The organism is Ornithinibacillus californiensis (genome assembly GCF_001038485.1).
GTDB classification, from domain to species: Bacteria; Bacillota; Bacilli; order Bacillales; family Amphibacillaceae; genus Ornithinibacillus; species Ornithinibacillus californiensis.
Genome location: NZ_LDUE01000036.1, coordinates 57,672 through 115,342 on the forward strand (window position 1 = coordinate 57,672; position 57,671 = coordinate 115,342).

Below are 57,671 nucleotides of genomic sequence, written 5' to 3' on the forward strand. Positions count from 1 at the left end.
TACAAGTTTATTTAGTAAAAACCAAATGGGTTGGTGGTTCTTCAATAGTTTATATATCGGAATTGTTGTAACTGTCGGGATATTACTACTAGATTCGATGGCCGGGTATGTTCTTGCGAAGAAACGGTTCCCAGGTAGGAATCTCATATTCTGGTTAATTATTTCAACGATGATGATTCCATCACAAGTTACCCTTGTGCCAATGTTTATTATGATACGAGATCTAGGGCTGATGGATACACACTGGGCACTTATTTTACCGGACTTATCGATGGTATTTGGGGTCTTCCTTATGCGTCAATTCATGTTATCCATTCCTGATGAGCTTATTGAAGCAGCTAAAATCGACGGTGCAAGTGAATGGAGAACCTATTGGAGTATTGTACTACCACTAGCAAGACCAGGCCTTGCCGCACTGGGTATCTTCACATTTATGAACGTGTGGAACTCATTCCTATGGCCGATTATTGTATTGAACAGTGCGAAGCTTTATACATTACCAGTAGGTTTGAAGACGTTACAAGATGCGAACCTTGCAGACTTCAAACTACTAATGAGTGGTGCAGCAATAGCAGCAATACCAATGATTATCGTATTTATTATATTCCAACGTCACTTTGTTAAAGGATTGACCTTGGGAGGCGTGAAGGAGTAGGGATTTTGGTTAGTTGGAATTGGTGTAGGTTTAAACGGGGTTGGAGGTATCAACCGAATTAGTTGGTGTATCAACCGTTTTTCGGGTAACATCAACCGAAATTGATGAGATATCGACCGTTATTTGAAAATATCAACTGAAATCGGTGAGCTTCAACCGTTATACAAAAACATCAACCGAAATCAGCTTATTATCAACCGATCTCAACAAACATCAACCAATTTCAAACACGAATCAACCAAACCCACCTCTCCTAACAAATAAAAAGAAACAAATAGGATGGTATGCGATGAATAAGTTATCAGCTTTGGTTACGGAGATGAGAAACGAACAATCCATGACTATTGATAATATGTCCACAGCGGGTATATTATCGGTAATCAACAATGAAGATTTGAAAGTAGCCCAGGCAGTGCAGCAAGTTTTACCACAAGTTGAGCAGGCCGTGGAAAAAATCTATCAATCCCTTAAAAATGGAGGCAGATTATTTTACGTAGGGGCTGGTACGAGTGGTAGACTTGGAATTTTAGACGCTGTGGAATGTCCACCAACGTATAGTACCCCGCCAGAACTTGTGCAAGCGGTTATGGCAGGAGGTACGAAGGCAATTGAAAAAGCAGTAGAAGGTGCTGAGGATAGTGAAGAGCTTGGTGCAAGCGACCTAGCTGAAAGAGAGCTAACGGAGATTGATGTAGTCGTTGGTATTGCGGCAAGTGGCCGTACGCCATATGTAGCTGGAGCCTTAAAGTATGCGAATAAAATTGGTGCTTCAACGGTTAGTCTAACGAGCAATAAAAATGCTGTGATTAGCCAATTTGCGGAAGTGAATATTGAAGTAGAAACTGGACCGGAAGTAATTACTGGTTCAACAAGGATGAAGGCAGCTACTGCACATAAGTTGATTTTAAATATGTTGACAACGACAACGATGATCAAGATCGGAAAAGTATACGAGAATTTGATGGTCGATGTTAAAGTTAGCAATCTAAAATTAAAAGAACGTGCCATTAATATTGTATCTACGATTACAGGTGTACCATATGAAACGGCAAAAGATACACTGGAACAATCCAATAATGAAGTAAAACCAGCTATTGTCATGATTAAGGCAAATGTACCTTTAGAGGAAGCAAAACGTGCCATTGATTTAGCGAATGGTTTTGTTCGACAAGCAATCGAAATCGCGATTAAAGGGGGATCCTAAATGATAACTTACCGTAGCTACCAATCGGGTGATGAAGTGCAAATTGTAAGTCTATGGAACAAGAGTCTACCAAAGGATCCAATTACTCCTTCTAGATTTCGAAATCTCGTTCTATTAGATGCGAATTTTGACCCAAGCGGTTTGTGTCTAGCATTTGATGGGGAAGCACTTGTTGGTTGTGTGTATGGGTTAAGAAGGCTGCTTCCGATGATCGGGACAGAGTTAGAAGAGGAAAATGGTTGGATAACCTTTTTCTTTGTTGACCCAGATTACCATCAACAAGGAATTGGTTCGGAGCTGATGAAGCAGGTCGATTTATTTTTCCAAGTGAATAACCGAAAGAGTATTTTCTTTGCTTCCTATGCACCAAACTATATTTTGCCGGGGTTGGATGAAGAAGCGTATCCGGAGGCTTATGCGTTTTTACAAAAGCTAGGATTCCAAAAGTTATATTCACCAGTGGCGATGGACCGTAACTTATTAGACTTTCAGCTAACAGATGATATCAGACAGTTAAAACAAGCACGAGAAGCAGAGGGCTATACGATTTCCATTGCGCAGGATAAAGATTTGTATGAAGTGATTCAATTTGCTAACAACGTCTTTAATCCAGATTGGGGAAGAGCGATTCGCGAAGGGTTGAAAGAAGTGCTTCCGATGGAGCGGCTTCTAATTGCCAGACACCATGAACAACTGGTAGGATTTTGTTTATATGGTGGTTACGAAGGGATACCGGAACGATTCGGCCCATTTGGAGTTGACCCCAATCAGCAAGGAAAAGGACTTGGCAAGCTGTTGCTTCATGAATGCCTATTCCAAATGAAAGCAGAAGGACTTCATAATGCGTGGTTCCTATGGACTGGTGAGAAGAGTTCTGCTGGACATCTATACTTGAAAACAGGATTTCATATCACAAGAAAATTCCATGTCATGAAGAAAGATATTTGAAAAAAGAAAGAGAGTTGATCGCATGTCTTATATGACTGGGGGTTTAACGATGCTAACCGAGATGTTACCCATGTTACCTCCCTCCGAAAAGAAGATAGCAACCTATATAATCAGTCACCCTGAAGAGGCGATCAAATTAACGGCGCAAGAATTAGGAAAAAGAAGTGATACGAGCGGGGCTGCGGTAATTAGACTGTGCAAATCGTTACACTTAAAAGGGTTCCAAGACTTGAAGTTTCGCATTGCGGGGGACCTTCAGAAAACAACCGAGGAAGGCTTCCGTGACATTAAACCGAATGAGGGCTTACAGTCTATCATTGATAAAATGACGACGAATAGTATTCAAACGATTAAAGAAACAGCAGAATTACTCCGAATCGATGAGTTGGAGAAAGCAGTGCAATTACTGTTAAATGCAAAAAAAATCCATTTTATCGGCGTAGGGGCATCTGGAATCATCGCAAAGGATGCACAGCAAAAGTTTCTCCGAATTAATAAAACCGTATATGCTTTTTCCGATATCCATATGGCGGCAACCTTGGTAGCTAATGGCGATGAAGACGATGTCGTAGTAGGAATATCGTTTTCAGGAGAAACGCAGGAAGTGGCAAGTGTCCTAGAATTGGCGAAGCAAAAGAACATGAAAACGATTAGTATTACGAGATATGGAAGTTCAAAGGTGACCGACCAAGCAGATATCCGGCTATACACATCGGCAACACGAGAGCCTACATTTCGAAGTGGTGCAACAAGCTCGCGAATTGGCCAACTACAAGTAATCGATATTCTGTTCATGCGTGTTGCAACCTTGAAATACGATGAAACCGTTGAATATATCGATGTGACAAGGGATGCAATTGATTTTATTACGAAGAACGGGAAGAAGAAATAAGAAAACAAGCTGACTCAGGGTGGGTTGGCTTATTTTGTTTAGGAGGAGGAGAACCCTCATGAAATTTATACATTGGCAGCCTGAACGATTAGAAGAAATAGTCGGATTATGGAATAAAGAATTGCAAGAAATATTTCCAATGCGAAATATATTATTTATCCAGAATAGTTTCATGGATGAAAACATTTCCTACGGTGGTTCCCGCATGGTTGTGGATGATCATGACCGTGTCATTGGATTTGTCATCGTGAAATATTTAAAAGAAAAAAATACAGTGAAAATGCGCGATGATATTGGTTGGATTCAAGCGATTTTAGTAGATTCTGCTTATCGAAACCGTGGAATTGGCTCGCAACTTTTAAATCATGCCGAAGCAATCTTAAAGCAAAAAGGATTAAAGGAACTTGTGTTAGGACGGGATACATATCATTATCTTCCAGGGATACCAAGTGAAGATAAACATACAATAGACTGGTTTGAAAAGCGTGGCTATCTCCATCAAGGTACCGAGGTAGATTTGAGTAAGAACTTTGCAGAATCTGATGGGGTGAAATGGCCAAGTATTCCAAATGTCGAATTTAGCTTGCTACAGGAATCGGAAAAAGTTGCCTTTCTCGAATTTCTAAACCGCTGCTTTCCTGGAAGATGGGTACATGAAGCTATTCATTATTTCAAAAGAGGTGGAACCGGTCGAGAATTTGTTGTGGAGAAAGAACATGGAGAAATCATTGGGTTTTGCCGTATAAACGATGCCAAATCGCCAATTATTATGGGAAATATTAACTGGGCTCCGCTCTTTGATGGTGAGGTTGGTGGAATAGGTCCACTTGGAGTCGATGCGAAAAAGCGCAAAAATGGTTATGGGCTTGCTATCGTAGAAGCTGCGGTTGCTTTTCTTCGTGAGAGAGGCATTAGGCATATGGTAATTGATTGGACCGGATTAGTAGATTTCTATCAAAAACTAGGCTTTGATGTTTGGAAAAGCTATGAAGCCTATAAGAAGGAGATTGTATAAATGCGGGAAAAAGTATTGGCGTTCTTGAAGAAGGAAATTGAATTGGAACATATTCCAGGTGCAGTTATTCATGTTTCGCATAAGGGGAAGGTTATTTTGGAGGAAGCGCTTGGGAATCGTGTTGTTTTCTCAGAAAAAGCACCCATGCAGATAGATACGGTCTTTGACTTGGCTTCTTTGACTAAGGTTGTCGCGACATTACCAGTCATGCTGAAACTAATGGATGATGGCGAGATTCGGTTGGATGATCGGGTTTCTTTTTTCTTACCTGAATTTGCGAACGAGGGTAAAGAGCATATAACGCTAAGACACTTATTGACGCACACTTCAGGCCTGCCAGCACATGTGGAGTATTTTAAGGAGAAATTGAATACCGAACAAGTTCTTGAGCGTATTTACAATCAGCCGTTAGTTTATCCTACTGGTGAGAAGGTAGTTTATAGTGACCTAGGATTAATTACATTGTATAAAGTAATTGAGAAAGTAACTGGTGAGGAATTTACGCGTTTTGTAGGACGTGAGGTTTTTACACCACTTGAAATGAAGGAAACGGTATTCAAACCAGCTTTCCCTGCGGAGAGGTATGCTGTTACGGAGTACAATGAAAATCTTAAAGCCTATAAATCTGGTATTGTGCATGATGATAATACGGAGTTTATGGGTGGCATTAGTGGGCATGCGGGACTTTTTGCTCCGGTTCGTGACCTAACTAATTTTGCCAAGATGATTGAAAATAATGGTGCGTTTAAAGGAAAGCAGATTATATCAGAAGCTGCACTAAATCTATCAAGAAAAAACTACACATCATTTGACGAAGAATATCGTGGTCTTGGATGGATTTTAAAGGGTCCTACCTACTCTTCATGCGGTGACTTCTTCTCGGATACTTCCTATGGTCATACTGGATTTACAGGGACAAGTATTTGGTTTGACCCAGAGGTTGATTTACACGTAATTCTATTAACTAATCGCGTGCATTTTGGTAGAAAGCCACCTATCTTACGTTTACGCCCGAGACTACATAATATCATTCGATCCTATTTTTAGTCGAGAGGAAGAAGTTAAGTGTTGAAACGCAGATATGGTGACCGTTCGAATTGGTCACGAATTACTGAACGGAGATATGCACAGCGTGTGATAGCAGACAGAGATTTTCATGGATATGCTACGTTAATAGAGATGGAAAAGGTGAGTGAGCCGTTGGTAGTTACCTATGGCGATAAGGAAGTTTGTATTGTGGATGACGGCTATAGTTGGCTGCAACAATTTCCTCATGGCAATAATCATGTCGTGACAACAGTTTTTGACGAGAATGGAAAAGTGGTTCAGTGGTATATTGATATTTGCCTAGATATAGGGAAAGAAGATGGAGTTCCTTGGTTTGATGATTTGTTTTTAGATATTGTTATACTTCCTACTGGTGAGGTAATTGTTTTGGATGAGGATGAGCTGGAAGAGGCGTTGGTTAGTGGTATAATTAATCAAGAACTTCATAATTTGGCATGGAGAGAGGTTAATAGGTTACTAGCGGAAATTGATAAGAACGAATTTAGGTTGATTAGTCTAGTAGATGTACATAAGAAGATGTTAGAAGGTTATTTAGGTTCATAACCTTCGGAGGACTGTCTAATAGGCAGTCTTTTTATTTGCTGGAAAAAATCTAAATATTGGCTATATTTATGTTTGATTTATGGTAGGATGGAATTATTAGGAAAGTCTAGGAGGCTTTTTATGAAAAAATTACTCTTGATAGGGATATTAGTTGTTTTAGCAGGTTGTAGTACGAACTCTGGTTCAGTGGGTAGTCCTCCTCCTGTTTCTTTGAAGGTAGCTGAAAAAAGTCATCAGATGGAGCTCGGAAGTTATAGTTGGTCGAAAAAAACACTTTTCACTTCACAAGGAGTTAGCGTGGATGCCAAGTCTCCTTATGAGATGGCGAGAGATATCGAGCCAATACAAGTGGAGAAAAGTAGTGTCATAGAATTAGAAACCTCTGGAGATCCTACTGTATCTGTTTATATTTGGGCACTTAATAGACGGGAGCAAGACGTTTCTCACGAGGATAATAAATTTGAAGCCCCTATTGAAGCGGGGAAATATATTTATGAAGTTTTTGCGGAATGGCCAAAAGGTGATGGTTCATACGCGATTGTAGTTGAGGTTAAGTAATAGGAGGGATTTGATGAGTGAACGCTTAAAAATTTACTTAAGTGTCATGTTTTTAGTACCTATTGTTGTAGCTCTCTTTTTAATAATGATCGGACCATTAGAATTATTTTCCATAATCTATCTATTATCTTTCATCGGTACACATCTCGTGTTTTCAAAGATAGTAGATATTTTGGATAAGGATAAAATGCATAAGATGAGCAAATTAGAAGGAGAGTCGTCTGATGGCTAGTATTAGTATTCTGGGGATGTTATTAGGATTAATTACGGTAGTTGTGCCGATATTGATCATTGTTCTCCTAGTTGTTTATAGAAACAAAAATTAATAGAAATGCCATTCCCGTTGCAGTACCAACAGGAATGGCATTTCTTATTCTTGAATAAATTCCGCTAGTATTCTATTAAATTTATCAGCATGCTCCCAGAACATCATATGGCCGCCTAGTACTTCTACTTGAGAGGCTGGAGATAGGAACTTAGTAAACTCTGTTGCTGTTTCTGCCCAATGCTCCGCAACGATGGTTAATGTTGGTAGTAACTCGCTTGCTTGTTTAGCTTCTTTGCGGTAATCAGCAAACATTCCAGATGCGAAAAGATTCCCAGCTATGTAATAGGGAGTTTTCATGGATTGTTCGACTAGCCATGTTAATTCTTTTTTGCTTAAATCACGTTGAATCATGACTCCAGTAATATATGCCGTAATGAATTCTCGCTGTCCTTTTGGCGAGGTTAAAGAATTATTGTAGATAGCAGCAATGTCATCCAGTGCACCTTCCACCCAGTCCTCAGGATGCGTAGATAACGATTTTGGTGGCATGTCGACCAGTACTAAAGATTTCATATTATTCGTGCCGTTTTGCTTTACATATTCCCAAGCTGTTAAACAACCAAAAGACCAACCGACAAGCGTTGGATTGGTTACCTCTAGTTGCTCAAGAACTTTCGCCAAATCTGTGCCGTGTGTGGCGTAATCATTGCCATGTACGGTAATGGTAGATTTACCATGGCTTCTTGGATCCAATACAATTACACGATTTGATTTTGAAAAGTATTCTACTTGCTTTTCGAAAACCTCTGCTGTAAAAGTGAATCCCGGTATAAATACAATTGGATTCCCTTCACCAATGTCCTGAACAAATAGTTCAACCCCTGGGTCAACCTCAATATACTTCCCTGACATAGACATTCCCCCCTTACTTACTACAAATATATTATTGGAATAGTGGTATAGAACTAATTGTCCTTCTAAAAAGTAGAAAGCTAGCATTTATTAAAAAGCTGTACATATATTTTTAAGTAGAAACAAGGGTAGATTGGCTATTACTTTTCTACCTTGATTTGTAAAAAAGGGGGGGCAATTCAGTTGAAAATACAAAGAGGTTTTTGGTTCTTACTTATGTTGGCATTTGTATTAGTATTTGTGGCGGCTTGTTCAGATGATGACGATCAAGTGGGTTCCAATGTAGGTGAGAACGGTGAGATTGCTGGCGATCTAGAGATTCAATATTTTGTAGGTGGCTATGGGGATTCTTGGTGGAAGGAAGTTATCGCAGATTTTAAAGCGGCCTATCCAGATGTGAATATCATTGAGCACGCTGGTCCAAATATCAATGAAGAAATGCGTTCAAGATGGGTATCCAATGATCCACCTGATGTTGTGTACATTGATGGTGCTGGGTCTAGTGAAACGCAGATGGTTGAGGATGGCCAACTGATGGATTTGACCGAGTGGGTTGCTGGTATTGAGTTAGAAGGCGGCGATAAGTTATCGGAAAGCTTTATTGTGAAACCAGCTGATTATGATGGGAAGGTTTATTCGTTACCACTAGTATTTGACACATGGGGAACTTGGTATGACAAAGCCTTATTCGAGGAAAAAGGATATAACGTTCCAACGAATTTCGATGAGTTTATGGCGTCAATGAGTGAAATAAAAGCAGGAGAGGGGATTGAACCTCTTGTGACTAGTGGTCAGCATCCTTATTACTTCCTTCGAGGCATGCTTTATCCCGCATTTGCTGCGGCCGGTGGGGAGGAATTGTTGGCTGACGTAATTACTGGAAAAGAGGGCGCATGGTCAAGTGCTGAAGTATTAGAGATTATGAAACGTGTCGAAAAAATTGTTGATGAAGGCATGTTTGACTCAGGACTCGGTGCACTCAACCATACACAGTCACAAATGAATTTCTTATTGCACGAAAACGCGTTTGTGCCAGTTGGATTCTGGTTACCGAATGAAATGAAAAATGACATTCCAGATGGATTCGATTTTGGATTTATACCATCTCCAATGAATGCAGCGGATGAAAAGTATGCGATTGTTCCAGATTTACGTCCGTTAGCTATTGCGCAGGAAGCAGAGAATCCTGCTGCTGCGAAAGCATTTGTTGAGTTTGTGTTCACAAGAGAATATGCAAGCTCTTTCTCTGAACATACTGGGGCAATTATGAACTTAAATGGTGTGGACTTAACACAGAACGAGAATGTTCCAGCGTACTTGATGGAAGCAAATGCAATGATTAACGACCCTGATGTGGTTCAGATTTATGAAAAACCACATCCGATGAGTGCGGACTTAGAAACACCGATTGGCAATGCGTTAATCTCGCTTATGCTTGGTAACATGACCGCAGAAGAGTTCGTACAAAAAGCAGAAAAAGCAGCAGCCGACTATCGCGCAGGATTAAAATAAGAAGCTTAGGGGGACTGTCCCTCACCACACTAAAGCGCTAGCGCTTTAGCATGGTGAGGGACAGTCCCCAAAAAGAAATGAGTGAGGGTATGGTACAGTCTAAAAAACAAAAATACTGGTTTTTGGCTTTCTGCCTAGTTCCGACCTTTATTATGTTTGCTATTTTTACGTTGTATCCATTATTTAGTGGTTTATATTATTCTTTTTTTGATTGGTCAGGATCTTCTAGTAATAAGGAATTTATAGGGTTTGAGAATTATATTAAGTTGTTTAATGATGCTATTATCCCTGATACGATTGTCCATGATTATTTTCTAGTGGCAACGAAGGTTATCGGGATTATGGTACTGGCAATGTTTTTCGCCGTAGCACTTACACAATTGAAAATAAAAGAAGCACCGTTCTATCGAATTGTGTTTTTCTTTCCAAATATCATGTCTGTAGTCGTTATCGGAATTCTATGGACGTTTATCTATAATCCGAGCTTAGGACTTGTGAATTCGGGACTAGAGTTTTTAGGGCTAGAGGAGTGGGCAAAGCCTTGGATTGGGGATGAGAAATGGGCGTTACCTAGTTTAGTTTTACCGGCTGTTTGGGCTGGGATTGGTCTCTTTATGTTGATGTTGATGGGTGGGATTGCGAATATTTCGGAAAGTTATTATGAAGCGGCCAAAATTGATGGGGCTTCGGAATGGCAACAGTTTTGGAGAATTACTTTACCACTGGTCTGGCCTCAGATAAAAGTATCTATCCTATATATTGTTATTACTACCTTAAATGGGTCTTTTATTCTTGTTCAAGTTATGACAGGTGGGGGACCAAATAACTCCACGCATGTGATGGGCTCTTATTTATACCAGCAGGCGTTCAGACAATACAATTTTGGCTATGGTGCGACCATTGGCGTTATGATATTAATTTTGTCATTGATTACGGTGTTAGTTTTACAGTTCCTTATGCGTAGGGAGAAAGTCGAGTATTAATGAGTAAGGAGGGATGAGTATGAAGCAGAGTGTTGGACAATTTTTAGGAAGGACGGGCATTCGCATACCGTTAATACTATGGACCATTGCGGTGTTGTATCCGATTTTTTGGATGTTTTTAGGGTCATTTAAGTCGAACGCAGAAATATATCGCAACCCGTGGGGGTGGCCAGAGACGTTTAACTTTGCAAATTTTACGCAGGCTTGGACGAATTATAATATTGATACTAGTGTGTTTAATAGCCTGATTGTTACGGTAATAGGTGCGGTGCTAACTTTGGTACTAGCAGTTCCTACCGCCTACGCGATAGAGCGGATTAATTTTCGCGGAAGCAAGGTACTGTTTACTCTCTATATTTCAGGCATGATGATTCCAATGGTTTTAGGGTGGATCCCGTTATTTTTCCTGTTAGCGGAGTTGAATTTATTAGATAGCATTATCGGGCTGTCGATTGTATACGCGATGAGCCAGCTTCCTTTTAGCATTTTCGTCCTAACGAGCTTCATAAGTACCATCCCGAAATCGTTAGAGGAGTCAGCAGCGATGGATGGACTTTCTCCATATGGTATTCTGTTTAAAATTGTAACGCCTCTTACCATGTCTGGGATTATAACCGTTACGATTATGAATTGTATACAGTTTTGGAATGAGTATTTTATGGCGTTGATTTTCTTACAAACGGAAACTAATTATACATTGGCACTTGCTATTGATTATATAAGTAGTGAGGCACAGTATACAAATGCGTGGGGGACGTTGTTTGCGAGTCTGGTGATTGCGATTGTTCCGGTGATTGTGTTGTATGCGATATTCCAAAAGCGGATTGCGAAGGGAATGACAGAAGGGGCAATTAAGGGATAAAAAGGGGAATGTATGTTCCTTTTTATGCTGAGGAAATGTTATAATTAAACGAGCAATTATATAAGCATGGTGGGCGGTTGGCCATCTTCCTATGAAGGGAGGTGGTAAGTATGACGGTTTTTGAAGCTTTGAGCTTTACAGTACAGACAGTAGTAGCTGTGATAACAGTTATTAGCCTGATTGTTACTATAATCGTCATTACAAATAGAAAATAACCGCCCCCCCTTGACCAAGGAATTGGCGGTTACATCTATGAACAAACACACAATGCTTTTTCTTAAGGTCAACCGCTCTTTATGCGGTTAATAATTGCTACCGGGTGGTTGCCGCTACTCGGTTTTTCTATTACTAATTATATCATAAAATTGAAGTTATTATAACAGTAAGTGTGTATTTATTTCTTCATTCCTGAAAATAAATTGTATATGGTTAAAATCACTAATCTTCATCATAAAAGTGCAACCATCTTTGATACATCTCATTTTTTAAATCATGTTCATTAAACATTTTTAATTCCTTCTTAGCAAAAAAGATGAGACGTTCCCTAGGTAATTCACCATTAAAGGTTGACCATATTTCTTGGTTCTTCTTATGAAACTCATGAATTAATTCAGTTAGTTCATAGTAAGGTAACTCCCCACTTTTCCATTGGTTAACGTGTTGAAAAAGCGGTTCTAGCTCTTTTTCGGTTAGATATTTATGATACTTTTCTAAAATTACTCTATCACGTTTTCGTTCCTCTTTAGATTTTCTCACTAATCATCATTCTTTCATATGGTTTTAAAAAGGCAAATTTTCATCATGAGAGTTTACTATCTTAGACTCTTCAATATTATCTTGATCTTCTTCCCATGTAATCCCATAGGGAGCCCCTCCAGCAGTATATCCAGCTATAAATGCGAATGTTTCATCACTACTAGGAAATAAATCATTAGCTAATGGCTTCTTCTTAGCCGCTTTTCTCTTCTCGGCAACTAGCTGCTTATGGTTCTCTGAATCTTTTAACTTTAGCTTATAGGAATCTTTAAAAGTATACCCAAGAAACTCTAACTCATATACCGCACAAAGCTTGTTAACCGAAAAATGTTTACTATATCCTAACAAGGTTTTTGCCCTCATGTTTTGGTATCCAATGCTTGGCAGCTTGGATTCTGCTTTGGCGGTTTAATCGCTTATGTCTTGGGGTATTTGATTTCTTTTTCTTCTTCTTAACCATTGGGGTTAACCTCCATTTATATATATAAGAAAAAAGGCGTATAAATCATTAGGATATGTAATTGGAGATAATACTTCCATTCTGGGGGATACACAACAAATGCAGTTATTCTGATGAAAATAATAGAATGTGTGTTCTGATTATTCCGTATAAATGATATAATAAATCTAGCAATTATATAAGCATGGTGGGCGGTTGGCCATCTTCCTGTGAAGGGAGGTGGTACAATGACGATTTACGAAGCACTAGACCTAACAGTTAACGTAGTTGTAGCTATGATCGCAACTATATCATTAATTGTTACTCTAATCGTCATGACAAAAAGAAAGTAACCGCCCCCATTGACTAGTGGAATAAGGTGGTTACTTCTTTCATAAAGGCATCAATATTCATTGGTCAACCGCTCTTTATGCGGTTTATAATTGCTACCGGGTGGTTGCCGCCACTCGGTTTTTCTATTTTTATTATACCATAAAGATACACTAAATATAACCTCCTAAGGTAGGGTTATATAGAGATGAACAGACACAGTTAAAGTCTTGAAATCCAACTGACTAAAAGTCAGTTTTAAACGCGTAAAAAAAATATAAATTTATATAAAAAAACTATTGAACTAGCATGTAAAAACGTGCTATATTTCTCTTAGCGTGAATTGACTATTAAAAACATTGTCGAGTCAGTGATATGTACTAAATGTGATACATAACATTAATGGGGAAAGGACAGAACGCTTTTTTATAGATAAATTCAGTTGAACTTTTGTAATAATATATAGCTTTACTAACAGTACGCACCCAACGGGGAAGGAAAACAGTCGCAGTGAGACTCCTTTACCTGGTAGAGAAGGGTGTATTTTTAATGCCAAAAATTATGACTGACAGTCATTCTTTTCCAAAAAAGGATGAAAAAGAGTCGATTTTTCTTTCAAATTGTATAGTAATATGCGAGAAGGAAAAAGTAAATGATACGGCAGAGTGAGGGGGACAGTCCCCCACCACACTAAAGTTTTAGCACTTTAAAGTGGTGAGGGACTGTCCCCCCTCGGAAGATAAGGAGGGATGCATGTTGGGTGTTCAAATGGTGCAGTTGGAGAATGTGATGAAGCAGTTTGATGATACATATGTAGTAGATGACCTGAACCTAGATATCAAGTCAGGAGAGTTTCTAACATTGCTTGGCCCATCTGGATGTGGGAAGACAACAACACTTCGTATGATCGCGGGCTTTGAGAAGCCAACATCAGGAAAGATACTTCTAAATGGTAAACAAGTAGATGAACTAGAGCCTTACAAACGCGAAGTAAACACCGTGTTTCAAAGTTATTCCCTTTTTCCACATATGACGGTATTTGATAATGTGGCATTCGGGTTAAAGATGAAAAAAGTTCCTAAAGAAGAAATACAAGAACGCGTAACGAAAGCGTTAAAACTCGTACAGCTTGAAGAATATGGAAACCGTAAACCGAAGCAATTAAGTGGTGGGCAACAACAGCGTATCGCGATTGCCCGGGCAATTGTGAATAACCCAAAGGTTCTTTTATTAGATGAACCACTTGGTGCATTAGATTTAAAGTTGCGTAAACAAATGCAGCTTGAGCTTAAGCACCTACAACAAACATTGAACATCACGTTCATTTACGTAACCCACGATCAGGAAGAAGCATTAACGATGTCTGATCGAATTGTAGTTATGAATAAAGGAAAAATCGAGCAGATTGGTCTGCCTTATGAAATATATGAACGACCACAAACTCGTTTTGTGGCAGATTTTATTGGTCAAACAAATATCCTTGAAGGTACAGTCACGGCAATCAATGGGGAACAGGCTACGATGAAGTTTGCTGACCAAGTGGTTGAGATACCGAACACAACGGATGTAACCCTGAATGAGGAAGTATATATCTCGGTTCGACCAGAAAAAATCAAGTTAAGCGAAACACCTTTTGAAGGTTCTATTAACCTGAAAGGTACCTTTAAAGAAAAAATCTATGTAGGCTCTGTTACGAAAATAGTAGTAACCATGGCAAATGGGCAAGACATAACGGTTAATGAATCCCATGATAAAATCGATGAATTAACCAATACTAATGATGTCTATGTCAGCTGGAGTCCTAAAAATTCGGTTGTCCTAAAAAAATAACATAAATAATTTAAAACGATAGGAGATGGAAAGGATTGAAAAATTTTTTTGTATTTGCACTACTTAGTTTGTTAATTACATTTCTAGCAGCATGTGGCGGCTCAGATAATGAGGATACGAATAATGCTGGTGGAGAACAGGAATTAAGTGATGAACTTATCGTCTTTAACTGGAGTGAATACATTCCACAAGGAGTTATCGATGATTTTGAAGAAGAGTATGGCGTAGAGGTAGTTTATTCTACATACAACTCGAACCACGAGATGCTTACCAAAGTACAAAGTGGTACAGTTGCTTATGACCTAGTGTTCCCTTCCGATTATTATGTAAAGCAAATGGTTGATAATGAAATGCTGAAAGAAATTGATTTTGATAACATTCCAAATTACGAGAATATCGCAAATGCATGGAAAAGCATGCCGTTTGACCCGGATAATAAATTCTCCGTTCCATTCATGTATGGATATGACGGAATCGCATATAACAAAGAATTCATTAAAGAAGCTCCAACTAGCTGGGAAGACTTATGGAACCCTGACTATGCTGGAAAAGTACTTCTCTTAGAAGAATCAAAAGAAGTATCAAATATGGTACAACAGCTATTAGGAAATGAAATGAACGACCCAACAGAAGAACAGTTAGAAGCTGGATTTGATAAAGTAAAAGAGTTAATTCCAAATGTCTTAGCATTTGACTCTACAGCATCTGATCGTCTAGTAAGTGGTGAAGCTTGGATTGCACATGCTTATTCTGGTGCAGCTGCAACAGCTTGGTTAGAAAATGATAATATTGATTTCGTTTTACCTGAAGAAGGCGGAATTGTTTGGTTAGATGCAATGGTTATTCCAAAGACATCTAAGAACAAATATACTGCAGAAGTTTTCATTAACTACTTACTAGAACCAGAGGTAAGTAAGCAGTTATCCGAATTCATTCCTTATGGAAATCCAAATGAAAAAGCGGTAGAAATCTTACCAGAAGAAATTAAAGGCAGCCCTGGATTAAACTTCCCTGAAGAAGTAATCAAGCGTGCCGAGTGGAACCTACCACTTGATTCAGACCGTACACAGTACATGAACCGCTTATTCCAGGAAGCAAAGGTTGAATAGAATTGTATACAGGGACAGTCCCTCTGTGAAACCATTCACAGAGGGACTGTCCCCCCTTTTGAAAGGTAGGTGGAAAATGTGAGAGCTAGAACGAAGAAGATATTGTTTTCGTTTTCCCTACTCGTCTTTTTATTCTTTTATATACCAATTATATTCGTGGTGATTTTCTCATTTAATGATTCCAAGCTAGGTACGGTTTGGACTGGGTTTACTTTAGAATGGTATGGTTCCATTCTTCAAAATAGCCAGTTAATCAGCGCCACGATGAACAGTTTGTATTTAGCGGTTGTAACAACCATTATTGCGACTATATTAGGAACGCTAGCCGCACTAGCACTACATCGGTACACCTTTATAGGAAAAAAATCGGTTGAATTTTTATTTTATATTCCGGTAGTTATTCCGGATATTGTGGTGGCGATTGCGTTACTTGCTATCTACGGCATATTAAATATGTCTCTAGGCTTAAATACTGCAGTTCCTGGCCATGTGGCAATAACGATTTCCTATGTGATGCTGGTTGTGTTAGCTCGGCTGTCTTCCTTTGATAATTCGCTGGAGGAAGCGGCAAAGGATCTGGGAGCCAATGAATGGCAAACCTTCTGGAAGGTGACATTCCCTTTAATCTTCCCAGGAATTCTTGCGGGGGCACTGTTAGCTTTCACGATATCACTTGATGAGTTTGTTATTTCCTACTTCACCTTGGGACCTGGAGATAACACCTTACCGGTACTCGTTTATTCGATGGTTCGATTGGGCGTTTCACCAGAGGTTAACGTTCTTTCTACTATTATAATAGCAATCATGTTTGTGGTTGTATTAATTGTTGGACTGAATATGCGGAAAAGGGGAGATGTTAAATGAGGAGAAATTTTGCAAAAGCCTATTTATTGTTATCCCCGAGTCTATTTTGGTTAACGTTATTTCTAGTCATTCCGGTACTCTTTATTGGAGTCATTAGTTTTACGACTAATGGAGACTTCGGCGCAATCATTTATGAGTTCAGCACCGAAGCTTATACATCCGCATTCAGTTCGCTCTATGCGAAAGTAATCTGGCAATCAATCTGGTGGGCGTTTATCGCAACAGTAGTTTGCTTAATCATTGCTTATCCATTTGCCTATTTCATTGCCCATTCTGGTAAGTGGAAAAACTTATTACTACTACTTGTGATGGTGCCGTTCTGGACGAATTTACTAATTCGTTTATATGCGTGGATTATCCTAATGAACAACCAAGGGGTTATTAACAATGTGTTACTGGATCTAGGATTTATTGAGGAACCATTAGCATTGATGTATTCTCCTGGTGGAGTAATCCTCGGCTTAGTATACGGATTCCTTCCATTTATGATTTTGCCGATCTATTCTTCGATTGAACAATTGGATAAAACCTATTTGGAAGCATCGGAGGATTTAGGCGCAGGCCCAGTGAAGACATTCTTGAATGTTACATTGCCATTGACTTTCCCAGGAATTCTTGCTGGATTTATTATCACGTTTGTTCCAGCGATTAGTGTGTTCGTAGTTACAGACTTGTTCACTGGTGGAAAACTATTGATGGTTGGAAACGTCATTCGTGATGCATTCTTAGTAGAAATGAACTGGCAGCTTGGTGCAGCACTTTCGTTATTGTTAATGATATTAGTGTTGTTATCGTTAATGATCTTTATGCGATTTACGAGTCGGAAGGATCGGAAGTTGTTGGTTTAATATAGATGTGGAAAGCGTGCTTCGGTATGCTTTTTTCTTTGCTTGAGTATAGGACTTTTGAATCAATTATTCGAAATACGTAATAAATTAATACTTTTTCGTGAAAAAATGTCGAATTATGGAAAGGTATTTAGTATAATAGGACTAATTACATAGGTTTTACCGATAAAGGCAAACTTATCGAAAGGTAAGGACGCAAAGTCAAGGGCCTAATGCACTAATGCGATGGCAGCCTAACTACCGAAGGAAACAGGGACTAGCATCTGTAGGGAGAGGACCATTTCTTTGGTTTCTCCTTTTTGGTGTGTATTGGATCTAATATTTTTTCGGGAATTATTATAGTGAGGAGGTGTATGTAGTGGAGTATAGAGAGTGGATTTATGTTCTTATTATTGTTGTTTTGCTTCTATTATTGTCCTTATATTTTCTAATTAAAAAATTCTCTAAAAAACCACAAAGCGAAACGACAGCATCAATAGAGAAAAAAGAAACTCCTAGATACCCTACATTTTCAGGGGTGAATCTCAGAGAGAATTTCCGGGTGAGTTTGGATGATGTACACTGCTTTGTTGAATTTCTCGATGTGGAAAATGAAGAGCTGAATCCGAAGTTCTTTAATGGAGTATTAAAGAACATCAGTGTCGGCGGTGTGAAGTTTGTTTGTGATTTTGAATATCCGATTGAGGATGACATGATGATTAAGGTTAGGTTTTCTTTGAAGAATAGTATGTTTATTGTAAAAGGGAGAATTGTTAGGAAGGAATTGTATCCAGAGAGAGATAGATTTGGATATGGGGTGCAGTTTACGAATCTCTTTGATGAGGATCGGGAGTTGTTGTATCAGATTTTGAATCGGATTATGGTGGAGAGAAGGCGAAAGATGGTTACGAATAGTTTGGTTGGTGAGGAGTCTATGGTTTAGTGCCATGGGCTTTTTTGTTTGCTAAAATTTATTAATATCAAATTTCTACAAAAAAGAATAATTTTTTTCAAAAAAGATTAAACTTCTATTTTTCTTGCCGATATTATAGATACAACATCATAGATGTTAGTAAATGTTTTGGCCAAACATTTAGAAGCGAGACATAAGGATGTGGCTCGCGAAAATAAAAACATTACATGGAGGTAAGGAAATTATGATTATCAATCACAATATTTCAGCTTTAAACGCACACCGTCAATTAGGCGCAAATGCTGGAGCTACTCAAAATTCTTTAGAAAAACTTTCTTCAGGTCTTCGTATCAACAAAGCTGGAGATGACGCTGCAGGTCTAGCAATCTCTGAAAAAATGCGTGGACAAATTCGTGGATTAGAAATGGCGTCTAAAAACGCTCAAGACGGTAGACTAGTTATGCCGCTCTAAGTAGTAATACTTAGCTGAAAACTCCGTGAATTCGGTGGAACCCCAAACCAAACTTAAGCAGTAGCGGATGGTGGGCAATACCGAGCCAAGCCTAATGAATTGGTAGTAAGTAATTAGGAAGGTGTAACGATCAGGTGGTGAGGAACCAGACCAATAACCCACCCAAGAGCGCGGGGCATCCTATCAGGATGAAGATATGATCTGAACTTTATGGAAACATAAAGAAGTAGTGGATAAATAGCCATTACGATAACAAAATTGATTTCTCTAATCCAAACTGCTGAAGGTGCTTTGAACGAAACTCATGCTATTTTACAACGTATGCGCGAATTAGCTGTTCAAAGTTCAAACGATACAAATAATGCTGAAGATCGTGGAGCCCTGCAAGATGAAATGAATCAATTATCTGAGGAAATTACTCGTATTGCTGAAGACACATCATTTAATACTAAAAGTCTTCTAGATGGTAGTTTCACAGGTACTTTCCATATTGGAAGTGATGCAGATCAAAATATCACTCTTTCAGTTAGTAAAATGGATGCTGAAGCTTTGCAAGTTGCTAATCTTAATTGGAGTGGTGGAGCAGGAGCAACAGTTGGCACTCCAACTGGAGATACAGCTATAACTGAGTCAGGTGCTGGTGCAGACTTAGATACAACTTCATATACTGGTGCAAATGGCGATGTCTCTTTCACTTTAGGTAGTGACTTCGCTGTAAATACAACAACACCTCATACTGCTGGAGCTGTATCGGAAACTTCAGGTGATGGTGCTGCTACTACTGTATCAAATGGAACATTTAATGAAGCAGCAACTATTACAATAACAGTTGGTGCTGGTGGTACAACTCCTGGTGATGTAACAGTTACAGACGATAATTCTGGTGCTACTTGGACAGTTACTGATGAGGGTGGCGGGGTTTACAAGGCCACTTCCGATAATGGTCAATCATTTGAATTTGATTCAAGCAAACTTACTGCTAATGATGTAGACACTTTCTCGGTTACAGCTGGAACACCTACAGCAACTTACAATGGTTCTGTCGAAGTAACCCTTGCTAACGGAGCTAAAGAAAAGATATCATTAACTAACTTTGATCCATCTAGTGCCAAAGTACAAACTGCGAATGGCCTAAAACTTGATTTAGCTGATAACTTAACTGCAGCGAATGCTGGAGACAGTGCAACATTCAGTATTTCTGGGATGACATCTACTGTTGGTACAGGAGGCATAAGTATTAGCAGCCAAGCTGATGCTAATAGCGCAATCACTACTATTAATACAGCAATTGAGACAGTATCTGGGGAACGTTCTAAACTAGGTGCATACCAAAACCGTTTAGAACACACTATCAACAACCTAGGAACTTCTGCAGAAAACCTAACAGCTGCAGAATCGCGTATCCGTGACGTTGATTATGACTTAGCTGCTGCTTAAGCAGTGACAGTCACAGTCGTCCTAACTGGTAACGGTTAGAGATTACGACCGGGTGAATTGCTGGAAACCCCTAAGAGCTTGTCTTACCACAACGAAGCTGGAAACGGCAGTCGTGAGGGTCTGAAAAAAGACGAGATTGGGCAATCGAGCAGCCAAGCGCCTGTGGTGAAAACCTGGCGAAGGTTCAACGACTAGAATAGACCACCTAAAGCTACATGCAATGGTGATGAAATTCGTAGGTGAAAGATGAAGCCGCATATTCATCTGAATCCGAAGTGCCCGGCCCCTACTAGATAACTAGAGGGTGAAGATATAGTCTAGTCATTTATGAAAGTAAATGCTCGCACGATGGCGAAAGAAATGATGGAGTTCACTAAGAACAATATCCTTCAACAAGCGGCACAATCTATGTTAGCTCAATCAAACCAAATGCCTCAGGGAGTTTTACAACTACTTAGGTAGATGGTGAGAAGGGCGTCTAATCTGGTAACGGATTAGAGGATAACTGGGTGAATTGCTGGAACTTCCTAAAGTGTTTTGTACCACAACATAGCTGGAAACGGCAGATGTGATGGTTTGAAAAACATAACAATGATACAATGGATAATCAGCAGCCAAGCGCCTGTGGTGAAAACCTGGCGAAGGTCCAACGACTAGAATGTACTGCCTAAAGCGTAAGCCACGGCAATGAGATTCGTAGGGTGACAGAAGTCATTCGAAGTGCCCAGCCCCTTAGAAATTAAGGGTGAAGATATAGTCTATTCTATGATCGAAAGACATAGCGGCAAAGCAAGCCAACCAACAACCACAAGGAGTATTACAATTACTTCGTTAATTTGATACTTTTTAGAAGAGACTCTAGTTTTCTAGGGTCTCTTTCTTTATGACAATAAACCACGTTTCTTCAGTTCACTAATTTTATATACCACAGACCAACTAAATATCCAAAGTATATTTCCAATTTGCTGATTAGTAGATCCGCTAAATTTTAAACTATATCTAAAATATCCTACACATCATGTAAATTAGTACGATATAAACATTAGTAGTATAGGATAGCGATAATTAACAGTAATGGATGTAAGATATAAATATAATTAACGACAGTGAGGTATCTACAATGGAAAAACACCTAGAAGTTATGAAACAATCTTTAGCACTACTAGAAACAGTGATAGACGGATTAAAGCATAATCAAAAGCTAATTAATGAGGGTAAACACGATGAATCAATTTTGCTATTTGAAAATACTGTACAAGCATTCTCAACTGTAGAAAGATCTTTCGAAGGACTTCCTGAAAATCTACTAACTTCCGAAAGCAAAGAAATAAGTATTAAAGTTAAGAATGCAATAGAACTAGTCGTGGATGCATACGAGTCAAAAGCCTATGGTAAAGTGCAGGAAATATTGCAATTTACACTAATACCTACTTACAACAAATGGAAAAGCGGATTAGAGGATAATTTTCAACGATATTTAATCTCATAAATAAAGGAGGTGTAAACTAACTCTATCAGCTGTTTAGTTTACACCCCTATTCTTGGAAATTGATTGATTTAACTTCACCACTCCAACTTTAGAAGAAAGCCGACCCCTTGTACTCAAAATAGAAATACTCCTCCCAATGGACTTAAATATCCAAAAATCCCCACAAATTAATAATTCTTATTTACCAAACTTTTACGATTAATTAATACTTTTCATGTAAAATATAGGTAAAAGTACTTATTCACACTCTAAATATTTAATATGATAAATTTCAGTTCAACTATACAACTTAGAAGTATTACGATAAAAAAAGAATCACTTATCAAACTTTATCTTTATCATCCAAATAAATGTAACATATTAAAATCGTAAACTAAGGGGATCTTCTAAATGCAAGTAGTAATCGGGGATATAGTTAGTGAAGCCATAAGCGTAGTGCCTTCAACAAAATGTGAGGAAGTCTATTCCATATTTGAGAACAACCCATCATTAGAAGGAATCATTGTTGGTGTTGATGATAATCCAGTTGGAATAGTAATGAGAACTAATTTTTTCCAAAAACTTTCAACGAAATATGGATTTGATTTGTTTATGAATCGGTCCATTGACTTAGTTATGAGCCAAGAATTATTAACGGTAGAACGCTCTCTTCCGCTTACGGAGGCCAGTACACTTGCTATGAACCGTAAACAAGAGAATCTGTATGACTATGTTATTGTCACAGCGAAGGGTAAGCTACAAGGCGTAGTTAGTATACGAGAACTAGTTAACAAACTATCCGAAGTGCAAATTAATATCGCAAAATATTCTAATCCATTAAGTGGGCTACCTGGAAACCATATAATAGACGAAACATTACATGAGATATTAACGTACGAAGCGTATACCGTATTTTATATTGATTTAGACTCTTTTAAGGAATTTAATGATACATTTGGTTTCATAGAAGGCGATGAAGTAATTAAAGAAACGGCAACAATTATTAAAAATGTCATAATGAAGGAAGCAGATAACAGATCATTTGTTGGGCATATAGGTGGGGATGATTTTATTGCAGCCGTTCCTCACTTTGAACACGAAAATCTTTGTCATCTCATAATTTCTCAATTTGAAAAAGCTGTTATGCGATTTTATTCCGAAGAGGATGTCAAACGAGGCTATGTGAAAGTGATTAATCGAAAAGGTAATTTTGTCAATATACCGTTGTTAAGTATTTCCATCGCAGTTATTCAAAATAAAGATTGCACAATTGAAACGGTTGAAGAACTTAGCATGAAAGCGGCTGAGGTGAAAAGCTGTTGTAAATCGAAAAAGCAAAGCGTGTATCTTACACTTGATGAAGTAGAAAAAAACACATCAGATTGCTGATTAGCAATTTGATGTGTTTTTAGTACAACGTTTAAAATTGGAACGAAAGCTGATTTGCTAAGCTTGTTGTATCTGGCGAAGTCCCCTTATATAATTGTTGCATTGGTCTACCTAATGCATAACCTTGCCCCATATGTACCTCTAATTGTTGCAGGAAATTCAACTCTGATGTCGTCTCTATTCCTTCAGCGATTACTTTCGTATTTGATTTGGAAGCAAATTCGATAATTAACTCTACTAAATATTGTTTTTCTTTATGTTTTTCAATGTTTCTAATCAGTGATTTATCAATCTTAATAAATTCAGGCTTCAGATATAGAAGTGTTTGTAAGCTATTATAACCGGTTCCTGCATCATCAAGCGCAATCCTATAGCCTTGCTGCCGGTAATGTTCAATGATAGGCACAAATTGGTCGTGATTAATGCCAGCTTCTCTTTCTGTAAGTTCTAGGACAATTTGGTCAGGAGTTAGTTGATGTTTTAACAATAAGTCACTGTATATCACGTTTTGATAATTAGGATCAGCTAAGATTTGTGGTTGTATATTTAAGAAAACTAATGTTTGGTTTTGGTTTTGTTCGTTTAGGGATTTTAATTGTTCCACATATCTTGTAAGAGCAAGATCATTAATAAAACATTCCACTTGGAAGGCGCTATTACTTTTTCCAACATATTCATAAAACTTATCTGTAGTAGGAAATAGGGTTGTTATTTCTGGGCGATTTAATATTTCATAAGCGATGGTCGACCCTTGTTGTAAGGTAATAATAGGTTGATAGAAAGTCTTTACTCTTTCTGGTTTTAATAGTTCCTGTACTTCTTCACTCTTTTGGAATTCCAGATATAGTGAATCCCTATTTGCATGGATATATTGCATGAATTTTGTCATTTGGTTTTTTTCCATAATTCCACCTTAAGTTGGTAATTTCGAGTTTATACTATAAGTATACTAGTTGAATATAGCAACTTATATATACTCCATGTAAAATATTTGTAAAATCTTGGTGAACATAGGACATGTATTGTATACAACATGGAAAATCTGATTAAGGTTGAAAGGCAATTGTAAAATAGCTATTCATTTTTTTCGATTTTGTACGATATAAACATTAGGACAAAAGTTATAAATTAAAAAAACAATGAAAAAGGCAAACTTACTAAAAAGTAAGGACGCAAAGCCATGGGTCTAAGGTCAAACGACTATGATTGCCAGGTTACCAAGTTTAGAAGATTGAACTTCTAATTGGCTATTCTTCCGTAAAGAGAATGGCTTTTTTTAATAAATGGAGGTCTACAAATGGATAAATCATCAATTATAGGAATCATACTAGGAATCGTAGCTGTTGGAGTAGGGATGGTATTAAAAGGTGTCGGCCTTGGTGCCTTAATCAACCCTGCCGCAATACTAATCATACTTGTAGGAACAGCGGCATCCGTAATGATCGCATTCCCAACGAGGACATTGAAAAAAATACCAGCCTTATTTAAAGTCCTATTCACCGAAAAAAAAGAACAAAGCACCGAAGAGTTAATTACGCTATTTTCAGATATGGCAGATGTCGCTCGTAAAGAAGGAATTTTAGCCTTAGAGAGTAGATTAGACAACATCGATGACCATTTCTTATCTTCTGGAATACAACTTGCGGTAGACGGGCAATCTCCAGAATTCATTCGAGATGTCATGATGGAAAAAATCGATGCTATGGAGAAACGTCACCAAGAAGGAGCAGCTATTTTCTCACAGGCTGGTACGTATGCACCAACCCTTGGGGTACTAGGAGCCGTTGTCGGGCTAATTGCTGCACTTGCAGACATGGCTGATATCACTGCATTAGGAAAGGCGATTTCAGCTGCCTTTATTGCAACCTTACTCGGTATTTTCACAGGTTACGTCCTATGGCATCCTTTTGCAAATAAACTAAAAGCTAAATCAAAACGAGAAGTAGAATTGAAAGAAATGATGATTGAAGGTGTTGTTTCTATCACAGTAGGGGAGTCTTCAAAGGTTGTGAAGGAAAAGCTTGGTTCGTATTTAACTTCAAAGGAATATCAGCGCATTGTGGAGCTAGAAAATGAGAAAAAATAAAAGAAAAAATGAAGACCATCATGTAGATGAATCGTGGTTGCTCCCCTATTCTGATTTATTAACATTACTCGTTGCTTTGTTCATTGTACTTTTTGCCATGAGTGAGATTGATGTGAAAAAGTATGAGGAACTTTCCGCATTTTTCCAAAGTGAATTCTCTAGTGGGGATAAAGGAATCATGGAACATCCAGTTCCTACACCAGAGATTGAACCACAAGAAGAGGAAGAAGAAAACGAAGAACCCGAACCAAGTGATGGAGAAAAGGAATTACTTAACCTTCAAGAGCTTCAAAGAAAGATAGATAACTATATCCGAGAAAATAATTTAACTGCTTCACTAGAGACGCAACTATCAGGCGAAGGGCTAATGATCTCGATTAAAAATGATATTTCCTTTGATCCAGGAAGCTCGGATGTAAGTGAAGGTGGGATAGAGATTGCTAGAGAAATTTCCAATCTACTTTACACAGACCCACCACATCAAATTGTCATTAGCGGTCATACGGATGATGTTCCAATGAATAATGCTAGATTTGGCTCGAACTGGGAACTGAGTGTGATGAGGGCTGTTAACTTTATGAGTCTAATACTTGATAATGAACAGCTGGACCCAGCTAGATTTAGTGCTAAAGGGTATGGGGAACATCAACCAGTTGTGGCGAATGATAGTGATGCGAATCGGGCGAGGAACAGAAGGGTTGAAGTATTAATTTTACCGAATTACGATATTACACCATATGTTAACGAACAATAACATCTAAGAGGAGATCAACTATGAAGAATTTGTTTAACTTTAAAACTATACGAGCTAAAATTCTATTAATTTTTTCAGTCGTACTAACATTAACGGTAGTATTTGCTGCTTTTACACTATATTCGATTAATAAAATGAACGATAACACGGAAGAGATGATCAACAAACAACTAGCCCTATTAGTACTTGATGAAGAAATTGCCTTTGATATGGCAAATCGTGCGGGGTTAGTTCGTGCGTATATGTTATACGAAGATGAGCAAGTGCGGGAAACTTTTGAGAGTCAAATTGAGGCTAGTATTGCCTTAGAAAATGAGCTACTTGAATTAAGCGATTCTGAGGAAACAAAGAAACTAGTAGATAAAAAGTTCCAGTGGGGGCAGTTAACGGATAAGGTCTTTGCTGCGTTTGATCGTGGTGATAAGGAAACAGCCCTTAGAATAATGGAAACCGAAGTAGCCCCTTTGGAATTTGAAATAATTGAAGGTTTTTCTGCAGCAGCTAAGCATCGCGAAGAAGTGATTAATGAAATGGGACAAGAAGTCTTGGATTATGGAAAGTTTACCATGATGATAACCAATATTTTAAGTCTCGCAGCGGTTGGTTTAGGTGTGATGTTTGCTTTTGTTTCATCCACTATGATGTCGAACCGCATTAAGACAGTTATGGAACGGATGAAAGCTATTGCTTCCGGTGATTTAAGTGGAAAGGCTTTACAATCAGATGAGCGGGATGAACTTGGGCAACTTATTCGAATGACTGACAAAATGAGTGACAATATACGTGAGTTATTGAATGAAATTAATCATGTTTCAGAAACAGTTTCTACACAAAGTGAAGAATTAACACAGTCAGCAAATGAAGTGAAAACAGGTTCCGAGCAAATCGCGATGACGATGGAGGAGCTGGCTACTGGTACAGAATCGCAAGCCAATAGCGCTGGGGATTTATCTTCTGTCATGAGTACATTTGCAGTAGAAGTGCAAGAGGCAAACTATAGTGGCGAACGAATTAATGAAAACTCTACCGATGTACTTCAGTTAACCAATGAGGGTAGTGAATTAATGAAGTCATCAACATTGCAAATGCAGAAAGTGGATCAAATTGTTAAAGATGCGGTAAATAAAGTGGAAGGTCTACATGATCATACACAAAAGATATCAAATCTAGTATCCGTCATTAAGGATGTTGCAGACCAAACGAATTTATTAGCCTTGAACGCAGCGATTGAGGCTGCCAGAGCTGGTGAACACGGAAAAGGCTTTGCTGTTGTAGCAGATGAAGTAAGGAAATTAGCAGAGCAAGTAGCTTTATCGGTAGACGATATTACGGAAACCGTAACGAGCATTCAGTCTGAATCATCTATAGTAACGGAGTCCCTACAGAAAGGGTATCGCGAGGTGCAAATTGGTTCCGAGCAGATTGAGTCTACTGAAGAAACATTTAGTCAAATAACAAATGCAGTTAATGGCATGGTAGGAAGTATCGCAACGATAACTAACAATCTTGCAACTATCACAGCAAGTAGTCAGGAAATGGATAGCTCTATTCAGGAAATTGCTGCAATATCAGAAGAATCTGCAGCCGGGGTGGAAGAAACTTCAGCAGCTGCAGAGCAAGTCAGTGGTTCGATGGAGGAAGTAGCAAGTAGTTCTGAGCAACTTGCTAAACTTGCTGAAGAGTTAAATCGATTAATTGGGAAGTTTAAACTATAGAATTTATAAAAATACTAGATACCAATATGGTGTCTAGTATTTTTTTCCTAATATTGTCTGTAAATTTAACTATATTTTAGTTGCATTGGTTAGTAGATTTGGTATAACATTATTGTTAGTGTTAATAAAAAACCAACTGAAAAAGGCAAACTATCTGAAAGGGTAGGACGCAAAGCTAAGGGTCTAAGGTCTAAGTGGCTATGATCGCCTGGTTGCCAAAATGGATTGTATGGATATTTTGGCTATTTCTTTAGGGAATAGTCTTTTTTAATGGAATCATTCATATGTCATATTGGCGATTTCTACCATAGGAAAATAGAAATAGATGGGAGAAGAGTCTATGTGTGAGATTACAATTTTAAAAGAAAAAGATTTAGTGCGTGACATTATAGTAGAAAAGTTAGAAGAAAGTCTTCCTGAGCATTCATGGAGAGCATTAGGTTCTGCGGAGTTCAAAGAGATTGGACAAGCTATTCAAAGTGACTTAGTTATTATTGATTTGAATACGAAACTTGATTTTCCAGATGTGGTCGACAGTTTTATGAAACAAAATACTAGAGTAGCCATTTGGACGACAGAGCTTGATAGTGATTTGTTACGAACGCTTTTCAGTTATGGACTTCATGGATATTTTTATAATGGAATGGAATTAAGCGAGCTAATCTTTGCGACAAAATCCATGCTAAACGACCAACAATATATTCATCCGAAACTATCTACGGTACTACTAGATGATTATGTGAAATTAACTAGAAAAGAGCCGATCAGACCAGTTGGAATTCTAACAGAACAAGAATGGAAGGTTCTAGAAGAATTAGGAAGAGGCCTAAATAACTGCAATATCGCAAAAGCATTATTTATCTCAACAAGAACCGTTAACAACCATGTAAGTTCCATCCTAAAGAAATTACATGTTTCCGATAGAACAAATGCAGTTATAAAAGCAATCAAGAATAACTGGATAACTATATAATACTCTTAGTGGGGTCAGTTCCTCTGTGATTTAATTCACAGAGGGACTGACCCCTTTGTAGTTAACCTTAAGTCCCAAATAATCTGAAAATACTAAATAAAATGTTGAATTTATGATGAAAACTTGTATACTTAAATTAGGCTTCTAAAATTTTGTACATTACATACGCGTGTATTTTCACCTTGGGATCCATTGAAAACGTTACCATTAGGAGCTGAAAATATATGAAAAGGGGTATGTACATGGGAAAGATACGAGTACTAGGTTTTACTGGAATACTTATTATGTTGGTTCTTCTCCTAGCAGCTTGTAGTGGAGAGGCAAAAAATATTGCGATTGGACCAGCAGGAAGTGCCACAAATACAGTTTCTAAACTTATTTTAAGTGCTTATGGTATTGAAGAAGGAGATTATAACGCCTACGAAGAAGGATTTGGAGATGCAGCTGATGGTGTACAAGATGGGAACATCGATATATCTATTGGTATTTTAGGGTTACCAGCTGGAAGTATTTCCAACTTACAAGCTAATGCAGGTGATGTGAAAATGATTAGCTTATCCGCTGATGCAGTAGCACACATCGAGGCCAATAGTGTATATAGAGAATTTATTATTCCGAAAGAATCGTATGATTTCCTTGAAGAAGATGTTACAACTGTAACGGCCTATGCAATTTTAATGGGTAATACGGATACGATTAGTGAAGAATTAGGTTATCAATTAGCAAAAGTTATGGTAGAGAATTCTAATGAAATTAGTCATGCGCAGGGTGCTCAAATGACCCTTGATAATGCACTGAATGGATTAGAAGACTTACCAATCCATCCAGGAGCAGCTAAGTATTATCAAGAACAAGGCTTAGAATTTGATAACCCAATTGCTGAACTTAATGTTTCTGATCAGCCATCGGAATTAGTGTTAGGAACAGGTAGCTCTGGTGGAACATACTACCCGCTAGGTGGAGAAATGGCAACCGTTTGGAATAATAATATTGATGGAATAAATGTAACAAACAGAGAAACAAGCGCATCCCTAGAAAACTTAGCTGCGATGCGTGATGGTAACATGCACTTAGGTATGACTGTACATGGTCCAGCTATCGATGCGGTTAACGGTGAAGGCGACTTTAATGAGCCAATAACTAACGTTGCATTTATTGGACATATTTATCCAGAAATCGTTCAAATCGTAACGCGCGAAGCTACTGGAATTGAAGGATTTGAAGATTTAGCGAAATAAAATTTCATACTTAACATAACTAAAATTCTATAAAAGAAGAGATAAGCACAATAACATAATAAGCATTTTAGACAAACTCTACACAACATTAGCCCCGGAAATATACGGAGACTCCTGCGGGAGGATAGGCATAGGTGAGACCCCACAGCTCGGAACGAGCGAGGAGGCTCACCAGCCGCCCGCGGAGAGCGAAGTATATTTCCGGGGCGGGTTATATGCACTAATAAAAATGTTAGACTTTGTCGCTGTCTCTTCTTTCTAATGAATCATGATGGGATGTGGTTGGATGAAAGAAAATCAAGATAACAAGCACGTTCAAAATGAAGAGATTGACGCAAAAGAAATACTTGAAAAGTACGATAAAGAAAGTAATTTTCGGGTGAAACTTGGGAAATGGGCATGGGTTATTACATTTTTAGGAGTATCTCTTACAGTTTTCCACTTGTATACAGCCGCTACTAGTGTTTTACCCTCCCAGCAACAAGGTGCAATCCATCTAGGTACAGCTTTGGGAATTATCTTTTTATTATTTCCAGCGAAAAAAGGATTACAAAAAAAGCAAAAATCTGTCCCGTGGTATGATGTTGCCTTAGCATTTTTAGCCATGTACGCGGGCTACCATAAGATTATTTTCTATGATGAACTGACACTTGCTACAATTAATGGCTATACCACATTTGACATCATTGTATCCATTATCGGTATTTTATTATTACTAGAAGCTACACGCCGTACAGTTGGAGTACCAATAGTCATCGTAGCAAGCATTATGATCCTGTATACGTTATTTGGTAACTTAGTTCCTACAAAGGTACTGTCTCATGCAGGATTTGCAGTGAACGATATTTCTACGAATCTCTGGTTCCGTAGTAGTGGGGTATTTGGAACGCCGATACAAATATCAGCCAAGTTCATTTTCCTCTTCCTGTTCTTTGGTGTCATACTCGTTCATACAAAAATTGGGCGATTCTTTAACGATATTGCGCTATCCTTAACTGGTAGATATACGGGTGGTACAGCGAAGACTGCCGTTGTTGCCAGTGCGATGACAGGGATGGTATCGGGTAGCTCGGTAGGAAATACAGTTTCTTCTGGTTCATTTACGATTCCCATGATGAAAAAGTCTGGGTTTAAGCCAGAATTCGCAGCAGCTACGGAAGCTTCTGCATCGACCGGTGGTCAAATTATGCCACCATTGATGGGAGCAGCAGCCTTTATCATGATGGAATATTTACAAGTTGACTATGCGACCGTTATGTTAGCGGCGGTCATACCAGCTGTTCTTTACTTTGCGGGAATCTTTATTGGGACTCACTTTGAGGCGAAAAAGCTCAAGATTCATGGATTACCAAAATCAGAGCTCCCTAGTTTCCGAAAGTTACTCATGAGAAACGGATTTATGCTCCTTCCGTTGGTAATCATTGTAGGTACTATATTGTCAGGGTTTACACCGCAACGTGCAGCATTAATGGGTGTTATTTCCGCATTCTTAATTAGTTTTATCCGTAAAGAAACTCGGATGAAATTCAGGAAAATAGTTGAGGTGTTTGAACAAGGTGCACGAGTTGCTCTACCAGTAATTGCTGCCTGTGCGACAGCAGGGATTATAGCTGGAGTTGTAAGTATTACTGGCTTAGGAACAAAGTTTGCAGCAGGAATCATCGCTTTGTCGGGTGGTTTTCTACCATTTGCTTTATTCTTCACCATGATTGCGTGTATCATCCTTGGGATGGGATTACCGACTACAGCGAATTACGTCGTAACAGCTACGATCGCTGCACCAGTTCTAATTAATGAGTTTGGTATTGCGGCTATTGCAGCCCATATGTTTGTTTTCTACTTCGGCATCGTGGCCGATATTACACCACCGGTTTGTTTGGCGGCATATGCTGGTGCTGGTATAGCTAGGGCGAACCCGTTTAAATCCGGAGTTACAGCTGTAAAACTAGCAATTGCAGCCTTTATTATCCCGTATATATTCATTTACAATCCGATATTAGTGTTAGTCGATGTGACTCCTCTAGCGTTGATACTTGCACTTGTGACTTCGCTATTAGGGATGATGGCAGTGAGTAGCGGAGTAATAGGTTTCTTTATCCGACACTCATATAAATGGGAGCGTCTCGTCTTGTTTGTGGGCGGAATTCTAATGATCATACCAGAAATAACTACAAGTCTAATCGGCATTGCGATGATGGGAGTAGTTTGGTTTATTCAGAAACAACGCAGAGATGATGGGGGAGAGATGGTATTAAGAGCAACTGTATAATAGAGTAGACGAGGGGCTTATAGCTTCACGCCTATTTTTTGAAAATGTATAAACAAGCAAAAGGCGTACCCTATTAAACTAGGATACGCCTTTATTGTTGTATTTTAGAATCGTACCAATTCATAATTTCCTCTGTATACTCTTCAAAATAGTTTGATAGAGCGTGGTCTGCTTTTGGATATTTAATATAATGATAATCTTTTCCCAACTCGTTCAGTTTTTCAGCCAACGCATCAGTTTGAGTAACCGGTACACTTTGATCATTTTCTCCGTGAAGGATTAATAACGGGATATTAATTTGGTCTGCCCAATAGACGGCCGAACGGTTAAGGTATTCTTCCTTATTTGTTTCTGGACGACCAACCAATTCATTCAAATCGTTTTGGAGGGGAGCGCCTCTTTCGTTATACCATTGTTCTAAGTCTGTAATACCACCAATAACAACAGCTACATCTAATTCCATTCCATTTTTAATCGCTAAATAAGTCATCATTCCACCACGAGACATTCCTAGCATTACTTGTGTATCAATATCTGCAGCATAGGGAAGCTCTTTAGCGACTTTTTCTAAATTTAATACATCATGAATATCGGAACCGCCAAACTCCTCCAGACCTTCACCACCATCAACACCTCTGTATTGAGAAGCTAACACGACAAATCCTTGATCAGCCCAAAAGGATAAGTAATTTAACGTTTGATTATTGATTTTAAAGTAATCCCGATTACCACCACGATTAAAATAGAGTACGGGAGCCTTGACATCAATCTCTTTTGGTTTAACGATGTAACCTGTTACTTTTAAACCATCACTGAAGTATGTAATTTTTTCTGCTTCTGTATTATTGAAGGCTAACTCAAAGTTTACCTTTTCCCTTTCGAGGATAAGGTTCTGACTGTTCTCGTTACCACATGCACATAGTATAAAAGTGAGTATTAGAATAAGAAATGCTTTTCTCATAACAACCTCCTATCTAATTTGTATACGGTAGTATTCGAAAAAGGTTTCCAAAAAAGTAAACTTTAATGTGCATTCGACAATATGTGATTATTTCCGCGGAAATAATAAAGGTGGTTCTAATTGCTACCAAAGGTCCATAGATGTAGTTGAATAATATGTAACATCAACCAAAACTAAAGGCACATCAACCATAAATTCGAGACATCAACCAAAACCGAGAGCACATCAACGGAAATCTGCAGTCATCAACCAAACCAGAAGATACTTCAACCGCACTCACCAAACATCAACCAAAATGAAGAAACTTCAACCAAAACCCCACCAACATCAACATAATCCCCATAACCCAATCCTCCACTTTTCCCTCCACCCATCCAATATGCTATAGTAATATCAGTAACATATTGGAAGGGGCAGCAAGGTTGGACTTAAATCAACAAGATGTAAATAACAATCAGTTATACAAATTTTTACTTATCACAGGAATCATTATCATATCCTTTAATCTTCGACCAGCGATTACATCAGTGGGACCATTGATGAGTACAATCCGGGATGATATTGGGTTATCCAACTGGAGTGTTGGTTTATTAACTTCATTACCATTAATCACGTTTGCGATCATGTCGCCTATTGCAGCAAGGTTGGGAAATCGTTATTCGAATGAGCGGATTATTCTTCTTGGACTTATCGTCTTACTTAGTGGTTTTGCTGTTCGTTCTATAACCGAAATTCCCCTTATTTTCACAGGGACAATCTTAATCGGTATAGGTATTGCTGTATGTAATGTTTTGCTGCCAGGGGTAGTAAAAGATAAATTTCCATTACATGTTGGATTGATGACCAGCGTCTACTCAACTGCGATGGGGGTATCCGCATCCGTGGCATCTGGTGTAAGTGTTCCATTAGCAATTGATATGGACCTAGGCTGGCAAGGTGCTCTTCTAGTATGGTCGATACCAGCAGTACTAGGATTATTAATTTGGATATTTATATCAAACAAGCGGACATCAACGTCAGAAACAACATTTTTAACAGAAACGGATTCAAATATTTGGAAGTCTCCGCTTGCTTGGCAAATTGCTGCATATATGGGGCTACAATCATTTTTATTTTATGTCACCATTTCTTGGCTTCCAGAGATACTTCATTCTAATGGAATGGATAAAGAAACAGCAGGATGGATGTTATCACTAACACAAATTATTGGTTTACCAGCTAGCTTTATCGTACCTGTCATTGCTTCGAAGTTCACATCACAACGGGTGATAGTTGTAATTATGGGGCTTATTTCGATAGTAGGGTATGCAGGATTATTGCTAGGTACTACCTATACAACATTACTAATTAGTATTACATTAATCGGTCTAGCTTTAGGAGGTACGTTTGCCTTAGCATTAGCCTTTTTAGGGATGCGAGCTCGTAATGCGAAACAAGCGGCAGCATTATCTGGCATGGCGCAAGCACCGGGGTATTTACTGGCTGCAGTCGGACCGTTGCTAATTGGTTACTTATTTGATTTAACCCAAGCTTGGACAGCTCCAATTATTACATTAATCATCGTTTCAACCTTAGTTTTACTTGCCGGACTAGGCGCAGGTCGTAATAAATACGTTTAACATTGCTTGGCTGTTTTCCTTTATAATTAGTAAAACAGCCAAAACTAAATTAAATATAGAGGTGTAAACATGAAAAAATTACTACTAACAGGATTCGAACCATTCCTAGAATTTCCGATTAACCCAACTACAGAAATTGCCACTATCTTAAACGGGGAAACAATCGGTGATTATGAAGTTGTTGGTGAGATTTTATCTGTTGACTTTCATAAATCAGGGATTCAATTATTAGAATTAATTGAGAAGCATAACCCAGATGCAGTAGTTTCATTAGGTCTTGCTGGTGGCAGAAACTGTATTACACCTGAACGAATTGCGATCAATTGTAATGATGGTCCAGTGGATAATAATGGACATAAGCCTAATGGGGAAAAGATTTTTGAGGATGGGCCAGATGGTTATTTTTCAAAACTGCCAATCTATGAGATTGTATCAGCATTAAAAGAAGCGGGTTACCCTGCTAAGATTTCGAATACAGCAGGTGCGTATCTTTGTAATAACGTCATGTATCATGGATTGCATTATCAGAGCCTAAATAATCTGGACCTTCCGTCTGGTTTTATTCATATTCCAGCTTCCCATGCATTGGCAATAAAGAAGAATATGCCAAGCTGGTCACAGCATGATTTAACGGAAGCTATTCGACTTGCTTTAACTTGTCTATAATAGGGTGGTTTTAAACTAAATGAACTCCAATAAAAATAGAGAAAAATACTACAATCTCGGCATTGCTTTCACCAACTAAATGTATTAAAATTACCTAGTTGATGAGATTAATAGAATGAGAGATGATGATCATGCCAAGATATATTTGGCTTTTAGCGATAGCTACAACCATTAGTGTAACTGGTGGTTCTTTTTTATGGCCACTTAATACGATATATATGCATAATGAATTAGGGAAAAGCTTAGCGTTTGCGGGCTTTATTTTAATGTTTAACCAAGGAGCTAACATTGTTGGAAACTTGATTGGTGGGATACTGTTTGATAAGTTCAGTGCCTACAAAACGATTTTGCTAGGAACGTTTCTATCAACAGGTGCTGCTGTAGTTTTATCGTTTAACCATGATATTGTTTCCTATACCGTTTGTCTTTTAGTTATTGGCCTTGGTTCAGGGATAACATGGCCGGTCATGTTTGCAATGGCTGGATCCGTTTGGCCAGAAGGTGGGAGACGTTCGTTTAATGCGATTTACGTTGCCCAAAACTTAGGTGTTGCACTTGGCGCCATGATTGGTGGATATGTAGCAAGTATCTCATTTGATTATATATTTTACGCGAATGCTTCGCTGTTCTTTATATTTACGCTTATCGTTATATTTGCATTTCGAGGAATGGACGAAGAAAAGAATCGTCATATGGCTACGAACGTTATTGAACAACGTGGGAAAATTAAAGATAAATCAGCTTTCACCGCGTTAATCATATTAAGTATCGGATTCTTTGTGACATGGTTTGCCTATAGCCAATGGCAATCGACCATTGCTTCGTACACACAAGATATCGGAGTCCCACTAGAGCAATATAGTACGCTTTGGGCAATCAATGGATTCTTAATTGTATTGGCGCAGCCACTACTAAAGATCTTTACTGATCGGGTAACTTCACCTAAAAAACATATTTATGTTGGAGCAGTTATTTTTCTAGGATCATTCGTTATCGCCATGTATGCGGAGGCATTTACGATGTTTGCGATATCTATGGTAATTTTAACGATTGCTGAGATGTTGATTTGGCCTGCTATTCCAACTTTGGCAAATGAATTAGCACCACAAGGTCGTGCTGGATTCTATCAAGGGTTTGTAAATAGTATTGCCGCTGCTGGTAGAATGCTAGGTCCGGTCTTGGGAGGATTAGTGGTAGATTTCTTTAACATTCAAGTACTATTCTATATACTTATTGTTATACTCTTCATTCCATTTATTACGACAAAACTGTATGACAAAGGTATTCAATCAGAACCAGTTTCTGAAAAACAAGCATAAGGGAGTTTTTGGATGTCTGAAGTGAAGTTAATTGCACTCGATATGGATGGGACCTTACTAAATAAGGCTCATGAAGTTGACGAACGCACAAAAGAAGCAATACGAAGCGCACTAGAAAAAGGTGTGCATGTCGTATTGAGTACTGGTCGTTCGATAGGAACCTGTTACCCAATAGCAGAAGAACTTGGACTGACATCGTATTTAGTGACTTGTAACGGTGGAGAAGTTTGGACGATGGAAAAGCAACTCCTTGAGCAGCATTTACTAGAAACAGAGATTGTAGAAAAGATCTGGCATCTCGGAGCTGGACTCGGTATCCACATGTGGATGACCTCAACAGAAGGGTTTTTCATAGGCGAACGCCCTGAAAATCTGTATGACTATCAATGGTTAAAATTTGGTATGGACTCTGTAGACACCGATAAATTGGATCAAGCTGTAAAAGAGCTATCCTACTTTGCAGACTTAGAAATAACCAACTCCTTACCAACCAATATCGAAATTAATCCAAAAGGTGTAAGCAAAGCAAGAGCACTACAAAGAGTATGCAGCGAAATAGGTATCACCATGAAAGAAGTAATGGCATGCGGCGACAGCCTAAACGACATCAAAATGATCCAAGAAGCAGGCATCGGCGTAGCCATGGGAAACGCACAAGAAGCCATCAAAAAAGTCGCTAATCATGTTACCGACACAAATGATAACTATGGAGTGGCTAAAGCAATAGAGAAATTTGTGCTGTAAATACTTGCGAAGAATAGAGTGTCCCTAATCATTAAGTTGGTTAGGGATTTTTGCTGAGATTAAGAATAGAGGGCTCCTAATCATTAAGTTGGTTAAGAAATTATGCTGAGATGAAGAATTGAAGGTCCCTAATCATTAAGTTGGTTAGGGATTTATGCTGAGATGAAGAATAGAAGGTCCCTAATCATTAAGTTGGTTAGGGATTTTTGCTGAGATTAAGAATAGAGGGTTCCTAATCATTAAGTTGGTTAGGGATATTTGCTGAGATGAAGAATCGACAGTTTCTAATCATTAACTTAGATAGGAATTTGTTTAAGATAAAGTTTATGCGTGGGATGAATTATTCTGCTCAAATTTTTTAGTATTTTACCTGCCCGGAGTGAATGAAAAATTGGAATAACCACTGAGGAAGTTCGCCCCTGTGGATCTATATTGGAAATGAATGGAATGTATACTTACTTCAGACCGAAATTACTAACCAATTTAACTTAATTTTACCAACTAAATCCAAGGTCCCTTTCTTTGTTCCCCGAAAAAAGGTATAATAGAAATACAACGCCTGAAAGGGGATGCTATCATGTCTTTCTCAAGAGGACCTAAAGAGCCAGTCCCAGAAGTTGAAACAAATGTATGGGCATGCACTAGCGAAGAGTGCAATGGCTGGATGAGAGAATCATTTAGCTTTAACGAAGTACCACATTGCCCATTATGCCAAGCAGAAATGGCAACAGAAGTAAGAGTACTACCTGAAGTAAAGTAAGCACAAAATAACTATAAAGATAAATAAACACTCCCGACTATCGGGAGTGTTTACTTATAGTTAAACTAAGAGATGTAATGCAATTGTTAGAATAATTCACCATGCTAACCGCCTATACATAAATTAGAATAAGAAAATAGTTAAAGGATGTGTCTTTTTGCCAAGCAAAAGAGGTTACTACATCACTGGAAATACAGCAGAAGGAATTGTAAACTTTCTGTCGACGAACACCTCCGATTTTCATCATCATATTATTCTAAAACACCCATCTCAAACAGTAAAAACAACCGTAATAAAGGAAATCATAAACGAATACGAAGCGAATCATGATGTGGAAGTTTTGTATAGTTCACTAGGCAAAGAATTCCTAGAAGGTGTCATCATTCGAGACAAAAAAATAGCCGTTATCGACGAAAGAGCTGCTAGTGCTGATTTAAGTGGAGCGATTGAAATAGATCTGTCTCTTTTCACGACAGATGATGTTGCCACAATGGATTTCACCCAGGAACAAGAAAAAATCAACGCATATACCCAATTGGCATATGATAATTTTGAAACGGGATTAAAAATACATGATGATTTAGAAGCTGTTTACATTAAGGAAATGGACTTTGAAAAGGCCAACCAAATGGCGGAAGAATTTACGGAAACAATTTTAAATGGTGTTCCCAAACAAAATAAAGAATCTACTGTTTTCCACCGATTATTCGGAACCAATACAAAAGATGGAGTCGTCAATGTCGTTCCGGAAATACTAAGTCAATTATCCAAGAAATATTTCATTAAAGGCCGTGCTGGCACTGGAAAATCAACATTTATGAAGAAAATCATGGCCGCATGTCAGGAACATGGTTTTGATGTCGAGCTTTACCATTGCAGCTTTGACCCGAATAGTATTGACATGGTACTCGTACGAGAATTAGGCTTTTGTATTTTTGACAGTACAGATCCACACGAGTTTTTCCCAGCGGGACCAGGTGAGGAAATAATTGATATGTACGAGGAAGCAGTTACCCCAGGAACAGATGAAAAGTACGCAGAGGAAATCAATGAACTGAATTCACGTTATAAATCTTACATGAAATTAGGGATAGTAAATTTAAAAGAGGCGGGGGAAATTCACCAATCTCTAGAACAACAATTTGTTATTCAACCTAGAGATTTGGAAAAGATTAAATCCTTTATCTTAGGGAAGATTATCGAATAATTGTAGGTCCTGTGAGTATAATGTTATTCACAGGACTTTTCGCTTATAAAGAGGAAAATAGAACTAATTTGAGTAACAAAACTAAAAATTCACTTGTATTTTCTTGTTATTTCATGTAAAATTAATTAACTGAAAATTATGAAATAATGGGAGGTGGGCAACGTGATATCTGTAAAGATGCTTAAGCCTTATTACATTAAGGCAGACGATCAGTATGTTCGTATTATTTTAGCGTATCAATACTTTTCCGTAATAATTAATAAAAAAGTTTATCAGTTTATTCCAGTAGAAGCTAAAGAAATTCGCATCAACCGCAGAACACGCAAGGTCGATAATGTCGGTAGTCGATTTGCTTTTCAAAAAGGCAAAGAAATTATTTATATGACGATGACTGAACTTATTACACTTCCCGATTTTTTAACCCAATTACACAACATCGCCAAACCGTATTATGATGATATAAATGTGCTAGATGAAACGGTGATGGAAAAGAATTTAATAATAGATGAATTAGAGAAAAACAATATAAAACGTTTAATTGATAAAGCACTGGATGAACGAGACGAAAAAACGTTTCGCGACCTTGTGAAATTATTATGAATCAAAAGGAGCATACCAAATTACCTGATGTTATAGGTTGGTATGCTCCTTTTGATTCATTTTTATATAGATATGTTTTAGAAAAAAGAATATGGGGTACAAAACAAATAACAATTTTTTTACTATGTAGCATTGGGGGAAATAACAATGGTAACTGTAAAGCTATTAAAGCCCTATTGTATAAAAGCTGACTTAGAAAATATATATGTTCTTTTAGATGAAGAACTTTTTACTATTTCTATACAAAATGAGATGTATCAGTTTGTACCTGAAAAGTCTAAGGAGTTTATTATTAATCGTAGAACGAAGAAGATAGAAAATCTGGATGCGACGTTTGCGTTTAAGAAAGAGGATAAGTTATTTTATCTATCGATGAGTGAATTAATCAATATTCCAGACTTCTTAATCAAGCTATATTTTATTACGAAACCACATATTGACTACAAGCCAGAGGAAAACATGAATGATGATGTTGATGTCATTATGGATGAACTTGTCCAAGGTAATATTAAACGACTCATTGACAAAGCATTAGATGAACGAAATGAAGAAGCTTTTTATGACTTGATTACTATGTTATAACAGGAGCAGCCTATTGGATGGCTGCTTTTTGTAATTTTTGATAGGTCTTCTACCATGAAAATAGCACCCTAATTTAAGTTAGAGTGCTATTACGTTATTATTTTTTAATCTCTTCTAAAACTTCCGTTACTTTTTGTACAACTAATCCACTAGCACCAATGTCTTGAACTTTTTCCATCATCATCGCAATGATAATGTCTTGTTCATTAGTTGGATAACCGACGAACCAACCATTTTGTTCGCCATCTTCCTCATCCAGTGTTAATTTCAATTCAGCAGTACCTGTTTTCCCAGAAATAGGGAAAGAAGAATTTTTGGCATAGCTTGCAGTTCCGTTAGTAACTACGTTGCGTAAAGTTTCCTGAAGTATACCGGCCTGTTCTGTTGTAACTAGCTCTTCTTTCCAGACTTGAGATAATTCGTTTTCTAATAGAATAACTGGTTTATACATGACGCCGTTATTCAAGATGGCCGAATACATAGAAGCTAAGTGAAGTGCACTTACTTCAATTTCCCCTTGGCCGTAGCTTGTATTTGCTAGTAGGACTTCATCATTTAAATCTCCGGTTGATGAGATGGATGACGTAGCAATAGGGACTTCTAATGGCAACTCTTCACCTAATCCGAATTGTTGAAGCCCAGTTGTAAAAGCAACCCCGCCCATGTCAACCGTCTTCTTGGCAAAGTATATATTGTCTGAAAGAGTCATAGCTGTCATTAAGTTAACTGGGTTAGCTTCTGACACGCGGGTAACTTCATAATTTCCCCAACTTTCGCCTTTCCCCCAAGAAAGACCAGTAATTTCCAGTTCTTCCTCTGGTGTAATGGTGCCGTTATTTAATCCAATTGCAGCTGTAATAGGCTTTATAACGGAACCTGGAGCGTAGGTTGCACTAAATCGATTAAATAATGGTTGATCTGGATTATTTTGCAACGCATCCCATTCCGTCTGTGATATTCCATAAACCATTTTATTAGGATCAAAGGATGGACTGCTCACAAGTGCAAGCGTTTCTCCAGTTTTTGGATGAATAGCAGCTGCTGTTCCAGGTGCATTCTCTAAGGAGTTATAAATCTTTTCCTGTATGTTAATATCTATAGTTGTTTGTATCGATTTCCCATTTTGTACAGGCTTTTCTGCTAAGGTAATGTCATCGTTACCTTCTTTTGTCGTATATATTTTTATACCTTTTTCGCCTTTAAGTTCACTTTCGAAAAATCGTTCTAATCCGGTTTTGCCTATTGTATCATTTGCAGTATAGCGGGTAGAATCTTGACCTTCTAATTCTTCAGCAGTTATTTTCCCTACATACCCAACTAAGTGAGCTGCAGCTTCTCCAAGTGGATAAATCCGTCCTGTTGTCTTTTGTGTCATTACACCTTCAACTTGCCAAAGTTGATCCAATAGCTCCTGATTTGATTCTGGTATCTGCTTTCCTACAGGTACAAATAAATCAGGTTTTACCCAGCTAGCAGATAGTGCCTTATCAATGGACTCAACAGAAATATTTAGTAGCATAGCAAGCTCCTCTTTGCTAGCCTCTGGATTATCTCCTAATTTACCTGGTACAACACCAACTTCAAGAACTGTGCCATTTAAAGCAAGTGGAAGTCTGTTTCGGTCAAGAATATCTCCACGTCTTGGTTCAGTTACAGAGATTCTAATTTCCCCACCATCTTTAATTTCAGGGAAGATAAATCCTGGGTCCCACTCGAGAAACCAATTTTTCTCTTCCTCTTCACCAATTTGTTTTAGCGTAACTTCATAATTGAATTCTATCGGACCAGCCATTGTCATCATATTACCCACAAATGGTAACGTTGCAATACCTTCTTCCAAAGCAGTCTCAATTTGTTCCTCCGAGAGTTTCTCATAAGATAGTTGGACTTCTGTAATATCTAAATCACTATATATTTTTTCATAGCGGTCTATGTATTGGTCTGTAGGATACGCTTCCTTAGATTCTTCGGTGAGCATCTCGTACATTTGCGTGAAATTTTGTTCCTCCCAAAGCTTAAAATAATCATCTAGTCGCTCATGTGGTGTTACTTCTTCTTCGGAACACCCTGCCAAAATTAGTATGAATATTGATGTGAAGATAATGAAAATGCGTTTCATAACTTTTCCCCCTTGTTTAAACGAATTTTCTCTCTTTTTTCATTATAACATCTATAAAAAGGAAATAGTCACCCGATTGCATCAGGTGACTATTGTACTATCTTGCTTCCATATGATTGTTTATCTCCGTTGAAATTCGAGTGAATTCTGACTCCGGTACAATATAGTACCAAATACCACCTAGAATTTGTCCGCTACCGGATATTTCCATTGTTTCAATATTAGCTCTGGTACCTAAATAATTGGAGAATAGGTTTTGCGTGTTTTTCATTTGAAGGTCTGTGTTAACATTGTTCCCTAGAATATCGAGAATCTCTCCAACCTTTGTAATACTAGAAAAACTTGCAGCCTCATTCATCGCAGCCGTGATAACAGCTCGTTGCCTTTCGTTACGACCCATATCTCCTCTAGGATCCCCTTTACGCATCCGGATGTATGCAAGTGCTTCCTTACCGTTTAAATGAATATCTCCTTCTTCAAAATGAATTCCATCTTGTGTGAAATCTCGATTATTATTAACGGTAACACCACCTAAGGAATCCACCCCTAGTTCAAAGCCTTCCATATTTACTTTTCCATAAAAGTGAACTGGAATATCAAATGCTTCCTCTACCGTTTGAACGGACAATTCAACCCCACCAAAAGCATAAGCATGATTGATTTTATCCATATTTCTACCAGGGATGTTCACGTAAGTATCTCTAGGAATACTGAGCATTTTCATTGAATTGGTATTAGGATTTAATGACATAAGAATCATCGTATCAGAGCGTCCTTTGTCACCATCGCGCTCATCTACCCCTAATAATAGTACATTTATCGATTTTTTTTCGGAAAAAATATCTTGAATTTCTTTCTGTCTTTCCGGATCCTTATCTCTATCTAGTGGCTCGTGCATCGTGTCAACCGTGTCATGAATTTTGTCCCAAACATACCAAGCATAGCCACCACCTAGTAATAGTAGGAAAAGGAGTATTCCCCCAACCCAATAAGGCCATTTTCTTTTGTTCTTTTTCTTATATTCCACTCTAGATTCTGCCAATTTAATTCTCCTCAATTTGTCAACTATTGGAAATATTATATCCAGTCTTGTCGCAATAGTCTATTGCAAACTGCGATATCTTACTTATTATAGTTTGTGACAGGAGTGGCAGTAATTATGTATCGGTCTGGAGCATCGCCAATAAAATTGAACGGATAGCATGTCGTAAGGGTTAAAACTTCATTTGGTGAAGTAGTTTTGATAACAGTACGATCATCTGCACTTACGATGTATGTGTCAATAATCTCATAAGTGAATTCACCATATGATAATCTAACCGTTAAAATATCTCCTAGTTCTAATTCACCCATTCTGCGGAAAACCGTTTCCCGATGCCCTGATAGAACAATTTGATCCTTTTGTAGAGGATAAGCTGTTCCTTTATAGTGTCCAACACCTTTAGCTAACTCATCCGGATCGGTTCCTTCTACTATAGGAAGATCGGCTTCTAGTTTTGGGATGTGGAGGATTCCGACGGTTTCTCCAGTATCGGGAGAGAAATCATTAGGGAATCTGGCTTTTGTGTTAGTTTCAACTTGTTGTAAAGTAGAAAGATTAATTATCTCTCTTGCCTCGGTTATTGCTAAGCTTTGCTTGTGATTTGTTGAAAAAAGTTGATAAACACCAAAACTAATAAATATAAATCCCGATATTATTATAAGAAAGGCGACTTTTTTCATAGGCATTCTCCTCATTAGTAAAATTATAAAATATTGTAAATTAGTTAACAACTTTTACATATAAATAATAAGAATTATTAATAGTCATCGTATAGAAGAGTTTCTCCTTAAACACAGGACAAAAACTTTTGTAAGTTTCTTACAAAACTAGTTACAATCTGACAAAACAAGACACCCAAAAGGCACTAGTTCTTTAGTATAATAGTCTTAGAATAATATTCCATCTATTAAAGGCAAACCCATTGAGAAGTGGGGACGCAAAGTCACAGGTCCAATTCCGGATGGCTGGATTGCATAGATAACTATGGGGGATGGGGATTTGAATAGTGTGGAAAAAGTAACCGGTTTAGACTATGAGTGGATCTTGTTAGTGAAGGAGGCAAAAAACCAGGGGATGACCGTAGAAGAAATTCGACTATTTCTTATCGAAGCGAAACGTTATACATAATACTTTTTTCGTATTTTTGTACTATATATAGAACTACTCACCTGTATTGTGGTATAATCTAGCTTGAAAGAGGTGAGTCGACTTGATCGGAGAAAAAATTAAACAACTACGTAAAGAGAAGAAAATGTCTATTTCTGAACTCGCGGAAAAAGCGAATGTTGCTAAGTCTTACTTAAGTTCAATCGAACGTAACCTCCAGTCCAATCCATCAATCCAGTTTATCGAGAAAATTAGCGCAGTTCTAGGTGTCTCTGTTAATGAATTAATAAATACGAATGACTCTGTTGAACTTGAAGATTTAGATGGTGAATGGCTTAACATCGTCAAGGAAGCTATGGAGTCAGGTGTTTCCAAAGAAGAGTTTAAGAACTTTCTAGAATTTAATAAATGGAGAAAGAACCAAAACTAGAACCGTGGGTTAGTAGACTACGGTTTTTTACTTTTAGAGTAATATATGAAAAAAACGGATAAGTATGGTGAAATTATGAATCGTAAATTAGCATATTGGTTCCTTCCATTAACTTGGATGGCAGTTTTATTTTTCTCTTCCTCTACACCATATGAAAAACAGGATATAAAACCGTTTCTTGCAGGAAAAATTGATTTTTCATTTCTAGAACCTTTTGTTCATTGGGTTTCTTTTTATTATAATCAATCCCAAGTGAGTGTAGATACACTAGGTATTAATGGGTTTATTGAGTTCTTCATTCGCAAAGGAGCCCATTTTGGTGCTTTCTTTATTCTATTGTTCCTTTTTTATATCGCATTTCGAAAAACTTGCCAGTGGAACTTACAAAAAATTCTAGTTGTCTCATTTTTGCTTACCATTGCATATGCTATTATGGATGAAGTACATCAAGGATTCACACCGAATAGAACGCCTTATTATGGAGATGTTTTAATTGATGGCTTTGGAGCTATTACAGCATGCCTCATTCTATTATTTTGTCGAAAAAAAAGCTTGTAAAAAATATTTAATAGAATTGTGGTAATAAAGTCATAGATTTTATGGTATTATAGATTTTAATGATATCTAAACACTAGATCAAGGCGGTAATGTAATGGTTGAACGTGAGTTTTTTAAGAATATGATGAAAAAAGTTATCGATGACACAGAACAGAATAAAATTCGCTCATCTGATGAACTAATTCAAACTTTAATAAAGGAATTAAGTGATCAAAGGGCATTACAACAAAATAAACGTATTATAAATTAATTATTATTTATGAGGGACTATTTCATATAGGGAATAGTCTCTTTATATATGTGTCCTTCTTTACCGTTTTTTAACTGGACACCACCTTATCTGTATGCTACTTTGTAATTGAGTTTCTGAAGGGCAGGTACAATACATAATGGATAAAGTATCACTTTTAATAAAGAATATTAACATATACACAGAACAAGATATTCTAATAAATGGTAGTTTACTTGTTGAACACGGAAAAATAAAAACGATAAATGGTCCAAACGAAACAATTAGGAGTTATCCAAGTCATATTAAAATTATAGATGGAAAAGGATTAAATGCAGTTCCTGGCTTTATTGATAGTCATATTCATGGGGCGAATGGATCAGATGTGATGGATGGTACAGAAGAAGCTCTGGATAATGTCGCAAAAGTTCTTCCGAAAGAAGGGACGACTAGTTTCTTAGCTACTACTATTACGCAATCAGAGGAGAATATTGAACAAGCACTTCAAGCTGTTTCTTATTATTCCCCTAAGGATGGCTTCGCTGAAATCCTAGGAGTTCATCTAGAAGGCCCATTTATTGAGGAAAATAAAAAAGGTGCCCAACCATTAGAACATATTCGTAAACCTGACATAGCTCTATTTGACAAATGGCAGGAGCTTTCGAACAATAAAATAAAAACAATCACCATGGCACCAGAACATGATCCAGACGGTTCGTTTATCCGTCATTTAGCTGAACAAGGTGTCAATGTTTCGGCTGGACATACAGATACAAATTTTGAAGGAATGAAAGAAGCAGTTACATATGGCGTTAGACAAGTTACCCATTTATGTAATGCGATGAATGGGATTCATCATCGGGATATTGGGGTTGTTGGAGCTGCATTTATGTTGGAAGAATTACGTGCAGAACTAATTGCTGATGGGATTCATGTAGCACCAGAAATGCTAGCGTTAATCTATCAAAATATGGGCAGTGAGCGCCTAATTTTAATTACCGATGCCATGCGGGCAAAATGTCTTCACGCTGGTACGTATGACCTTGGTGGCCAAATGGTGTTGGTGGACGAAGAAAGAGCAGTCCTAGAAGACGGAACTTTGGCAGGCAGTATTTTGAAGATGAATCATGGGGTACAGCAAATGCTAAAACTTCCAGGTGTTCGATTTGAAGACATAATTACGATGGCAAGCGTCAATCCTGCAAAACAACTTGGTGTGTTTGATCGAAAAGGTAGTTTAAAAGAAGGAAAAGATGCAGATATTTTATTAGTTGATAAGGATTACAACCTTCATTATACATTTTGCCAAGGGATTTTGGCGCATAAAGGAGAAGGATGAATTGAATATTATTTCCACAAAGGATTATCAAGAAATGAGTAGAAAAGCTTGTGAGTTGGTTGCTGAAACAATTAACACGATAGAGAAACCAATTTTAGGCCTTGCTACTGGTTCTACGCCTGAAGGACTTTATCAATGTCTCATTAATAAGCATAAAGAAGAACAGCTTTCTTTTCGTCATGTGACGACGTTTAACCTTGATGAATATGTTGGCTTGGGCAGTGAAAATCCAAATAGCTATCGTTATTTTATGAACGGTAAATTATTTCAACATATTGATATTAGAAAAGAAAATACATATGTACCAAATGGTTCAGCGGAGAATTTAGAGGAAGAGTGTGTTTCTTATGAAGAGTTAATTCGGGAACATGGTGGGATGGATCTGCAAATACTTGGAATTGGATTAAATGGCCATATTGGATTTAATGAACCAGGTACGCCTTTTACTAGTAGAACCCATATTGTAGAGTTAGATGAATCTACTAGGCAAGCAAATGCACGTTTCTTCGATTCTTTAGAGGAAGTACCAACACATGCTATAACAACTGGAATAGGGACAATTATGGAGAGTAAGAAGATATTATTACTCATTTCTGGAGAAAATAAAGCGGATACGGTCACTCGTTTAGTGAATGGGGATATTTCTGAGGACTTTCCAGCTTCCATTTTGAAAGAGCATCCTAATGTTACAATCATTGCGGATGAAGCAGCTTTATCCAAACTATAAGATAACTTGGCGCCAACGAGGGCGCCAGGTTATTTTTATTCCTTCGTGCTTTCCACTTCTATTTCTACATACTTTTCCCCGACATCTTGAATGGTAGACTGACCACTTGTTAAATCTGTTATCCAATTTTGGAAGTCTGTCTCTTTACCATCCTCAACATAAACGATAAACGCAACATTTTCTAGATATTGGATATTTTCCAATATATGTTCTGAATTTCGTAGTTCATTCTCCAACTTTCCAAGAAGTGTATAGTCTACAGTGATGGAATAGCCTTTCATTAATTGTCTTTTCACAATTCCGACTGCTTTTATTGCTTCCGAGGTGGAGCTTCCATAAGCACGTATTAAACCACCAGCTCCGAGCTTGATGCCACCGAAATATCTCGTAACGACGACTGCTGTGTCTTTTAAGTGTTGCTTTTTGAGTACTTCCAACATAGGTACTCCAGCAGTACCGCTAGGCTCACCATCATCATTCGCCTTTTGTATTTGATCATGCTCGCCAATGATATAGGCGGAACAATTATGGGTCGCATCATGATATTTCTTTTTCAGTTCTTGGATGAAATTTTGGGCTTCCTCTTCCGATTCAACTCGTTTAATCGTCCCGATGAATCTCGATTTTTGAATAATAATTTCATGGGAACCTCCATCTTTCTTCACGGTAAAATAGTTAGATAACAACGAGAGTATCCTCCTCTTACATGACTTTAGTATAAATTTCAATGAAATAATGGTTTCAAAGTAGAAAAAAATGGGTACTACATACTAGGGTTTGTGAAAAGTTTTTAACTTTTATAAAATATTTTTTAGATAACCCTATAAAAAAAGTTACATAGCACGTATAATTATACCATAGGTTGGTGAGTGCTGATGGCAGTGAAAACTAGGGAAAAAGCTTTAGATTATATACTAGATGAAATGGTGGACGTTGTTGAGAATAGTAAGGATGAGATTTTTTATATTAGTGAAGAAGCTCGTTCGGAATATGAACAATTGCTTAGTGAGTTAGAATATACCAAGCAAAAGGTCCTGGACTACATAGAAGACGGTGATAAGCTAGAGCAAAATGTTCGTTATTCTCGAAAGCGATTATCCGAAGTTAGCAAGTATTTCGATCGCTATACAGAAGACGAGATTCGAGAAGTCTATGAATCTACTCATGAGCTACAGACGAAGCTTGCGATGTTACGTCAAGATGAACGAGCGTTACGTGAAAAGCGTGATGACTTGGAACGACGATTGCAGAACTTAGATCAAACGATCAAGCATGCCGAGAATTTAGCAAATAAAATATCGGTTATACTCACATACTTAACAGATGATTTTAGGCAAGTCAATGAAATGATAGAAGAGGCCAAAGAAAAACAAGAATTTGGACTAAAAATTATTGAAGCGCAAGAAGAAGAACGAAAACGTATATCCAGGGAAATCCATGATGGTCCTGCACAAATGCTGGCTAATATTTTACTTCGTTCTGAATTAGTGGATCGTACATTCCGTGAAGGAAGTCCAGCGGATGCTTTGGAAGAGATACGCAATGTCCGTAAGATGGTGCGCTCCTCCCTTTATGAGGTTCGTCGTATTATATACGACTTACGACCAATGGCACTGGATGACTTAGGACTTATTCCTACAATAAAGAAATATATCAGTACAACATCAGAATATAACAATGTGAATATTGAATTTACGTCAATTGGTGAAGTAAAACGAATTAATCAAAAATATGAAATTGCATTTTTTAGACTAGCCCAAGAAGCGATACAGAACGCAGTAAAGCATGCTGAAGCATCATTAATTACTGTTAAAATAGAAATCTGCTCAAGAAATCTTAACCTAATCATTACTGATAACGGAAAAGGCTTTGATCCTTCTATTAAAAGAGATAAATCTTTTGGTTTAATAGGAATGAGAGAGCGTGTTGAGATGTTTGATGGTATAATGGATGTTAAGTCGAGCATTGGAAAAGGCACAAAGATAGTAATACGGGTACCCTATCAAGGGGCGCTTGTTCAATAAATAGAGATATAATATAGATATAAGATAATGGTTATTGTCTATCGAGGAACGTAATAGGGGTTAAATATTACGTATTGGGGAGGAAAAGACAATGAATTTAGAGAAGACGATTAATATTGTATTGATTGATGACCACAAGTTATTCCGTGAAGGGGTAAAGCGTATTTTAGAATTCGAACCATCGTTTAACGTAGTGGCAGAGGGCGATGATGGTGCAATGGCTACGAAACTAGTAAAAGAATACAATCCAGATGTCGTGTTAATGGATATTAATATGCCGAACATGAATGGTGTACAGGCTACAGCTGAGTTAGTTCGTAATTATCCGAAATCAAAGGTGATTATTCTTTCCATTCATGATGATGAAAGCTATGTAACTCATGCCCTTAAAACAGGTGCACAAGGTTACTTATTGAAAGAGATGGACTCTAATTCACTCATTGAGGCAATAAAAGTCGTTAGTGATGGTGGTTCCTATCTACATCCAAAAGTAACGCATAACCTTGTTCAAGAATATCGCCGACTAGCGAAGGAAACTGTTGCAGTAGGAGCAGGTGGCAGTCGCATCGAATACCATCGACCACTTCATTTACTTACGAAGCGTGAGTGTGAAGTATTGCAACTACTTGCAGATGGAAAAAGCAACCGTGCAGTAGCAGAAGCATTATACATTAGTGAAAAAACAGTAAAAAATCATGTAAGTAATATCTTGCAAAAAATGAACGTTAACGACCGTACCCAAGCAGTAGTATCAGCAATACGAAAAGGCTGGGTTGAAGTTTTATAATAACAAATAATAAACCCTTGATGTCCAGTGGATATCAAGGGTTTTACTATTTAGTTTATTTAGTGAGATTACTTTTTTCTACCCCAGTTACCATCATTTTTAGCGCTTGCTTCAACGTACTATATGTAGGAACACTTTTAAAATTGGTTTGAAATTGAATGGCCGAATGCGCTACTTCAGGTTGTATACCCGAAATCGCCGTTCTAATTCCTAAGGTCTTTAATAAATAAATGACATTCCACAGTTCCTTTGCTACATAGGAATCAAGCACTGGTATACCAGATAAATCGATAAACAAATATTCTACTTTTGAATCCACAACTTTCTCTGGTACTGTCTCGTATATTTCTTTCATGCGATTTGTATCTACATTTCCGTTTAAAGGAAGAATTGCGACGGTATCAGATATAGGGATAATGGGGGTACTAAGCTCTGCAATTAAGTCCTGCTGACTAGATATACGCTGCATTAATAATTGATAATACATCTTTGCAAATCTTGTTTTTAGCTTATTAAAAGTAGAGTTGAAAATAGAAAACCATCGAATGATATCATCTTTTGAAATAAGTTCATTATGATCATGAATAAATGTATGAACAAAACTAAGGAAGACCTCTTGTACAATACTTAGGGCATGAACAACTTGATAGGTTGGTGTATCGGATGCAATTCTGCTAGTTGCAACAATATGTGCCCATTCGTTTATATAATTATCTAAAGTTTGCTCATCATCAAGCAGTGCACTAATAACTGCTTTATTTGTCAGGGTGTTTTGCTCTCCTAACATGCTTTCTGTCTGGGGATCTGAGTCTGCCGAATAGACTGCTCCTTCCATTCGATTCCTTGCAAGTAAAAACTTATTCGTAATATGAGGGATACGCTCCCATAAATAATCATAAAGTTTCCTATCCATTTTATTCATTGGGTAACCTCGGTTTAATATATTTTTGGCATTCACGACTATGAAATAAATATCTAATTTTTTTATAAATTATAATTATTTTATCATACAAATATTAAAGAGAGGTATATTAAAGTGATTAAGTGCAATCTAATACTTCAGACATAAGGGAAAGACGATGTAGATACACCTGCACCCGTAGTAGATAAACCCGACTTGGAGTAGGATGAGCCCAAACCGGGAGACGTTAGCCCGAACTACAGCTGATAAGCCCGACACTAGGGAAGGTGAACCTGAACTCGATTCAGATAGTCCCGAACCATGGCACATCAGCCCGAACTCTCTTCAGATAGTCCCAAACCCGTGGCACATCAGCGTAACAATAAGTAAGATGGTCCCGAAACCACCCCACATGAGCCCATACTCCAGTTGTTTTCAACCTAGTACAAGTAGACATATCATGATGCATTTTTTATAACATTCATGTAAAATATAAGGAGCAAACAATATGTTAAACATATAAAAGTATTTTAGGAGAGGAAGGGAAGAAATGAAAGTTGCTGTAATGACAGACAGCACGGCATATATTCCAAAAGATATGCGCAACGCATATGGAATACATATGGTTCCACTTAGTGTTAACTTTGGGGATGATACATATCAAGAAGAAATTGATATAACTACAGAAGAATTCTATCAAAAAATTAAAGATGCAAACGACCTCCCAACTACATCTCAGCCCGCTATTGGTTTAATCACTGAGAAACTGGAAGAACTGCGTCAAGAATATGATGCTGTAATTTCGGTTCACTTATCCAGTGGAATTAGTGGTACTTATCAAGCCGTTGTTAGTGCTGGTGACATGGTGGAAGGTATTGACGTGTTTGCATTTGATTCCGAAATCAGCTGTATGGCGCAAGGATTCTATGCGTTAGAAGCTGCCGAAATGGCAAAAGAGAATAGATCTCCAGCAGAAATCATGGATCGTTTAAATGAAATGAAGAAAACGATGCATGGTTACTTTATGGTTGATGACCTTACTAATCTTCACCGTGGTGGAAGATTAAATGGAGCTCAAGCCCTAGTTGGTAGTTTGTTACAAGTAAAACCTGTATTACATTTCGTTGATAAGGTAATCATTCCATTTGAAAAGATTCGTACACGCAAAAAAGCTATTAGTAGAATTTTAGGTATGCTTGAAGAGGATACCAAAGCAGGTAAGGTTGCAAAAGCTGTATTTATTCATGCAAATGATGAAAAAGCAGCGATTGAATTAAGAGATGATTTTAATGAGAAATATCCAGATACAGAAGCACTTATCAGTTATTTCGGTCCTGTAATCGGTACCCATGTTGGAGAAGGTGCGGTTGGAGTTTGTTGGTATTATAAATAAGCAATTATAATTAATTTATTCCTAAGACTGCCAGGTTCTGGCAGTCCATATTTCATATGAAAGTGAGTGATACAATGGTCAATAATGACTTATTAGTTTTACACCGCTATGCTGGAAAATTACTTCTCCAAAAAGAAGTCCCCTTTGCTGTAATACCCCAGAATGACTTCACTAAAATCCCCTCTATTAAACGAAACTTACTCTACAATCAATGTCAACGATGTGGAAATCAAAAAAGCTCCTTGTTTGGTGTCATTCCTTGTGCATCCTGTTCTAAAACCCATTTGTATTGCAGAAATTGTGTGGCAATGGGTAGAGTGATGGAATGTGAATCGTTGTATTATTATGCTGGAATAGCTCCTGATTGGACAAGTTATGAATCCCCCCTAACCTGGAATGGCGAGCTTACTCCATATCAAAAAGAAGCCTCTCACCAACTCGTTCAAGCTATACAAGAATCATGGAAGGAATTTTTAATATGGGCGGTTTGCGGGGCAGGGAAAACGGAAATGCTCTTTCAAGGAATTGAATTAGGACTGAAGCTAGGTAAACGTATTTGCATTGCTACGCCAAGGGCTGATGTAGTACGGGAACTCAAACCAAGAATTCAGCAAGCTTTTCAAGATGTACCTATTCAAGCATTATATGGTGGTAGTGAGGAAAAAGAAGGATCTTCCCAAATTATTATTGCTACTACGCATCAACTCCTCCGGTTTTATAAATCGTTCGATATCATGATCATCGATGAGATTGACGCATTCCCATACCACAAAGATGCTACCCTCCCTTTTGCTGTAAATCGCGCCAAAAAAACAAATAGTACAACAATCTACCTAACAGCTACCCCAAGAAAAGAACACCGTCTACAAATTGCACTCAAACAACTAGCCCACACATATGTACCCGTCCGGTATCATGGGAAACCATTACCCGTTCCACAATTAAAAATGAGTTTTTCCCTTAAGAAAGAATTGAAATGGTATAACGTTCCGAAAGCTTTTTTGCAATGGTTAAGGAATCGAGACAATGATAAGCGCCAGCTATTAATATTTGTCCCTTCGATTCTTTTAGCTGAAAACATTGTTTCCTCTCTAAAAAAAGACAGTACTATTCCTTTTCAAGTCATTGATTCCGTACACTCCGAGGACGAACAACGAATGGATAAAATAGAGAAGTTTAGAAGAAGGGAAATTGATTTGTTAGTAACAACTACGATACTTGAAAGAGGCGTTACATTCCCATCTGTAGATGTAGTTGTCTTAGATGCTGGGCATTCTGTTTTTGATGAAGCGGCACTAATACAAATTGCTGGAAGGGCTGGCAGAAGTGCAGATGATCCGACTGGTGAGGTCATTTTTTTGCATGACGGTAAAACAGACGCCATGGTAAAAGCCATTCATTCTATTAAATTGATGAATAAGAAGGGAGGGTTTAAGTAATGAATTGTTTATGGTGTGATGAAGAAATTATGTTGGAGGTTAGCTGGACAAGCCTCGTAAATCCAACGAAACCAAAGCAGATATGTGAATCCTGTGAAAAAGGACTAGTAGAATTAAAAGGATCCCGTTGTGAACGATGCAGTCGGGTTTCAAGTTCAACGATTTGTGAGGACTGTCAATGGTGGGAAAACTATCACCACGGAAAGGATGTCATTGACTTTAATTACTCGGTGTTCAGCTATAACCATTTCATACAGGAAATTATTGCTAAGTGGAAGTACCGCGGTGATTATGAGTTAGGGTTTGTGTTTCGAGAAGCCTTTGCTGATCATTTTCACGAAAAGTTCGGTAATATGACAGACGTTGTTGCCGTTCCCATACCACTCAGTAAGGATCGACTAGAAGAGAGATGCTTTAACCAAGCCACTATGCTTGCTTCGTTTCTACCTGTCCCAACAGTAGAAGTCTTAAGCCGAGTACATGGTGAAAAGCAATCAAAGAAAAAACGTCGTGAAAGAATCTCTTCAAAAAATCCATTTATCCTATCCCAAAAACTAAACAAAGCCGTCCTTCTTGTCGATGATATATATACAACAGGTACTACGTTACGGCATGCAGCAAGTGTATTAAAGGAAGCAGGATGTCCTAAAGTTTATACGTATACGTTAATTCGAGGATAGTCTTGGTGTGTTATGATAAAGTAATAAGGGGAAATGAACATGGCTGAAATAGCAAACTGTACAAGATGTGGCAATGTATTCGTGAAGGAACTACGAGATATTTGTCGTGATTGTTATAAAGAAGAAGAAGCTGCTTTTAAAAAAGTGTACGAGTTTCTAAAGCAGCAGAAGAATAGACAAGCAACGTTAATTGAAGTGGTGGAGGCAACTGGTGTAGACGAGACGCAAGTTACAAAGTTTATTAAGGAAAAAAGATTGCGAACTTCCATGTTTCCTAAATTAGGTTATCCTTGCGAGAGATGTGGAACAATAATTGCAACGGGTAAGCTATGTTTAAACTGTTCAGACGAGATACATAATGAATTAAATAAACTAGAAGAAATTGAGAAAGTTGCAGAACGGAATAAGGAAAAGAAACCTAAGCCTAATACTTATTATGCAATTAATAAACATCGAAGATAACTCTTCATATAATTCAAATCGTGCCGATATTAATAGTAGGAAAATTGTTCGGAAATTTAATGAGGTGATCTGATGAAAATAAATGGACCGAATCAAACGAATTTTAATCCATATAAAAATCAAATTCAAAAAAACATGGATATGAAAAAAGCTACAAAACAACAAGACCAATTGGAGATATCATCGCAGGCGATTCAATTACAGGAGAATACGAAGGTCAATGCAAAACGTGAAGCATATGTTCAAGAAATAAAAAGTCGTGTTGAATCAGGTGAATACGTAATTAATCATGAAAAAACTGCCGAGAAAATGATCGAGTTTTGGTCGAAGCAATAAGAGGAGGACGTATTGATGTCCGTGCAAGCAATTATTGAAAAACTAGATAAGCTCACAACAATTCATGAACAGCTTTTAGCGGTGTCTCACGAAAAAACTGCCGTTGTTAAAGAAGGTAATGTGGAGAAACTACAATCCGTCTTAATTAAGGAACGTAAACTAGTTCAACAATTAGATCAAGCGGAAGAAAAGCGTCAGCAAGAGGTGGCGTTGTGGTTTTCCTATCATGGGGATCCAAAAGAAGAGGCTACGGTTACGAATTTACTGAATCATACTGAGTCGGAAGCGGAAAAGAAGGCATTAGAAAATAGTGTTGTACGGTTAACGGAATTTATCGTCAAACTGAAGCAACAGGAACAATTAAATATGGCATTGATACAGCAATCCATGCAATTTGTTCAACTATCTATTGATCTGCTTAGCCCTTCCTTAAAGAATATGAATTATGGCAAGGACAATGACAAACCAGCTATCAATCGTTCGGTATTTGATTCGAAGGCTTAAAAAAGGTAGAGAAGGAGAAACAATATGAGTACATTTCACGGCTTGGAGATGGCGAAACGAGCGCTATATACACAACAATCTGCTTTATATACAACTGGTCATAATATTTCTAATGCGAATACGGAGGGCTATTCAAGACAGCGTGTCAACTTTGAAACCCTTCCAGCATATCCAACCGGCTCGCGAAACCGTCCACAAATACCTGGACAATTAGGTCAAGGTGTTCAAGCTGGATCAGTGGAGCGTATTCGTGATAGTTTTCTAGACTTACAGTATCGTGCCGAGAATAGTAAGGCGGGGTATTGGGAAACGATGTCTGAATCACTTTATCGCATGGAAAGTCTATTAAATGAACCATCCGATAGTGGGTTAGCAAATACAATGGACAAGTTTTGGCAGTCTCTACAGGATTTAGCAGTGAATCCGGAAAACACAGGGGCAAGGTCAGTTGTTGTTCAGCGTGGTTTAGCAGTTGCAGATACGTTTAATTATTTAACTGGTAATCTAAAGTCCATGCAGAAAGATATTGGTAAACAAGTAGAAGTAACCGTAAAAGATGCTAATTCATTAATAAGACAGATTGATAGAATCAATAATCAAATCAAAGAATTAGAGCCACACGGTTATTTGCCGAACGATTTGTATGATGAAAGAGATCGATTGGTTGATGAATTATCAGGAATTGTGAATATAAAAGTTCACCGAGTTGAAAGTGCAGATAGTGCGCTCGATATCGCTGGTGGACTAACTAGGATTGAACTTGTTGATGATAGTGGAGCAGTAATTACGAATTTAGTTGATCCAGAATCTGATGGAGCTACTTATCAGGAATTCTCTTTCCAAGACA

General features: G+C 37.8%; 60 protein-coding genes, 1 pseudogene and 4 riboswitches (2 of these 65 cut by a window edge). Of the genes and pseudogenes, 51 read left to right on the forward strand and 10 right to left on the reverse strand.

Going from position 1 to position 57,671, the window contains the following annotated elements; translation table 11 throughout:
• The 9 genes from TE34_RS08835 to TE34_RS08875 all read left to right on the forward strand — a co-directional run.
• Positions 1-655, forward strand: partial view of a carbohydrate ABC transporter permease gene (locus TE34_RS08835; RefSeq protein WP_047984455.1) — the 3' portion only. Its footprint begins 311 nt before the window's first position; only the last 655 of its 966 coding nucleotides appear in the window; its start codon lies off the left edge, out of view; the stop codon is at positions 653-655.
• 289 nt (positions 656-944) lie between these two features.
• Entirely contained in the window at positions 945-1,859 is a 915-nt protein-coding gene (gene murQ, locus TE34_RS08840; protein WP_047984456.1) for an N-acetylmuramic acid 6-phosphate etherase, read from the forward strand.
• Complete coding sequence (locus TE34_RS08845) at positions 1,860-2,807, forward strand: GNAT family N-acetyltransferase (protein WP_157037612.1); 948 nt, start codon at positions 1,860-1,862, stop codon at positions 2,805-2,807. It begins immediately after the preceding gene.
• Between the two features lie 22 nt (positions 2,808-2,829).
• A complete protein-coding gene (locus TE34_RS08850; RefSeq protein ID WP_047984457.1) occupies positions 2,830-3,699 on the forward strand; it encodes a MurR/RpiR family transcriptional regulator in 870 nt (289 codons plus the stop codon).
• Positions 3,700-3,757: 58 nt separating this feature from the next.
• The gene (locus tag TE34_RS08855) at positions 3,758-4,714 is read left to right on the forward strand and encodes a GNAT family N-acetyltransferase (protein ID WP_047984458.1); all 957 of its coding nucleotides are present in this window, start codon (positions 3,758-3,760) and stop codon (positions 4,712-4,714) included.
• The gene (locus TE34_RS08860; RefSeq protein ID WP_047984459.1) at positions 4,715-5,761 is read left to right on the forward strand and encodes a serine hydrolase domain-containing protein; all 1,047 of its coding nucleotides are present in this window, start codon (positions 4,715-4,717) and stop codon (positions 5,759-5,761) included.
• A gap of 18 nt (positions 5,762-5,779) precedes the next feature.
• Positions 5,780-6,325, forward strand: a complete 546-nt coding sequence (locus TE34_RS08865; protein WP_047984460.1) for a DUF402 domain-containing protein — start codon at positions 5,780-5,782, stop codon at positions 6,323-6,325.
• Positions 6,326-6,445: 120 nt separating this feature from the next.
• The gene (locus TE34_RS08870; RefSeq protein ID WP_047984461.1) at positions 6,446-6,883 is read left to right on the forward strand and encodes a hypothetical protein; all 438 of its coding nucleotides are present in this window, start codon (positions 6,446-6,448) and stop codon (positions 6,881-6,883) included.
• 13 nt (positions 6,884-6,896) lie between these two features.
• Positions 6,897-7,115: a hypothetical protein gene (locus TE34_RS08875; protein ID WP_047984462.1), complete on the forward strand. Its 219-nt coding sequence runs from the start codon at positions 6,897-6,899 to the stop codon at positions 7,113-7,115.
• 138 nt (positions 7,116-7,253) lie between these two features.
• Here the strand turns inward: TE34_RS08875 and TE34_RS08880 are convergent, their stop codons facing one another.
• Positions 7,254-8,063, reverse strand: coding sequence for an alpha/beta fold hydrolase (locus tag TE34_RS08880; RefSeq protein ID WP_330218309.1), 810 nt, complete (start codon positions 8,061-8,063; stop codon positions 7,254-7,256).
• Between the two features lie 216 nt (positions 8,064-8,279).
• On the opposite strand from TE34_RS08880, the gene TE34_RS08885 reads away from it, so the two are divergent.
• The 3 genes from TE34_RS08885 to TE34_RS08895 all read left to right on the forward strand — a co-directional run bounded on the left by TE34_RS08885 (position 8,280) and on the right by TE34_RS08895 (position 11,420).
• The gene (locus TE34_RS08885) at positions 8,280-9,575 is read left to right on the forward strand and encodes an ABC transporter substrate-binding protein (protein ID WP_047984536.1); all 1,296 of its coding nucleotides are present in this window, start codon (positions 8,280-8,282) and stop codon (positions 9,573-9,575) included.
• Between the two features lie 89 nt (positions 9,576-9,664).
• The gene (locus tag TE34_RS08890; RefSeq protein WP_047984464.1) at positions 9,665-10,558 is read left to right on the forward strand and encodes a carbohydrate ABC transporter permease; all 894 of its coding nucleotides are present in this window, start codon (positions 9,665-9,667) and stop codon (positions 10,556-10,558) included.
• A gap of 19 nt (positions 10,559-10,577) precedes the next feature.
• Positions 10,578-11,420, forward strand: coding sequence for a carbohydrate ABC transporter permease (locus TE34_RS08895; RefSeq protein ID WP_047984465.1), 843 nt, complete (start codon positions 10,578-10,580; stop codon positions 11,418-11,420).
• Positions 11,421-11,858: 438 nt separating this feature from the next.
• On the opposite strand, the gene TE34_RS08900 is transcribed toward TE34_RS08895, so the two are convergent.
• Together TE34_RS08900 and TE34_RS08905 are read right to left on the reverse strand one after the other, a co-directional pair.
• Positions 11,859-12,176, reverse strand: a complete 318-nt coding sequence (locus TE34_RS08900) for a hypothetical protein (protein WP_047984466.1) — start codon at positions 12,174-12,176, stop codon at positions 11,859-11,861.
• A 24-nt stretch (positions 12,177-12,200) separates the two neighbouring features.
• The gene (locus TE34_RS08905) at positions 12,201-12,539 is read right to left on the reverse strand and encodes a hypothetical protein (RefSeq protein WP_157037613.1); all 339 of its coding nucleotides are present in this window, start codon (positions 12,537-12,539) and stop codon (positions 12,201-12,203) included.
• A 1,159-nt stretch (positions 12,540-13,698) separates the two neighbouring features.
• On the opposite strand from TE34_RS08905, the gene TE34_RS08910 reads away from it, so the two are divergent.
• The 10 genes and pseudogenes from TE34_RS08910 to TE34_RS08950 all read left to right on the forward strand — a co-directional run bounded on the left by TE34_RS08910 (position 13,699) and on the right by TE34_RS08950 (position 23,254).
• Entirely contained in the window at positions 13,699-14,775 is a 1,077-nt protein-coding gene (locus tag TE34_RS08910; protein ID WP_047984467.1) for an ABC transporter ATP-binding protein, read from the forward strand.
• Between the two features lie 35 nt (positions 14,776-14,810).
• Positions 14,811-15,884 (forward strand): ABC transporter substrate-binding protein, encoded by a 1,074-nt coding sequence (locus TE34_RS08915; protein WP_053075027.1) that lies wholly within the window; start codon positions 14,811-14,813, stop codon positions 15,882-15,884.
• 78 nt (positions 15,885-15,962) lie between these two features.
• Positions 15,963-16,748 (forward strand): ABC transporter permease, encoded by a 786-nt coding sequence (locus TE34_RS08920; RefSeq protein WP_053075029.1) that lies wholly within the window; start codon positions 15,963-15,965, stop codon positions 16,746-16,748.
• Positions 16,745-17,596, forward strand: a complete 852-nt coding sequence (locus tag TE34_RS08925; RefSeq protein WP_047984469.1) for an ABC transporter permease — start codon at positions 16,745-16,747, stop codon at positions 17,594-17,596. Before TE34_RS08920 ends, TE34_RS08925 begins: the two co-directional genes overlap by 4 nt.
• A gap of 160 nt (positions 17,597-17,756) precedes the next feature.
• Positions 17,757-17,841: riboswitch (cyclic di-GMP riboswitch) on the forward strand.
• 113 nt (positions 17,842-17,954) lie between these two features.
• Positions 17,955-18,518 carry a PilZ domain-containing protein gene (locus TE34_RS08930; protein WP_047984470.1) on the forward strand — a complete coding sequence of 188 codons (564 nt, stop codon included), beginning with the start codon at positions 17,955-17,957 and terminating at the stop codon, positions 18,516-18,518.
• A gap of 214 nt (positions 18,519-18,732) precedes the next feature.
• Positions 18,733-18,939, forward strand: a pseudogene (locus tag TE34_RS08935) (flagellin N-terminal helical domain-containing protein); the annotation flags it as partial.
• 279 nt (positions 18,940-19,218) lie between these two features.
• Positions 19,219-20,397 carry a flagellin N-terminal helical domain-containing protein gene (locus TE34_RS21440; protein WP_053075030.1) on the forward strand — a complete coding sequence of 393 codons (1,179 nt, stop codon included), beginning with the start codon at positions 19,219-19,221 and terminating at the stop codon, positions 20,395-20,397.
• A gap of 360 nt (positions 20,398-20,757) precedes the next feature.
• Positions 20,758-20,859 carry a flagellin gene (locus TE34_RS20635; protein WP_407944360.1) on the forward strand — a complete coding sequence of 34 codons (102 nt, stop codon included), beginning with the start codon at positions 20,758-20,760 and terminating at the stop codon, positions 20,857-20,859.
• Between the two features lie 658 nt (positions 20,860-21,517).
• A complete protein-coding gene (locus TE34_RS08945) occupies positions 21,518-21,886 on the forward strand; it encodes a hypothetical protein (protein ID WP_047984472.1) in 369 nt (122 codons plus the stop codon).
• Between the two features lie 390 nt (positions 21,887-22,276).
• Complete coding sequence (locus TE34_RS08950; RefSeq protein WP_047984473.1) at positions 22,277-23,254, forward strand: GGDEF domain-containing protein; 978 nt, start codon at positions 22,277-22,279, stop codon at positions 23,252-23,254.
• A gap of 31 nt (positions 23,255-23,285) precedes the next feature.
• On the opposite strand, the gene TE34_RS08955 is transcribed toward TE34_RS08950, so the two are convergent.
• On the reverse strand, positions 23,286-24,158 hold the full coding sequence (locus tag TE34_RS08955) for an EAL domain-containing protein (protein ID WP_047984474.1): 873 nt from the start codon (positions 24,156-24,158) through the stop codon (positions 23,286-23,288).
• A 233-nt stretch (positions 24,159-24,391) separates the two neighbouring features.
• Positions 24,392-24,476, forward strand: a riboswitch (cyclic di-GMP riboswitch).
• Positions 24,477-24,551: 75 nt separating this feature from the next.
• On the opposite strand from TE34_RS08955, the gene motA reads away from it, so the two are divergent.
• The 6 genes from motA (at position 24,552) to TE34_RS08985 (ending at position 32,289) form a co-directional block, all read left to right on the forward strand.
• Positions 24,552-25,340 carry a flagellar motor stator protein MotA gene (motA, locus tag TE34_RS08960; protein WP_047984475.1) on the forward strand — a complete coding sequence of 263 codons (789 nt, stop codon included), beginning with the start codon at positions 24,552-24,554 and terminating at the stop codon, positions 25,338-25,340.
• A complete protein-coding gene (gene motB / locus TE34_RS08965) occupies positions 25,327-26,094 on the forward strand; it encodes a flagellar motor protein MotB (RefSeq protein WP_047984476.1) in 768 nt (255 codons plus the stop codon). The genes motA and motB overlap by 14 nt, the downstream gene beginning before the upstream one ends.
• A gap of 20 nt (positions 26,095-26,114) precedes the next feature.
• On the forward strand, positions 26,115-27,809 hold the full coding sequence (locus TE34_RS08970) for a methyl-accepting chemotaxis protein (protein ID WP_047984477.1): 1,695 nt from the start codon (positions 26,115-26,117) through the stop codon (positions 27,807-27,809).
• Positions 27,810-27,943: 134 nt separating this feature from the next.
• A riboswitch (cyclic di-GMP riboswitch) is annotated at positions 27,944-28,029 on the forward strand.
• Positions 28,030-28,149: 120 nt separating this feature from the next.
• Positions 28,150-28,782, forward strand: coding sequence for a response regulator transcription factor (locus tag TE34_RS08975; RefSeq protein ID WP_047984478.1), 633 nt, complete (start codon positions 28,150-28,152; stop codon positions 28,780-28,782).
• A 242-nt stretch (positions 28,783-29,024) separates the two neighbouring features.
• Positions 29,025-30,020, forward strand: coding sequence for a TAXI family TRAP transporter solute-binding subunit (locus TE34_RS08980; RefSeq protein ID WP_236687135.1), 996 nt, complete (start codon positions 29,025-29,027; stop codon positions 30,018-30,020).
• Positions 30,021-30,306: 286 nt separating this feature from the next.
• The gene (locus TE34_RS08985; RefSeq protein ID WP_047984479.1) at positions 30,307-32,289 is read left to right on the forward strand and encodes a TRAP transporter permease; all 1,983 of its coding nucleotides are present in this window, start codon (positions 30,307-30,309) and stop codon (positions 32,287-32,289) included.
• A gap of 91 nt (positions 32,290-32,380) precedes the next feature.
• Here TE34_RS08985 and TE34_RS08990 read toward each other — a convergent pair whose 3' ends face one another.
• Positions 32,381-33,250, reverse strand: a complete 870-nt coding sequence (locus TE34_RS08990; RefSeq protein ID WP_047984480.1) for an alpha/beta hydrolase family protein — start codon at positions 33,248-33,250, stop codon at positions 32,381-32,383.
• Positions 33,251-33,672: 422 nt separating this feature from the next.
• Here TE34_RS08990 and TE34_RS08995 point away from each other — a divergent pair, with 422 nt between their 5' ends.
• The 8 genes from TE34_RS08995 (at position 33,673) to TE34_RS09030 (ending at position 40,747) form a co-directional block, all read left to right on the forward strand.
• A complete protein-coding gene (locus tag TE34_RS08995; RefSeq protein WP_047984481.1) occupies positions 33,673-34,869 on the forward strand; it encodes a CynX/NimT family MFS transporter in 1,197 nt (398 codons plus the stop codon).
• 69 nt (positions 34,870-34,938) lie between these two features.
• Positions 34,939-35,535: a pyroglutamyl-peptidase I gene (locus TE34_RS09000; protein WP_047984482.1), complete on the forward strand. Its 597-nt coding sequence runs from the start codon at positions 34,939-34,941 to the stop codon at positions 35,533-35,535.
• A 131-nt stretch (positions 35,536-35,666) separates the two neighbouring features.
• Positions 35,667-36,854, forward strand: a complete 1,188-nt coding sequence (locus tag TE34_RS09005; protein WP_047984483.1) for an MDR family MFS transporter — start codon at positions 35,667-35,669, stop codon at positions 36,852-36,854.
• Positions 36,855-36,866: 12 nt separating this feature from the next.
• Positions 36,867-37,598, forward strand: a complete 732-nt coding sequence (locus TE34_RS09010) for a Cof-type HAD-IIB family hydrolase (RefSeq protein ID WP_047984484.1) — start codon at positions 36,867-36,869, stop codon at positions 37,596-37,598.
• Positions 37,599-38,175: 577 nt separating this feature from the next.
• Positions 38,176-38,358, forward strand: a complete 183-nt coding sequence (locus TE34_RS09015) for a cold-shock protein (protein ID WP_047984485.1) — start codon at positions 38,176-38,178, stop codon at positions 38,356-38,358.
• A 157-nt stretch (positions 38,359-38,515) separates the two neighbouring features.
• Positions 38,516-39,565 (forward strand): hypothetical protein, encoded by a 1,050-nt coding sequence (locus TE34_RS09020; protein WP_047984486.1) that lies wholly within the window; start codon positions 38,516-38,518, stop codon positions 39,563-39,565.
• 162 nt (positions 39,566-39,727) lie between these two features.
• Positions 39,728-40,165, forward strand: a complete 438-nt coding sequence (locus tag TE34_RS09025; protein WP_047984487.1) for an IDEAL domain-containing protein — start codon at positions 39,728-39,730, stop codon at positions 40,163-40,165.
• Positions 40,166-40,312: 147 nt separating this feature from the next.
• Entirely contained in the window at positions 40,313-40,747 is a 435-nt protein-coding gene (locus tag TE34_RS09030; protein ID WP_047984488.1) for an IDEAL domain-containing protein, read from the forward strand.
• A 97-nt stretch (positions 40,748-40,844) separates the two neighbouring features.
• Here TE34_RS09030 and TE34_RS09035 read toward each other — a convergent pair whose 3' ends face one another.
• The 3 genes from TE34_RS09035 to TE34_RS09045 all read right to left on the reverse strand — a co-directional run bounded on the left by TE34_RS09035 (position 40,845) and on the right by TE34_RS09045 (position 44,588).
• Positions 40,845-42,866 carry a penicillin-binding transpeptidase domain-containing protein gene (locus tag TE34_RS09035; RefSeq protein WP_047984489.1) on the reverse strand — a complete coding sequence of 674 codons (2,022 nt, stop codon included), beginning with the start codon at positions 42,864-42,866 and terminating at the stop codon, positions 40,845-40,847.
• Between the two features lie 97 nt (positions 42,867-42,963).
• Positions 42,964-43,908, reverse strand: coding sequence for an LCP family glycopolymer transferase (locus tag TE34_RS09040; protein WP_047984490.1), 945 nt, complete (start codon positions 43,906-43,908; stop codon positions 42,964-42,966).
• An 80-nt stretch (positions 43,909-43,988) separates the two neighbouring features.
• Positions 43,989-44,588: a class D sortase gene (locus TE34_RS09045; protein ID WP_047984491.1), complete on the reverse strand. Its 600-nt coding sequence runs from the start codon at positions 44,586-44,588 to the stop codon at positions 43,989-43,991.
• 222 nt (positions 44,589-44,810) lie between these two features.
• Positions 44,811-44,886, forward strand: a riboswitch (cyclic di-GMP riboswitch).
• Between the two features lie 30 nt (positions 44,887-44,916).
• On the opposite strand from TE34_RS09045, the gene TE34_RS20645 reads away from it, so the two are divergent.
• From TE34_RS20645 to nagB, 6 genes are all read left to right on the forward strand, one after another.
• The gene (locus TE34_RS20645; RefSeq protein ID WP_236687140.1) at positions 44,917-45,036 is read left to right on the forward strand and encodes an anti-repressor SinI family protein; all 120 of its coding nucleotides are present in this window, start codon (positions 44,917-44,919) and stop codon (positions 45,034-45,036) included.
• 82 nt (positions 45,037-45,118) lie between these two features.
• Entirely contained in the window at positions 45,119-45,445 is a 327-nt protein-coding gene (locus TE34_RS09050; protein WP_047984492.1) for a helix-turn-helix domain-containing protein, read from the forward strand.
• 45 nt (positions 45,446-45,490) lie between these two features.
• Complete coding sequence (locus TE34_RS09055) at positions 45,491-46,003, forward strand: VanZ family protein (RefSeq protein ID WP_236687136.1); 513 nt, start codon at positions 45,491-45,493, stop codon at positions 46,001-46,003.
• Positions 46,004-46,097: 94 nt separating this feature from the next.
• The gene (locus TE34_RS21225) at positions 46,098-46,253 is read left to right on the forward strand and encodes a hypothetical protein (protein ID WP_169749094.1); all 156 of its coding nucleotides are present in this window, start codon (positions 46,098-46,100) and stop codon (positions 46,251-46,253) included.
• Positions 46,254-46,392: 139 nt separating this feature from the next.
• A complete protein-coding gene (gene nagA / locus TE34_RS09060; protein ID WP_047984493.1) occupies positions 46,393-47,571 on the forward strand; it encodes an N-acetylglucosamine-6-phosphate deacetylase in 1,179 nt (392 codons plus the stop codon).
• A 1-nt stretch (position 47,572) separates the two neighbouring features.
• Positions 47,573-48,298, forward strand: a complete 726-nt coding sequence (gene nagB / locus TE34_RS09065; protein ID WP_064971727.1) for a glucosamine-6-phosphate deaminase — start codon at positions 47,573-47,575, stop codon at positions 48,296-48,298.
• A 35-nt stretch (positions 48,299-48,333) separates the two neighbouring features.
• On the opposite strand, the gene TE34_RS09070 is transcribed toward nagB, so the two are convergent.
• Positions 48,334-48,984 (reverse strand): YigZ family protein, encoded by a 651-nt coding sequence (locus tag TE34_RS09070; RefSeq protein WP_047984494.1) that lies wholly within the window; start codon positions 48,982-48,984, stop codon positions 48,334-48,336.
• Between the two features lie 189 nt (positions 48,985-49,173).
• Here TE34_RS09070 and TE34_RS09075 point away from each other — a divergent pair, with 189 nt between their 5' ends.
• The gene (locus tag TE34_RS09075; RefSeq protein WP_047984495.1) at positions 49,174-50,322 is read left to right on the forward strand and encodes a sensor histidine kinase; all 1,149 of its coding nucleotides are present in this window, start codon (positions 49,174-49,176) and stop codon (positions 50,320-50,322) included.
• 91 nt (positions 50,323-50,413) lie between these two features.
• Positions 50,414-51,109 carry a response regulator gene (locus TE34_RS09080; protein ID WP_047984496.1) on the forward strand — a complete coding sequence of 232 codons (696 nt, stop codon included), beginning with the start codon at positions 50,414-50,416 and terminating at the stop codon, positions 51,107-51,109.
• Between the two features lie 55 nt (positions 51,110-51,164).
• Here TE34_RS09080 and TE34_RS09085 read toward each other — a convergent pair whose 3' ends face one another.
• Positions 51,165-52,031: an STAS domain-containing protein gene (locus TE34_RS09085; RefSeq protein ID WP_047984497.1), complete on the reverse strand. Its 867-nt coding sequence runs from the start codon at positions 52,029-52,031 to the stop codon at positions 51,165-51,167.
• 529 nt (positions 52,032-52,560) lie between these two features.
• Here TE34_RS09085 and TE34_RS09090 point away from each other — a divergent pair.
• The 7 genes from TE34_RS09090 to flgK form a co-directional block, all read left to right on the forward strand.
• Positions 52,561-53,403 (forward strand): DegV family protein, encoded by an 843-nt coding sequence (locus TE34_RS09090; RefSeq protein WP_047984498.1) that lies wholly within the window; start codon positions 52,561-52,563, stop codon positions 53,401-53,403.
• A 308-nt stretch (positions 53,404-53,711) separates the two neighbouring features.
• On the forward strand, positions 53,712-54,842 hold the full coding sequence (locus tag TE34_RS09095; RefSeq protein WP_330218311.1) for a DEAD/DEAH box helicase: 1,131 nt from the start codon (positions 53,712-53,714) through the stop codon (positions 54,840-54,842).
• On the forward strand, positions 54,842-55,522 hold the full coding sequence (locus TE34_RS09100; RefSeq protein ID WP_047984500.1) for a ComF family protein: 681 nt from the start codon (positions 54,842-54,844) through the stop codon (positions 55,520-55,522). The genes TE34_RS09095 and TE34_RS09100 overlap by 1 nt, the downstream gene beginning before the upstream one ends.
• A 39-nt stretch (positions 55,523-55,561) precedes the next feature.
• Complete coding sequence (locus TE34_RS09105) at positions 55,562-55,984, forward strand: TIGR03826 family flagellar region protein (protein ID WP_047984501.1); 423 nt, start codon at positions 55,562-55,564, stop codon at positions 55,982-55,984.
• 72 nt (positions 55,985-56,056) lie between these two features.
• A complete protein-coding gene (gene flgM, locus TE34_RS09110; RefSeq protein ID WP_047984502.1) occupies positions 56,057-56,320 on the forward strand; it encodes a flagellar biosynthesis anti-sigma factor FlgM in 264 nt (87 codons plus the stop codon).
• 15 nt (positions 56,321-56,335) lie between these two features.
• Positions 56,336-56,824, forward strand: coding sequence for a flagellar protein FlgN (locus tag TE34_RS09115; protein ID WP_047984503.1), 489 nt, complete (start codon positions 56,336-56,338; stop codon positions 56,822-56,824).
• A 24-nt stretch (positions 56,825-56,848) separates the two neighbouring features.
• A protein-coding gene (flgK, locus tag TE34_RS09120) for a flagellar hook-associated protein FlgK (protein ID WP_047984504.1) crosses the window boundary here: on the forward strand, positions 56,849-57,671 show its 5' portion. Its footprint extends 680 nt past the window's final position; 823 of the gene's 1,503 nt are visible here — the first part of the coding sequence; it begins with the start codon at positions 56,849-56,851; its stop codon lies off the right edge, out of view.

Coding starts and splice junctions, on each gene's coding strand:
- murQ (WP_047984456.1), top strand. CDS start 945: ATGAATAAGTTATCAGCTTTGGTTACGGAGATGAGAAACGAACAATCC.
- TE34_RS08845 (WP_157037612.1), top strand. CDS start 1,860: ATGATAACTTACCGTAGCTACCAATCGGGTGATGAAGTGCAAATTGTA.
- TE34_RS08850 (WP_047984457.1), top strand. CDS start 2,830: ATGTCTTATATGACTGGGGGTTTAACGATGCTAACCGAGATGTTACCC.
- TE34_RS08855 (WP_047984458.1), top strand. CDS start 3,758: ATGAAATTTATACATTGGCAGCCTGAACGATTAGAAGAAATAGTCGGA.
- TE34_RS08860 (WP_047984459.1), top strand. CDS start 4,715: ATGCGGGAAAAAGTATTGGCGTTCTTGAAGAAGGAAATTGAATTGGAA.
- TE34_RS08870 (WP_047984461.1), top strand. CDS start 6,446: ATGAAAAAATTACTCTTGATAGGGATATTAGTTGTTTTAGCAGGTTGT.
- TE34_RS08875 (WP_047984462.1), top strand. CDS start 6,897: ATGAGTGAACGCTTAAAAATTTACTTAAGTGTCATGTTTTTAGTACCT.
- TE34_RS08880 (WP_330218309.1), bottom strand. CDS start 8,063: ATGTCAGGGAAGTATATTGAGGTTGACCCAGGGGTTGAACTATTTGTT.
- TE34_RS08885 (WP_047984536.1), top strand. CDS start 8,280: ATGTTGGCATTTGTATTAGTATTTGTGGCGGCTTGTTCAGATGATGAC.
- TE34_RS08890 (WP_047984464.1), top strand. CDS start 9,665: ATGGTACAGTCTAAAAAACAAAAATACTGGTTTTTGGCTTTCTGCCTA.
- TE34_RS08895 (WP_047984465.1), top strand. CDS start 10,578: ATGAAGCAGAGTGTTGGACAATTTTTAGGAAGGACGGGCATTCGCATA.
- TE34_RS08905 (WP_157037613.1), bottom strand. CDS start 12,539: ATGAGGGCAAAAACCTTGTTAGGATATAGTAAACATTTTTCGGTTAAC.
- TE34_RS08910 (WP_047984467.1), top strand. CDS start 13,699: ATGTTGGGTGTTCAAATGGTGCAGTTGGAGAATGTGATGAAGCAGTTT.
- TE34_RS08925 (WP_047984469.1), top strand. CDS start 16,745: ATGAGGAGAAATTTTGCAAAAGCCTATTTATTGTTATCCCCGAGTCTA.
- TE34_RS20635 (WP_407944360.1), top strand. CDS start 20,758: ATGATGGAGTTCACTAAGAACAATATCCTTCAACAAGCGGCACAATCT.
- TE34_RS08945 (WP_047984472.1), top strand. CDS start 21,518: ATGGAAAAACACCTAGAAGTTATGAAACAATCTTTAGCACTACTAGAA.
- TE34_RS08950 (WP_047984473.1), top strand. CDS start 22,277: ATGCAAGTAGTAATCGGGGATATAGTTAGTGAAGCCATAAGCGTAGTG.
- TE34_RS08955 (WP_047984474.1), bottom strand. CDS start 24,158: ATGGAAAAAAACCAAATGACAAAATTCATGCAATATATCCATGCAAAT.
- motA (WP_047984475.1), top strand. CDS start 24,552: ATGGATAAATCATCAATTATAGGAATCATACTAGGAATCGTAGCTGTT.
- motB (WP_047984476.1), top strand. CDS start 25,327: ATGAGAAAAAATAAAAGAAAAAATGAAGACCATCATGTAGATGAATCG.
- TE34_RS08970 (WP_047984477.1), top strand. CDS start 26,115: ATGAAGAATTTGTTTAACTTTAAAACTATACGAGCTAAAATTCTATTA.
- TE34_RS08975 (WP_047984478.1), top strand. CDS start 28,150: ATGTGTGAGATTACAATTTTAAAAGAAAAAGATTTAGTGCGTGACATT.
- TE34_RS08980 (WP_236687135.1), top strand. CDS start 29,025: ATGGGAAAGATACGAGTACTAGGTTTTACTGGAATACTTATTATGTTG.
- TE34_RS08985 (WP_047984479.1), top strand. CDS start 30,307: ATGAAAGAAAATCAAGATAACAAGCACGTTCAAAATGAAGAGATTGAC.
- TE34_RS08990 (WP_047984480.1), bottom strand. CDS start 33,250: ATGAGAAAAGCATTTCTTATTCTAATACTCACTTTTATACTATGTGCA.
- TE34_RS09000 (WP_047984482.1), top strand. CDS start 34,939: ATGAAAAAATTACTACTAACAGGATTCGAACCATTCCTAGAATTTCCG.
- TE34_RS09005 (WP_047984483.1), top strand. CDS start 35,667: ATGCCAAGATATATTTGGCTTTTAGCGATAGCTACAACCATTAGTGTA.
- TE34_RS09010 (WP_047984484.1), top strand. CDS start 36,867: ATGTCTGAAGTGAAGTTAATTGCACTCGATATGGATGGGACCTTACTA.
- TE34_RS09015 (WP_047984485.1), top strand. CDS start 38,176: ATGTCTTTCTCAAGAGGACCTAAAGAGCCAGTCCCAGAAGTTGAAACA.
- TE34_RS09030 (WP_047984488.1), top strand. CDS start 40,313: ATGGTAACTGTAAAGCTATTAAAGCCCTATTGTATAAAAGCTGACTTA.
- TE34_RS09035 (WP_047984489.1), bottom strand. CDS start 42,866: ATGAAACGCATTTTCATTATCTTCACATCAATATTCATACTAATTTTG.
- TE34_RS09045 (WP_047984491.1), bottom strand. CDS start 44,588: ATGAAAAAAGTCGCCTTTCTTATAATAATATCGGGATTTATATTTATT.
- TE34_RS09055 (WP_236687136.1), top strand. CDS start 45,491: ATGAAAAAAACGGATAAGTATGGTGAAATTATGAATCGTAAATTAGCA.
- TE34_RS21225 (WP_169749094.1), top strand. CDS start 46,098: ATGGTTGAACGTGAGTTTTTTAAGAATATGATGAAAAAAGTTATCGAT.
- nagA (WP_047984493.1), top strand. CDS start 46,393: ATGGATAAAGTATCACTTTTAATAAAGAATATTAACATATACACAGAA.
- TE34_RS09075 (WP_047984495.1), top strand. CDS start 49,174: ATGGCAGTGAAAACTAGGGAAAAAGCTTTAGATTATATACTAGATGAA.
- TE34_RS09080 (WP_047984496.1), top strand. CDS start 50,414: ATGAATTTAGAGAAGACGATTAATATTGTATTGATTGATGACCACAAG.
- TE34_RS09085 (WP_047984497.1), bottom strand. CDS start 52,031: ATGAATAAAATGGATAGGAAACTTTATGATTATTTATGGGAGCGTATC.
- TE34_RS09090 (WP_047984498.1), top strand. CDS start 52,561: ATGAAAGTTGCTGTAATGACAGACAGCACGGCATATATTCCAAAAGAT.
- TE34_RS09095 (WP_330218311.1), top strand. CDS start 53,712: ATGGGTAGAGTGATGGAATGTGAATCGTTGTATTATTATGCTGGAATA.
- TE34_RS09100 (WP_047984500.1), top strand. CDS start 54,842: ATGAATTGTTTATGGTGTGATGAAGAAATTATGTTGGAGGTTAGCTGG.
- TE34_RS09105 (WP_047984501.1), top strand. CDS start 55,562: ATGGCTGAAATAGCAAACTGTACAAGATGTGGCAATGTATTCGTGAAG.
- flgM (WP_047984502.1), top strand. CDS start 56,057: ATGAAAATAAATGGACCGAATCAAACGAATTTTAATCCATATAAAAAT.
- TE34_RS09115 (WP_047984503.1), top strand. CDS start 56,336: ATGTCCGTGCAAGCAATTATTGAAAAACTAGATAAGCTCACAACAATT.